Annotated in this window: 49 protein-coding genes and 4 pseudogenes (1 of these 53 running past the window's edge); 15 read left to right on the top strand and 38 right to left on the bottom strand. The window is 69.8% G+C overall.

The genetic code is table 11. The annotated features are described in order from the left end of the window. On the bottom strand, positions 1–975 hold the 5' portion of the coding sequence (locus ACZ49J_RS20730) for a hypothetical protein (protein WP_467449889.1). The gene continues 45 nt to the left of window position 1, outside the view; the window shows 975 of its 1,020 coding nt (coding positions 1–975); its start codon is at positions 973–975; its stop codon lies off the left edge, out of view. Between the two features lie 282 nt (positions 976–1,257). On the opposite strand from ACZ49J_RS20730, the gene ACZ49J_RS20725 reads away from it, so the two are divergent. After that, positions 1,258–1,842, top strand: a complete 585-nt coding sequence (locus ACZ49J_RS20725) for a DUF6668 family protein (RefSeq protein ID WP_467449887.1) — start codon at positions 1,258–1,260, stop codon at positions 1,840–1,842. Positions 1,843–1,926: 84 nt separating this feature from the next. On the opposite strand, the gene ACZ49J_RS20720 is transcribed toward ACZ49J_RS20725, so the two are convergent. The 4 genes from ACZ49J_RS20720 to ACZ49J_RS20705 form a co-directional block, all read right to left on the bottom strand. Continuing rightward, a complete protein-coding gene (locus tag ACZ49J_RS20720; protein WP_467449886.1) occupies positions 1,927–2,865 on the bottom strand; it encodes an ABC transporter permease in 939 nt (312 codons plus the stop codon). Then, a complete protein-coding gene (locus ACZ49J_RS20715) occupies positions 2,852–3,790 on the bottom strand; it encodes an ABC transporter ATP-binding protein (protein WP_467449884.1) in 939 nt (312 codons plus the stop codon). Before ACZ49J_RS20715 ends, ACZ49J_RS20720 begins: the two co-directional genes overlap by 14 nt. A gap of 98 nt (positions 3,791–3,888) precedes the next feature. Continuing rightward, complete coding sequence (locus ACZ49J_RS20710) at positions 3,889–5,139, bottom strand: LolA family protein (protein ID WP_467449883.1); 1,251 nt, start codon at positions 5,137–5,139, stop codon at positions 3,889–3,891. Positions 5,140–5,514: 375 nt separating this feature from the next. Beyond that, positions 5,515–6,525, bottom strand: coding sequence for a polyprenyl synthetase family protein (locus ACZ49J_RS20705; protein ID WP_467449879.1), 1,011 nt, complete (start codon positions 6,523–6,525; stop codon positions 5,515–5,517). 1,148 nt (positions 6,526–7,673) lie between these two features. On the opposite strand from ACZ49J_RS20705, the gene ACZ49J_RS20700 reads away from it, so the two are divergent. Beyond that, on the top strand, positions 7,674–8,540 hold the full coding sequence (locus ACZ49J_RS20700; RefSeq protein ID WP_467449874.1) for a LysM peptidoglycan-binding domain-containing protein: 867 nt from the start codon (positions 7,674–7,676) through the stop codon (positions 8,538–8,540). Positions 8,541–8,731: 191 nt separating this feature from the next. Here ACZ49J_RS20700 and ACZ49J_RS20695 read toward each other — a convergent pair. Beyond that, positions 8,732–9,535, bottom strand: a pseudogene (locus ACZ49J_RS20695) (HAD family hydrolase); the annotation flags it as partial. A 214-nt stretch (positions 9,536–9,749) separates the two neighbouring features. Further along, positions 9,750–9,996: pseudogene (locus ACZ49J_RS20690) on the bottom strand (NAD(P)/FAD-dependent oxidoreductase); the annotation flags it as partial. A gap of 201 nt (positions 9,997–10,197) precedes the next feature. Between ACZ49J_RS20690 and fahA the strand changes: the two are divergent. The 4 genes from fahA to ACZ49J_RS20670 all read left to right on the top strand — a co-directional run bounded on the left by fahA (position 10,198) and on the right by ACZ49J_RS20670 (position 14,245). Beyond that, positions 10,198–11,412 carry a fumarylacetoacetase gene (gene fahA / locus ACZ49J_RS20685; RefSeq protein ID WP_467449870.1) on the top strand — a complete coding sequence of 405 codons (1,215 nt, stop codon included), beginning with the start codon at positions 10,198–10,200 and terminating at the stop codon, positions 11,410–11,412. Positions 11,413–12,726: 1,314 nt separating this feature from the next. Further along, positions 12,727–12,879, top strand: coding sequence for a hypothetical protein (locus ACZ49J_RS20680; RefSeq protein ID WP_467449866.1), 153 nt, complete (start codon positions 12,727–12,729; stop codon positions 12,877–12,879). Between the two features lie 2 nt (positions 12,880–12,881). Then, positions 12,882–13,607, top strand: coding sequence for a Crp/Fnr family transcriptional regulator (locus ACZ49J_RS20675; protein ID WP_467449863.1), 726 nt, complete (start codon positions 12,882–12,884; stop codon positions 13,605–13,607). Between the two features lie 119 nt (positions 13,608–13,726). Then, the gene (locus ACZ49J_RS20670) at positions 13,727–14,245 is read left to right on the top strand and encodes a hypothetical protein (protein WP_467449861.1); all 519 of its coding nucleotides are present in this window, start codon (positions 13,727–13,729) and stop codon (positions 14,243–14,245) included. Between the two features lie 39 nt (positions 14,246–14,284). Here ACZ49J_RS20670 and ACZ49J_RS20665 read toward each other — a convergent pair whose 3' ends face one another. From ACZ49J_RS20665 to ACZ49J_RS20590, 16 genes are all read right to left on the bottom strand, one after another. Continuing rightward, complete coding sequence (locus ACZ49J_RS20665; protein ID WP_467449859.1) at positions 14,285–14,713, bottom strand: NUDIX domain-containing protein; 429 nt, start codon at positions 14,711–14,713, stop codon at positions 14,285–14,287. After that, on the bottom strand, positions 14,713–16,800 hold the full coding sequence (gene recQ, locus ACZ49J_RS20660) for a DNA helicase RecQ (RefSeq protein WP_467450222.1): 2,088 nt from the start codon (positions 16,798–16,800) through the stop codon (positions 14,713–14,715). Before recQ ends, ACZ49J_RS20665 begins: the two co-directional genes overlap by 1 nt. Before the next feature lie 210 nt (positions 16,801–17,010). After that, positions 17,011–18,660 (bottom strand): NADH-quinone oxidoreductase subunit NuoN, encoded by a 1,650-nt coding sequence (gene nuoN, locus ACZ49J_RS20655; protein ID WP_467449856.1) that lies wholly within the window; start codon positions 18,658–18,660, stop codon positions 17,011–17,013. Next, positions 18,657–20,228 (bottom strand): NADH-quinone oxidoreductase subunit M, encoded by a 1,572-nt coding sequence (locus ACZ49J_RS20650; RefSeq protein WP_467449854.1) that lies wholly within the window; start codon positions 20,226–20,228, stop codon positions 18,657–18,659. Before ACZ49J_RS20650 ends, nuoN begins: the two co-directional genes overlap by 4 nt. A 5-nt stretch (positions 20,229–20,233) precedes the next feature. Next, a complete protein-coding gene (gene nuoL, locus ACZ49J_RS20645) occupies positions 20,234–22,180 on the bottom strand; it encodes an NADH-quinone oxidoreductase subunit L (RefSeq protein WP_467449852.1) in 1,947 nt (648 codons plus the stop codon). A gap of 15 nt (positions 22,181–22,195) precedes the next feature. After that, the gene (gene nuoK / locus ACZ49J_RS20640) at positions 22,196–22,495 is read right to left on the bottom strand and encodes an NADH-quinone oxidoreductase subunit NuoK (RefSeq protein WP_067240510.1); all 300 of its coding nucleotides are present in this window, start codon (positions 22,493–22,495) and stop codon (positions 22,196–22,198) included. Then, positions 22,492–23,325 (bottom strand): NADH-quinone oxidoreductase subunit J, encoded by an 834-nt coding sequence (locus tag ACZ49J_RS20635; RefSeq protein WP_467449850.1) that lies wholly within the window; start codon positions 23,323–23,325, stop codon positions 22,492–22,494. Before ACZ49J_RS20635 ends, nuoK begins: the two co-directional genes overlap by 4 nt. After that, entirely contained in the window at positions 23,322–23,963 is a 642-nt protein-coding gene (nuoI, locus tag ACZ49J_RS20630) for an NADH-quinone oxidoreductase subunit NuoI (RefSeq protein ID WP_467449848.1), read from the bottom strand. The genes ACZ49J_RS20635 and nuoI overlap by 4 nt, the downstream gene beginning before the upstream one ends. Continuing rightward, positions 23,956–25,317 carry an NADH-quinone oxidoreductase subunit NuoH gene (gene nuoH / locus ACZ49J_RS20625; protein ID WP_467449846.1) on the bottom strand — a complete coding sequence of 454 codons (1,362 nt, stop codon included), beginning with the start codon at positions 25,315–25,317 and terminating at the stop codon, positions 23,956–23,958. The genes nuoI and nuoH overlap by 8 nt, the downstream gene beginning before the upstream one ends. Continuing rightward, a complete protein-coding gene (locus tag ACZ49J_RS20620) occupies positions 25,314–27,818 on the bottom strand; it encodes an NADH-quinone oxidoreductase subunit G (RefSeq protein WP_467449844.1) in 2,505 nt (834 codons plus the stop codon). The genes nuoH and ACZ49J_RS20620 overlap by 4 nt, the downstream gene beginning before the upstream one ends. Continuing rightward, the gene (gene nuoF, locus ACZ49J_RS20615) at positions 27,815–29,164 is read right to left on the bottom strand and encodes an NADH-quinone oxidoreductase subunit NuoF (RefSeq protein ID WP_467449843.1); all 1,350 of its coding nucleotides are present in this window, start codon (positions 29,162–29,164) and stop codon (positions 27,815–27,817) included. The genes ACZ49J_RS20620 and nuoF overlap by 4 nt, the downstream gene beginning before the upstream one ends. After that, the gene (nuoE, locus tag ACZ49J_RS20610) at positions 29,164–29,991 is read right to left on the bottom strand and encodes an NADH-quinone oxidoreductase subunit NuoE (RefSeq protein WP_467450220.1); all 828 of its coding nucleotides are present in this window, start codon (positions 29,989–29,991) and stop codon (positions 29,164–29,166) included. Before nuoE ends, nuoF begins: the two co-directional genes overlap by 1 nt. A gap of 29 nt (positions 29,992–30,020) precedes the next feature. Next, complete coding sequence (locus ACZ49J_RS20605; protein WP_467449841.1) at positions 30,021–31,343, bottom strand: NADH-quinone oxidoreductase subunit D; 1,323 nt, start codon at positions 31,341–31,343, stop codon at positions 30,021–30,023. Next, positions 31,340–32,083 (bottom strand): NADH-quinone oxidoreductase subunit C, encoded by a 744-nt coding sequence (locus ACZ49J_RS20600; protein ID WP_467449839.1) that lies wholly within the window; start codon positions 32,081–32,083, stop codon positions 31,340–31,342. Before ACZ49J_RS20600 ends, ACZ49J_RS20605 begins: the two co-directional genes overlap by 4 nt. Further along, complete coding sequence (locus ACZ49J_RS20595) at positions 32,080–32,634, bottom strand: NuoB/complex I 20 kDa subunit family protein (protein ID WP_003998928.1); 555 nt, start codon at positions 32,632–32,634, stop codon at positions 32,080–32,082. The genes ACZ49J_RS20600 and ACZ49J_RS20595 overlap by 4 nt, the downstream gene beginning before the upstream one ends. Before the next feature lie 14 nt (positions 32,635–32,648). Continuing rightward, a complete protein-coding gene (locus tag ACZ49J_RS20590; protein WP_007383963.1) occupies positions 32,649–33,008 on the bottom strand; it encodes an NADH-quinone oxidoreductase subunit A in 360 nt (119 codons plus the stop codon). 715 nt (positions 33,009–33,723) lie between these two features. Between ACZ49J_RS20590 and ACZ49J_RS20585 the strand changes: the two genes are divergently transcribed. Together ACZ49J_RS20585 and def are read left to right on the top strand one after the other, a co-directional pair. After that, positions 33,724–34,548: a C40 family peptidase gene (locus ACZ49J_RS20585; protein ID WP_467449837.1), complete on the top strand. Its 825-nt coding sequence runs from the start codon at positions 33,724–33,726 to the stop codon at positions 34,546–34,548. A gap of 407 nt (positions 34,549–34,955) precedes the next feature. Next, on the top strand, positions 34,956–35,582 hold the full coding sequence (gene def, locus ACZ49J_RS20580; protein WP_467449834.1) for a peptide deformylase: 627 nt from the start codon (positions 34,956–34,958) through the stop codon (positions 35,580–35,582). A 45-nt stretch (positions 35,583–35,627) separates the two neighbouring features. Here def and ACZ49J_RS20575 read toward each other — a convergent pair whose 3' ends face one another. Beyond that, complete coding sequence (locus tag ACZ49J_RS20575) at positions 35,628–36,938, bottom strand: geranylgeranyl reductase family protein (protein WP_467449832.1); 1,311 nt, start codon at positions 36,936–36,938, stop codon at positions 35,628–35,630. 133 nt (positions 36,939–37,071) lie between these two features. On the opposite strand from ACZ49J_RS20575, the gene ACZ49J_RS20570 reads away from it, so the two are divergent. Next, positions 37,072–37,581 carry a GNAT family N-acetyltransferase gene (locus ACZ49J_RS20570; protein ID WP_467449830.1) on the top strand — a complete coding sequence of 170 codons (510 nt, stop codon included), beginning with the start codon at positions 37,072–37,074 and terminating at the stop codon, positions 37,579–37,581. 103 nt (positions 37,582–37,684) lie between these two features. Then, positions 37,685–38,026, top strand: coding sequence for a PASTA domain-containing protein (locus tag ACZ49J_RS20565; protein WP_467449827.1), 342 nt, complete (start codon positions 37,685–37,687; stop codon positions 38,024–38,026). Positions 38,027–38,092: 66 nt separating this feature from the next. Here the strand turns inward: ACZ49J_RS20565 and ACZ49J_RS20560 are convergent, their stop codons facing one another. Continuing rightward, positions 38,093–38,788, bottom strand: a complete 696-nt coding sequence (locus ACZ49J_RS20560; protein ID WP_467449825.1) for a demethylmenaquinone methyltransferase — start codon at positions 38,786–38,788, stop codon at positions 38,093–38,095. Positions 38,789–38,859: 71 nt separating this feature from the next. Continuing rightward, positions 38,860–39,102: pseudogene (locus tag ACZ49J_RS20555) on the bottom strand (acyltransferase family protein); the annotation flags it as partial. A gap of 316 nt (positions 39,103–39,418) precedes the next feature. Between ACZ49J_RS20555 and ACZ49J_RS20550 the strand changes: the two are divergent. Next, positions 39,419–40,507: a chitinase gene (locus ACZ49J_RS20550; protein WP_467450219.1), complete on the top strand. Its 1,089-nt coding sequence runs from the start codon at positions 39,419–39,421 to the stop codon at positions 40,505–40,507. Positions 40,508–40,547: 40 nt separating this feature from the next. On the opposite strand, the gene ACZ49J_RS20545 is transcribed toward ACZ49J_RS20550, so the two are convergent. The 5 genes from ACZ49J_RS20545 to ACZ49J_RS20525 form a co-directional block, all read right to left on the bottom strand. Beyond that, entirely contained in the window at positions 40,548–40,997 is a 450-nt protein-coding gene (locus tag ACZ49J_RS20545) for an imidazolonepropionase-like domain-containing protein (protein ID WP_467449822.1), read from the bottom strand. 7 nt (positions 40,998–41,004) lie between these two features. Next, positions 41,005–42,216 carry a cyclic dehypoxanthinyl futalosine synthase gene (mqnC, locus tag ACZ49J_RS20540; RefSeq protein WP_467449820.1) on the bottom strand — a complete coding sequence of 404 codons (1,212 nt, stop codon included), beginning with the start codon at positions 42,214–42,216 and terminating at the stop codon, positions 41,005–41,007. Positions 42,217–42,295: 79 nt separating this feature from the next. Then, positions 42,296–43,102 carry a prepilin peptidase gene (locus tag ACZ49J_RS20535; protein ID WP_467449818.1) on the bottom strand — a complete coding sequence of 269 codons (807 nt, stop codon included), beginning with the start codon at positions 43,100–43,102 and terminating at the stop codon, positions 42,296–42,298. A gap of 14 nt (positions 43,103–43,116) precedes the next feature. Next, on the bottom strand, positions 43,117–44,865 hold the full coding sequence (locus ACZ49J_RS20530) for a serine/threonine-protein kinase (protein ID WP_467449816.1): 1,749 nt from the start codon (positions 44,863–44,865) through the stop codon (positions 43,117–43,119). 263 nt (positions 44,866–45,128) lie between these two features. Then, complete coding sequence (locus ACZ49J_RS20525; RefSeq protein ID WP_467449814.1) at positions 45,129–45,977, bottom strand: menaquinone biosynthetic enzyme MqnA/MqnD family protein; 849 nt, start codon at positions 45,975–45,977, stop codon at positions 45,129–45,131. A 349-nt stretch (positions 45,978–46,326) separates the two neighbouring features. Here ACZ49J_RS20525 and ACZ49J_RS20520 point away from each other — a divergent pair, with 349 nt between their 5' ends. Further along, positions 46,327–46,530 carry a cold-shock protein gene (locus ACZ49J_RS20520; RefSeq protein ID WP_255955214.1) on the top strand — a complete coding sequence of 68 codons (204 nt, stop codon included), beginning with the start codon at positions 46,327–46,329 and terminating at the stop codon, positions 46,528–46,530. A 272-nt stretch (positions 46,531–46,802) separates the two neighbouring features. Here the strand turns inward: ACZ49J_RS20520 and ACZ49J_RS20515 are convergent, their stop codons facing one another. Next, entirely contained in the window at positions 46,803–48,353 is a 1,551-nt protein-coding gene (locus ACZ49J_RS20515; protein WP_467450218.1) for a hypothetical protein, read from the bottom strand. A gap of 277 nt (positions 48,354–48,630) precedes the next feature. Then, complete coding sequence (locus ACZ49J_RS20510; RefSeq protein ID WP_467449809.1) at positions 48,631–49,506, bottom strand: hypothetical protein; 876 nt, start codon at positions 49,504–49,506, stop codon at positions 48,631–48,633. Between the two features lie 242 nt (positions 49,507–49,748). On the opposite strand from ACZ49J_RS20510, the gene ACZ49J_RS20505 reads away from it, so the two are divergent. After that, a complete protein-coding gene (locus ACZ49J_RS20505; protein WP_467449807.1) occupies positions 49,749–52,619 on the top strand; it encodes a helix-turn-helix transcriptional regulator in 2,871 nt (956 codons plus the stop codon). A 3-nt stretch (positions 52,620–52,622) separates the two neighbouring features. Here the strand turns inward: ACZ49J_RS20505 and ACZ49J_RS20500 are convergent, their stop codons facing one another. After that, positions 52,623–53,078 carry an ATP-binding protein gene (locus tag ACZ49J_RS20500; protein WP_467449805.1) on the bottom strand — a complete coding sequence of 152 codons (456 nt, stop codon included), beginning with the start codon at positions 53,076–53,078 and terminating at the stop codon, positions 52,623–52,625. A 132-nt stretch (positions 53,079–53,210) separates the two neighbouring features. Between ACZ49J_RS20500 and ACZ49J_RS20495 the strand changes: the two genes are divergently transcribed. Together ACZ49J_RS20495 and ACZ49J_RS20490 are read left to right on the top strand one after the other, a co-directional pair. Next, the gene (locus tag ACZ49J_RS20495; RefSeq protein ID WP_467449802.1) at positions 53,211–54,074 is read left to right on the top strand and encodes a helix-turn-helix domain-containing protein; all 864 of its coding nucleotides are present in this window, start codon (positions 53,211–53,213) and stop codon (positions 54,072–54,074) included. Beyond that, complete coding sequence (locus tag ACZ49J_RS20490) at positions 54,071–54,325, top strand: DUF397 domain-containing protein (RefSeq protein ID WP_467449801.1); 255 nt, start codon at positions 54,071–54,073, stop codon at positions 54,323–54,325. Before ACZ49J_RS20495 ends, ACZ49J_RS20490 begins: the two co-directional genes overlap by 4 nt. Before the next feature lie 227 nt (positions 54,326–54,552). On the opposite strand, the gene ACZ49J_RS20485 is transcribed toward ACZ49J_RS20490, so the two are convergent. The 4 genes and pseudogenes from ACZ49J_RS20485 to ACZ49J_RS20470 all read right to left on the bottom strand — a co-directional run bounded on the left by ACZ49J_RS20485 (position 54,553) and on the right by ACZ49J_RS20470 (position 57,490). Next, positions 54,553–55,311 carry a hypothetical protein gene (locus ACZ49J_RS20485; RefSeq protein ID WP_467449799.1) on the bottom strand — a complete coding sequence of 253 codons (759 nt, stop codon included), beginning with the start codon at positions 55,309–55,311 and terminating at the stop codon, positions 54,553–54,555. A gap of 30 nt (positions 55,312–55,341) precedes the next feature. Continuing rightward, the gene (locus tag ACZ49J_RS20480; protein WP_467449798.1) at positions 55,342–55,614 is read right to left on the bottom strand and encodes a hypothetical protein; all 273 of its coding nucleotides are present in this window, start codon (positions 55,612–55,614) and stop codon (positions 55,342–55,344) included. Beyond that, a pseudogene (locus tag ACZ49J_RS20475) lies at positions 55,615–56,418 on the bottom strand (polymorphic toxin-type HINT domain-containing protein); the annotation flags it as partial. It abuts the gene before it with no gap. Between the two features lie 253 nt (positions 56,419–56,671). After that, on the bottom strand, positions 56,672–57,490 hold the full coding sequence (locus ACZ49J_RS20470; protein ID WP_467449797.1) for a helix-turn-helix domain-containing protein: 819 nt from the start codon (positions 57,488–57,490) through the stop codon (positions 56,672–56,674). Positions 57,491–57,671 lie beyond the last annotated feature (181 nt).

Raw genomic sequence — 57,671 nt, 5'->3', positions numbered from 1 at the left:
CGCGCGGCTCGCCAGACGGCCCATGCGGGTGCGGGCCGACTCGAGTTGCTCGATGTCCTCGGCCGCGGGGCCGGCTTCCGCCGTGAGGTCGGTCCACACGTCGATGAGGTCGCTCCCCAGGCGCAGGCCCTCGTGCGGGTCACGGACGGCACGCCAGGCGGCGGCCGCGCTCTGGACGTCGCCGTACGCGGCCCGGGCGTCGTGCCGGCGGTGGCGGATCCGGGCCAGGTCCAGGGAGAGTTCGAAGGACCTGGGCATGTCTCCGCCCAGGTAGGCGATGTAGGCGGCCAGTTCGCGCAGCCACAGGACCTCCGGGTGCTCCGGGCCGAGGGCCGACGACGCCTGGGTGGTGGTGAGTTCGGCCAGGGCGGCGGCCTCGTCGATCCGGCCCGCCCTCACGGCCTCGTTGATCCGTCCGATCGGCTCCGCGTACGGCGAGGGCTCCGCCCCGTCCGCGTCCACGGTGCCCATCACGGCCTCGGCGATCTCGAACTCCGTTACGGGGGGCGGCTTGGGCCCGGAGTCGTCGTCCTCGGCGGCGGGGACGGGTGCGGTGACGGGCGCGGAGACCGTGCCGGAGCCAGTCGCCGCGGCCTCCCGCGTGGAACTCCGGGCGCCGAACACCGCACCCCCTCCGGGCTCGTCCACTCGTACGGGCTCGTCCACCCGCACCGGCTCGTCCACGAAGCTGCTGGAGCCGTCCTCGGAGATCCGCAGGGGCACGGCGTAGCCGATGCGCTCGTCGTGGACGGTGGCGAGCACGGAGTGGCCCGAGGCGAGGGCGATGCGGTGGAGGTAGTCGAGGACGGTGTCCTGCAGGGGCTCGTCGGGGAGGGCCGCCACCAGCATGCCGCCCACCGACGCGCCGTCACCGGACGCCGGTACCCGCACGTCGATCGGCAGCATCCCGGACTCCGGCCCCGGACGCTCCGCCCAGTCGAAGTCCCGCTGCTGTTCGCGGCTGAGTCGAGACATGGTTCCTCACTCGGGTCGGAAGTAGGACATCGGCAGGGACGCCGGAAGGGAAGGGCAGCGGGACATCGGGACATCTGGACATCGGGCGGAGCCGCGCCCCGGGTTGTCACGGACGCCACGAAGGGCGCCGCGGAAGACACAGCCCCGCCCCCACGAGTCTCTCCGATCTCCCCCGCTTCCCGCGTCACCACAGCGTCACAGGCTCGTCCCAGGAGCGGGTATCCGGCTTCCGGGAACGTCCGCGCACCACGAAGATCGGTAACGGACGAGGAGGAGAGGGCGATGCAGGGGCAGCGAGAACAACTGACGCCGAGCGGGCCGGAGATCTGGGTACGCGGTCCGGTCGTCGAAGGGGAGCAGCGGCGACCTCAGCAGCGGCGACCTCAACAACAGCCGCAGCCGCAGCCGGAGCAGCGGCAGCCGGAGCCGAACGCCCGGCTGGTCGCCGCTCCCCGGCGGTTCGCCTGGGTCGCCACGCACGGCGGGGCGGGCACCACGACCCTCGCGACCGTGTTCGGCGGCCATGACACCGGGCGGAACTGGCCCCGGCCCGAGCACGGCGAACCCGAGTCGATCCTGTTGGTGGCGCGGACCCATGCCACAGGACTCAACGCCATCTCGTACACCCTCGACACCTTCCGGCGCGGCGACGCACCACCGGGACTCGACCTCAACGCCGTCGTCCTGGTCGCCGACGCGCCCGGCCGCCTGCCCCGCCAACTGGCCGAGCACGTCAAGCTGATCAGCTCCGTCATCGACGTCTACCACGTCCCCTGGATGCCGGCCTGGCGCATCGGCGATCTCACCGCCCCACTGCCACGGGAGAGCGCGGACCTGGCCCGCCTCACCGGGACGGCCGCGGTCTGAGACCGGCCGCCCCCGCAGTCACCCGGCAGACCCGGCCCCCCCCCCCCGGCTCACTCGGCTCACCCGGCTCACCCGGCGGAGCGCTTACGCCGTGATGTCCTTCGAGGTGAACCTCGCCCACGCCGCCGACCCGAACACGGCCGCGTACAGGCACTGCAGGCCCAGGTTGCGCTGCAGGTCGTCCCAGTAGACCGGGTCTCGCATCAGGTCGGCGAAGGACAGCCAGTAGTGCGAGAAGAAGTACGGCTGCAGGGCGTCGAGTTGCGGGATCTGGTCGAGGATCTGCACGGTGATGAGCAGGCCGACCGTCGTGGCCATCGCCGCGATACCGCTGCTCGTCAGGGTCGACACGAACAGGCCCAGGGCGGCCACACCGATCAGGGACGCGGCCACCACCAGGGCGATGAGCAAGGCCCGGCCCAGCCCCTCGGCGAAGCTGATGCGCGTGCCCGAGATGGTCGTCAGCTCGCCGAGCGGGAAGAGCAACGCGCCCACCGCGAGCGCCGACACCGCGACGACCAGCGTGGCGACCAGACAGAACGTCATCGCCGTCGCGTACTTGGTGAGCAGCAGCCGGGTGCGGCCCGCGGGCGCGACGAGGAGATAGCGCAGCGTCCCCGCGTTCGCCTCGCCTGCGATGGCGTCCCCGGCGATCACCCCGATCGCCATCGGCAGGAAGAAGGGCAGGGTCGCGGCCAGCGCCGTGAACACCAGGAACAGACCGTTGTTGGTGATCTGGGCGATGAAGGCCGGGCCCCCGCCGCCCCCGCCATCGACCGACGAGCCGTCACTCGTCTCGATCTTCACGGCCACGCCCACCAGGACGGGCACGCCCGCGAGCACGGCCAGCAGCGCGAGGGTGCGCCAGCGGCGGAAAGTGGTGACGAGCTCGTTGCGGAACAGGCCGAACGTCCACAGCGGGCTCGGAGCCCGTACCTCCGCGGCCTCCCCAGGCGCTGCCCTGTCAGCCCGCGCCGTATCAGCCTGCGCCCTGTCAGCCCGCGTCGTATCAGCCCGCGACACCGAAGCCCTCCCCCGTCAGCGCCACGAACGCGTCCTCCAGCGAGGCCCGTTCGACCACGAAACCGCGTACGCGGACCCCGGCCGCCACCAGCGCCGCGTTCACCTCGGCGAGGTCACGGTCCGGAGGCTCGCCCGTCACCTGTTCGTCCGTCACGACGACATCGCCGACCCCCTGCTCCTTGAGCACCCGGGCCGCGTCCCCGGCGTCCGGTGTGGTCACGACCAGCCGCCCTCGCGCCCCGGCCGCCAGGTCGGCCACCGCACCCTGGGTGATCAGCCGCCCCTGGGCCATCACCGCGGCATGCGTGCACACCTGTTCGATCTCGTCGAGGAGGTGGGAGGAGAGGAAGACGGTGGTGCCGTCGGACGCCAGCTCCCGTACCAGGGACCGGATCTCCCGCATCCCCTGCGGGTCGAGCCCGTTCGTCGGCTCGTCGAGGACGAGCAGCCTGCGGGGCTGGAGCAGCGCCGACGCCAGCCCCAGCCTCTGCTTCATGCCCAGCGAGTACGCCTTGGCCTTCTTGCCCGCGGCAGCCGTCAGCCCCACCCGGTCCAACGCGGCGGCGACCCGCGTACGCCGGGTGCGCGGGTCGGCGGTGGGGTCGGCGGCGTCGTACCGCAGCAGGTTGTCCCGGCCGGAGAGGAAGCCGTACAGCGCGGGCCCCTCGATGAGGGCGCCCACCTGCGGCAGTACGGTGCGGGCGGCGGCCGGCATGGGTCGGCCGAGCACGCGGGCGGTGCCCGACGTGGGCTCGATCAGGCCCATCAGCATGCGGATGGTGGTGGTCTTGCCGGAGCCGTTGGGCCCGAGGAACCCGAAGACGCTCCCGCTGGGAACCGTGAGTTCGAGGTGGTCCACGGCCACCTGGCCGCCCCGGAAGGTCTTGGTCAGACCCTGGGTGTGGATGACACTTGCGTCCGTCATGGCTCCCCTCGGGTGCGGCTGCGGGCCGGGACGGCGTCCTCCACCGTCCCGGCCCGCCCGCCGGTGTCCTGGCCGACCGTGTCCTGGCCGACCGTGTCCTACTTGGCCGCGTTGGCCGCCTTCACCAGCGCGTCCTTGGTGACCGCGCCGGCGTACGCCTTGCCGTCGTCCGTGATCAGGACGTTGATCAGGCGGGTCTTGAAGACCGTACCGGAGCCGAACTCGCCGCTGACCTTGTCGCCGAGGGAGTTCAGGAACCCGTCGACGGCGCTGCTGCCGGTGGCGGCCCCCGACGGCACGCCCTGGCCGCCCGCGTCGAACACGGCGATGGAGTTCCAGCCCTCGCCGATGGTCTTCAGACCACCGCCCTCGAACTCCTTGCCGAGGTCCTCGCCGGACGGCGCCGCGTTGTCGTGGTGTCCCCGGGCCTCGGCCTCGTCCCCTTCGGTGACCTTCGCGCCCTTCGGCGGGGTGAAGTCGAACGTGGAGGCGCTCGGCTTGGAGAAGTCGACCTGGGTGAAGCCCGCGTCCACGACGGCCGCGCCCCCGCTCGCCGGGGTGAGCGTGAACTTCAGCGGCAGCCCCGTCCTGGAGTCCACCGCGATGGAGATCGCGCCGACCGTGGAGCCGGACTCCCTGGGCTTGATGAGCAGCTTGTACGCGTCCCGGCCGGCGACCTGGGCGGTGCCGTCCACGGTCACGGACGTGGTGTCGTCGACCGCCTTCAGGGCCTCCTCGGCCAGCTTCTGGGGCGTGGCCGGGATGTCCTCGGGCACGTCCTTGCCGGACTTGTGGTCCCTGCCCTTGCCCTCGGAGGCGCCGGTCGTGTGGAAGACCTCGTTCGAGCTGCTGTCGTACGCCCACACCTCGTCGCCGTTGTGGATGACGCTGTACTCGGAGGCCTTGTCCAGCAGCGAGAGCTTCTGCTTGTCCGGGCCGTCGGCCGCGACGCGCACGGTGTGCGTGCCGGAGGCGAGTTCGAGCAGTTTGGAGGAGGGGTCGGCGGACGAGCCACCGTCGTCGCGGGAAGGCCCGCCGGACCCGCCGGCCCCGCCGAGGCTGCTCTCCAGACCGCCCAGGTCCGGCAGCCCGAGGTTCGTGCTGATCTTCACCGTCCCGGACACCTGCTGTACGTCCGACGCGGCGATCTTCTCGACGAGTTCCTGTGCGCTGATCTTCGGCAGATCGGGGTCGCCCGAGCCGGCGAACGCCGGGACCAGCCCGATCGTCGCGGCCGCCACCCCCACCACCGTGACGGGGACGACGTACCGCGCGGCCTTGCGGCGCCCGGCAGGCACGTCGTCGGTCTCGCCGGCCTTCGCGCTGTCGTCGGTTTCGTACGGTGCCATGTGTGCCTTACCTCCGTAGTAGGCGGCGGCTTGTTCGTCGTAACTCGCACTCGTCGTCGTCCACCCCGAGCCGCCATTCTCACCCGAATCGGTGAGGAGTGGTGCTTTCCATCTGACCAAATCGGCTACCCAGAAGCGTCAGACCCCGGAATCAACTCCATGTACTGCTGTGGGATGACATGGAGAGGCGACGCCTCCCCCGACCCGTAGGGGTCCGCGGGGTCTCCAGGGGTCTCCGGAGGTCTCCGAGGGGCCGAAGGTGGCGTTCTTCACAGGATTCTTCACATGATTGGTCACAAAATAAGAGCCCGTCCTGCGTTCCAGGACGAGCCCTCAGGGCGATCGGGGGTCTGAGGGCGAAGCCCCAGGGGGCACTCACCCCGCTCGGTGCACCACGGCATCGCAGAGCTCGACCAGCGCGGCCTTCGCATCGCACTCGGGCAGTGGCGACAGCACCGTCCGCGCCTCCTCCGCGTACCGCACGGTGTCCCGCCGCGCCTGCTCCAGCGCGGGATGGGTCCGCAGCCGGGCCAGCGCCTCCGCGTGCCGCGCGTCATCGCTCAGGTCGGAGGCCAGCAGCTCGCACAGCGCGATGTCCTCGGCGAGCCCCAGCCGCTCGGCCCGCTCGCGCAGCCGCAGCACCGGCATCGTGGGGACGCCCTCGCGGAGGTCGGTGCCCGGGGTCTTACCGGACTCGTGCGAGTCGGAGGCGATGTCGAGGACGTCGTCGGCGAGCTGGAAGGCGATGCCGAGCCGCTCTCCGTACTGCGTCAGCACGTCCACGACGGTCTCGTCGGCCCCGGACATCATCGCGCCGAACCGCCCGGACACGGCCACCAGTGATCCGGTCTTGCCGCCGAGGACGTCCAGGTAGTGGTCGATCGGGTCCCGCCCGTCGCGCGGCCCCGCGGTCTCGAGGATCTGCCCGGTGACCAGCCGCTCGAAGGCCTCGGCCTGGATGCGGACCGCCTCAGGCCCGAGGTCGGCCAGTATGTGGGAGGCCCTCGCGAACAGGAAGTCGCCGGTCAGGACGGCGATGGAGTTCCCCCAGCGGGCGTTCGCGCTGGGTACGCTCCGCCGCACCTCGGCCTCGTCCATCACGTCGTCGTGGTACAGCGTGGCCAGGTGTGTGAGCTCGACCACCACGGCCGACGGGACGATCCCAGGGGCGTACGGGTCACCGAACTGCGCGGCCAGCATCACGAGCAGTGGCCGAAAACGCTTCCCGCCCGCCCGCAGCAGGTGCTGAGCGGCCTCCTGGATGAAGGGGACCTCGCTCTTGGTGGCTTCGAGCAACCCTTCCTCGACAGCCGCCAATCCGGCCTGGACATCGGCTTCCAGAGCCTGGTCCCGCACGCTCAGCCCGAACGGCCCGACGACGGTCACGAGGGGTCTCCTGTCTGCTGACGTCTACTGACGGTTACACGGTCGGTCTCAAAATCGGTCTCACGGTCGATGACACGGATTGTCGATCTGTCGCTGCCATCACTCGAGTCAGCGTATCCGGTCACCTTTCGATCACCACGGGCACCCACAGGTCCAGCGCGGGCTGTATCGGATCACGCCCGGTATGTTCTTGATCAGGTGATACAAGCAGACATGTAACGACTCCCGAGTCGACACCTTCACCCGTGACCACTGGATGCGCCGAGCCCTCGCGACCACGGAGATCACTCCGATGGGCCCGTCGAACTCGCTCATCCGTACGCCCTTCCCCCACGCCGCTTCTCACGAGGCCTCTCCCGTCACACCTCCGCACACGCCGACGCCGCTCTCGGACCCGAGCCACTCAGGGTGGTCACCGCGGCCGGCTCACCGGGCGACCGCTACGACAACGACGCACCCCGCACGCAAGGTTCCGGCCACACGACGAGGGGCGGCACCCGCTTCCGCACGACCTCCCCACTCCCCACGCACCCCGCGTACCTCGCGCCCTCCACATGGAGTTGGATGGCGAGTTCCCCGAACACCGCACGTATGCCCCGCACTCAGCCCCGCCATCGGGCCGGCGCACCCCGAAAGGGAGTCGGACCACACCTCACCGACCGGCCCGACCGGCAACCCAACCAGCGGACGACTTGTCCGAATTGCCGGATTGCCAGCGCTTCATCCGATCCGTTCCGTGAATTGAGTCACGCCGACCGAACGGCACCCCTCGCGCCCACCTTCTCGACTCTTCCTTTGCAGAAGGCAAGTTGAGCGTCGCCTTCCGGAAATCTGGCAGGCCCATTGACCAAAAAGAGCCGATCAACGGCAGTTCTGCCGCGCTTTGGGCCTTGTTCCTGACATGTGCTCTCGCATACGTTCACGGTCCATCCGGACGGGACGCCGAATCCTGCCGCCGCCCGGAATCCCCACTGACCAACACTCACGCAGGCAGGAGCGGGGGACCCAGGTAAGCCGCCGGCCCGCACGACGGGCCGGCTCGGGGTGAAGCCGCGCACGGAACGCACGACGCGTCGCCGGACACGGCCGGGCACCTCCCCGCCCGAACCCGACAGCTCACCTCGCAGGCGCCGGAGAGGAACAGCGCCATGGCCGCACGAGGCAAGCACCGCCGCCCCAGAACCAACCCGTTCACCCGAGGAGCCGTCGTCGCCGGAACCGGCACCGCCGCCCTCGCCCTCCCGCTCCTGAGCGCGACCGTCGCGAGCGCCGCACAGCCCGCCCAGGCCCCCGCCGCCGCACAGGAGGTCCAGACCGCGCCCCGGCTCAAGTCCCTGACGTACACGGTGGTCAAGGGCGACACGCTCTACCGCATCGCGGACAAACACGACACCCGCGGTGGCTGGCGGACGATCTACAAGGACAACCGCAAGGCCATCGGCGACGACCCGCACATGATCCACCCGGGTCTCCACCTCAAGCTGAGGACGGCCAAGGCCGGCACGGCGAACACCTCGGGCACCGCGGGCAAGGAGAGCAAGCCGAGCGGGACGGCCGACAAGACGTCCACGGCCACCGAGAAATCGACCCCGCCGACCCCGTCCACTCCGTCGGCCTCGTCGACCCCGTCCGCCCCGTCCAACCTGTCCCCGCAGACCGTCGCCGACGCCACCGAGGTCGCCGACACCACGTACACGGACGACCTCGACGGCTGGATCCGCGAGGCGCTGGACATCATGGCGAAGAACGGAATCCCCGGGTCGTACGACGGCATCTACCGCAACATCATGCGCGAGTCGTCCGGCAACCCCCAGGCCATCAACAACTGGGACTCCAACGCCGCGGCGGGCACCCCCTCCAAGGGGCTCCTGCAGGTCATCGACCCGACCTTCCAGGCGTACCACGTGGAGGGCACGGCGAACGACCCGTTCGACCCGGTCGCGAACATCGTGGCGGCGTGCAACTACGCCGCCGCGCGCTACGGCTCGATCGACAACGTCAACGGGCCCTACTGATCCCGGACATCGCCGAACACCTACCGGCCGGGCCGAGCGGGCGACGAGCTCCGCCGGCCCGGCCCCGGTACGGAGCCGGGCCGGGGGCCGCCCGGGACAGCCCCGGACCGGGGTCCCCCCGGTACAGCCCCGTACCCGGCCCCGGACCCTGATTCGGACCGGGGCCGGGGCATCGGGTCCGCGCCGGTGCCCGGGAACAGCCGCTCCAGTACCACCGCGATCCCGTCCTCCTCATTGGACGACGTCACCTCGTCGGCGACGGCCTTGAGTTCCGGGTGGGCGTTGGCCATGGCGACCCCGTGCGCGGCCCAGTCGAACATGGGGATGTCGTTCGGCATGTCCCCGAAGGCGATGGTGTCGGCCGGGCCCAGCCCGAGGTGCCGGGCGGCCAGGGCGAGGCCGGTCGCCTTGGTGACCCCGCATGGCTGGAGTTCGACGGTGCCGGGCCCCGACATGGTGACCGTCGCGAGGGAACCGACCGCCCCGCGGGCCGCCGCCGCCAACTCGTCGTCGGACAGGGACGGGTGGCGCAGCAGCACCTTGCTGACGGGCTCGCACCACAGGTCCTCGCGCCGCAGGACCCGTACGGCGGGGAGGGTCGGGTGCGGCATCAGGTAGCCGGGCTCGATGAGGGTGAGTCCGTCCACACCGTCCTGGTCGACGGCCGCGTACACCTGCCCGACCTCGGCCTCGATCTTGCCGAGCGCGGTCTCCGCCAGCTCCCGGTCCAGGGTCACCGACCACAGCAGCCCGTCCGCGCCGGCGTCGTACAACTGCGCGCCCTGCCCGCACACCGCGAGCCCCTCGCTGCCGAGGTCCTCCAGCAAAGGGCGTACGCGTGGCGCGGGGCGTCCCGTCACCACCAGGTGGCGCGCCCCCCCGGCCACGGCTCCGGCCAGCGCCGCACGCGACCTGTCGGAGAGCGTGTCATCGCCGCGGAGCAGCGTTCCGTCCAGGTCAGTGGCGATCAGGGCATATGCGGTGCGCGGGTTCATGATCAGAGAATACGGATCGGCGGGGCCCGCCTGTCCGGCGTGAACCGGCCGACGTACCTCGGCCGTTGGGGCGTCACGGGCATCCGGTCCAGCCACGCGTCGCCGCGCGAGGGCGAACCGGGCGTCAGGACGAATCGCCCACCGGGCCGGCCCCGCTCCGCCCCTCCCCGCAGGACACCCGGCAACAGGCGGCCCCGCCCGCGTTCCCTCCCCCGCCTCGTCCGGACTCCGGGCGGAGCCGGGGCTGGTCCGGGCGGCGCCCTGAACGCCACCTTGCCGCGGCCGCGCGAGACCACCCGTACGCGTGCCCCGGCCTCCGCGGCCGGCGCCGCCGTCTCCCGGGCGGAGCCCGCGCCGACGACGAGGAGTTCCTCACCGGAGAACCGGCTCAGGTCATGGTGCCGCGCGCTGTGCGGGGCGGGACCCGTGGGGCTGGGCCCGTGGGTGGCCGCTCCCGCGACTACCGACTCCGATCACATATATTCCGGTCGCGTATATCCAGACATTACGAGTTCTTCAGGCATTGGCGACCACTGCCCGCTCAGGTCACTCCCCCGTAACGTGTGCCGCAGGACCCCGGCTTCATGAAGGCCGGACCGGACGGGCCACCAGGGCCTCATACGACGGTTGGACGTAGCGCACGGAAAGCGAGGCACACCCCCATGCCCCCCTTCGACGTCCCCGAGGGCGACCCCTTCGGTCCGCACAACCTGCCCTACGGCGTCTTCTCCCGGCCTGGCTCCGGGACCCGGAACGTCGGTGTCCGCCTGGGCGACCACGTCCTCGACGCCGGCGCCGCGGCGCGCGCCCTGGCCTCCCCCTACGCCGCCGTCCTCGCCCAGCCGACCCTGAACCCCCTCCTCGCCGCTGGCCGCACGACATGGTCGGACGTCCGCCGCGCCCTCACCGCCTGGCTGACCGTCCCTTCCCACCAGGAGACGATCGCCCCCCACCTCCACCCCCTGACGTCCGTCACTCTCCATCTCCCCTTCGAGGTGGCGGACTACGTCGACTTCTACGCCTCCGAGAACCACGCCCGGAACGTCGGCCGGATCTTCCGCCCCGACGCCGCGGACTCCCTCACCCCCAACTGGAAGCACCTGCCGATCGGCTACCACGGCCGGTCCGGCACCGTCGTCGTCTCGGGCACCGAGGTGGTGCGCCCCGCCGGCCAGCGCAAAGCGCCCGCCGACCCCGCCCCCGTCTTCGGCCCCTCCACCCGCCTGGACATCGAGGCGGAGGTCGGCTTCGTGGTGGGAACGCCCTCTCCCATGGGCGCCTCCGTCCCGCTCGCCTCCTTCCGGGACCACGTCTTCGGCCTGTGCCTGCTGAACGACTGGTCGGCACGGGACATCCAGGCCTGGGAGTACGTCCCCCTCGGCCCGTTCCTCGGCAAGTCCTTCGCCACGTCCGTGTCGGCGTGGGTCACCCCGCTCGACGCCCTGGACGAGGCCCGGGTGACTCCTCCGGAGCGGACGCACGACCTGCTGCCCTACCTGGACGACTCCTCCGAGGAGCCCTCCGGCTACGACCTGCGCCTCTCCGTGGCCATCAACGGCCACGTCGTCTCCGAGCCGCCGTTCTCGACCATGTACTGGACGGCCGCGCAGCAACTGGCCCATATGACGGTGAACGGCGCGTCCCTTCGTACGGGGGATCTGTACGGCTCGGGGACGGTCAGCGGGCCTTCGGAGCGTGAGCGCGGTTCCCTGCTCGAACTCACCTGGAACGGCCGCGACCCGCTCGACCTCCCTGACGGCAAGCGGGCCTTCCTGGAGGACGGCGACGAGGTCACCCTCACGGGGTGGGCCCCCGGGCCCGGCGGTACGCGGGTGGGGTTGGGTGAGGTGAGGGGCCGAGTGGTGGCCGGCCGCTAGTCCTCCCCTCCGGCGGCGCCGCCGGGTGCGTCGCGTCCGCCGGGTTCCGCCGGAGGGCGGCTGCGGGTTCGTCGTGGCGGGTCGCGCGGTGCGGCGCCCCCGCACCGCTCTCGCCCCAGCCACGAAGGACTCCGACGGGGATGTGACGGCGTACACACCGCGTTACCTACAGAGCGTTCCCGAAGAACTACGGTCCGTGCGATCCGACGGGGCGTCAATTTCCTGACAGAGCGCGGAGTTGACGAGGTGTAAGAGCACAGCGGGTTACCGGCGGCCCGGACGGACGCGAATCTCCCCTTATTGATTAGTCGATATTCCGAAAATCGAGGACACGACTTCGAGGGCATCCGGCCCGGCCTTTCACCCACCCGGCATATCCCACTCCGGCCGCATACCTGGAATTCACCTTGGGACCGCCGGAACAATCTCGCATGACCCCGCCTTCTATACCGCGAGGAAGATTAAGTGACGCGGTTTTGCGCGCTTTACCGCGCACTTTCCAGGTGGTTGAACGCTTGAGCTTGTGGCCCGACCGGCCCACCCCGCCCACCTTGTCCGGTCAAACAGCGACCCAGGGATGGTCATTATTCACTTTTCTAGCGCCGGTTCGAAAGTTGAACGGCGTCACCGGCGAGACAAAAGGAACATAGCCTGATCAATGCAACAAACCCCCTGGCGATACGGAACGTCTCGCCTCAACGGGCAAGCGCCACCAAATAGCGCCCCCGAACCCCTCGCCAGAGGGAGTGCCCAGCGCCAGCCTCCTTGTCACAGTTACCTTTTCGCAGTTCATGGTGTTTACTGGCTGCAGGTCTGAGCCTTGGTGGGTCCAGGCCCTTTCCTGGAGACCCTGGGGGTGGTTCCCCAGGGTCTCCTTGTTTTCGGTGGCGCCGCTCCCCACGCACCCTCGGACCATCTGCAGGAATTTCCCAGCGGCCTTGCGCACGACCTTTACGAAGTCACCTGCTTCAACTTGGCGTGAAGTACAGAACACTGACGGTGACAGCGCTCGAACGCGCGCGCACGGGGGCCGCAAACCTGGTGCAAATCCCTCCCGTGAAGGGTTTGATTTCCGCTCTCCGGCGGATACCGCGACCCGTAGTGAATTACCGCGCTCTCACGCATGCTTGACTGGCGATTTACTCTCACCGAGATGTAACTTGGTCGACCTGACGTCTTCGCCTCGCACCGGACCTAAACCAGCCGGATGATCACGCGAAGGAGAGGGCGCTGGACCCACCAACCCGGGTGCGCCCGCGATCGCGGGCGCACCCGGGCCCCCGTCCCCTCCCCTCCGGAAGGACTCAGACCCCGATGCAGACCGCCGTCCATGATGGCGTCGTCGCACAGCGCACGCCCTGCTTCCAGGGAGCCGGCGCCCGTCGGCTGACGAACCGTCACCGTTACGCGCTGTCGCGGCCGTACGCCTCCGTACCGCCCAACGACACGACCACGGCGGGAGGCTGACCGTGCCTCCCAAGGTCGACGCGTTCCGCACCCTTGACGTCCTCAAGGGCCGTCAGACGATGCCCGGAGGAAGCTTTCTCGACCACCTCCCGAACGACACCTGGCCGCGGCTCGTCAGCGCCTGGGGATCGGACGCCCGTGTGTACGAGCGTGACGAGGAACTTCCGCTCGGACCGGAGCACCGGCACGTCCACATCGTCCTCGGCGGCTGTGTCCTCCAGGAACGCTTTCCCTTCGGCACCAGGATCACGAGGTTCCGTGGGGTCGGCCAGCTCCTGGGCGAGGCCAAGCTCATCGAACCGGAGGCGTCGGTCAGGACCGTCTGCCTCGCCACGACCTGGGTCATGCCCTGCCCCGTCCAGCGCATGAACGTTCTCCTCCACCAGCAGCCCGACGCCCAACTGGCCCTCCTGCGCAGCCTGGAGGACCGCAACCGCAGCGACGAACGGATCTACGGCACGGTCACCCGCCCGCCCGTCCAGCGCGTCGCTGCCCTCCTGCTGCACCTCGCCGATGTCGCCGGCACGAGGAGCACCACGCGGCCCGACCACATCACCATCCTGGGGCCGACCCAGAGGGACATCGCCGACGCCTTGCAGATGGGCATGTCCACCGTGGAGAACGCGATCCGCTCCCTACGCCACACCCACCGCGCGATCACCAGCAAGTACCGGCAGTTCGTGGTGACGGACCCCTCCGCTCTCCGCGACATCGTCATGCCCGCGTAGGCGCTCCGAGCCGCCGTCGGCACAACGACCGGGCCCGACCCACCCACCACGACTTCCTGCAGCGTCGCAGGGACCCACGAGGGTCACGCACGCTCGCGCATCGAACGGATCGGACCACGATGACCCTCAGCTCGACCTCCTTGGCGATCGGCACCAGTGCGGGCTCCCTGCTGGTGTCCGCCGTGTCCGGCGCTCTCATGACCGCCCTCACCTTCCTCGGGATCCGCCACCACGCCCGGGTGTTCGCGTGGATGAGGAAGACGCACGACACCGACGAGGACGCCAAGGACCTCGAGGACGCCGCGAGCTACCTCAAGGAGACCTTCGAGAAGCTCTGCGAACTCGCCCAGAAGCCCTGCCGGGCCGGCGAACTCGAGCCGCTCAGGCGGCTGCGTCACCTCATCAACGCCTCCGGTGCCCAACTGGAGGTGCTCCACACCGAACTCCGGGCCGTCGTGGACCACCTCGACGACTACCTCTCCACGGGCCTCCCCGAGCCGGCCGGCACGGCGCGGGTGCCGTGCGCGGAGCTCGACGCCCAACTGGAGCGCGCGATGAAGCAGGAACACGCCCGCATCGAACTCGAACGCGCCGTCAGCAGAGCCCAGCAGCGGATCCGGGCCCTGCGCAAGCCCTGAGCGCTTCACGTGGGGGCGCCCTGTACAGCGCCCCCACCTTCATATCTTCGGCAGGATCCGCTCGAAGAACTCGCGGTCCTCGGCGAAGGTCGGTTCCAACTCCAGGAACTCCCCCACCGTCACCCACCGCGCGTCACTCACCTCGCCAGGCTGCATGACGATCTCCCCCTGCGCCACGTCCGCGGTCCACCAGTGCAGCCGGAACCCTCGGTCGTCCGTCTCCGACTCCCACACCTTCGCCAGCGGCACAACCTGAAGTCCCACCTCCTCGCGGACCTCCCGGACCAGTGCCTCCGCCTGGCTCTCGCCCGGCTCGACCTTCCCGCTGAGCGGCGCCCAGTAGCCCGCCCGCCGGGCCTGTGGGCCGCGCTCGATGACGAGTAGGCGGTCGCCCCTCCGCAGCACGGCGACGATGGCGTCGCGCTGCGGTGACTCGGCCGGGCGCACCGCCTGCTCCCGGTGATCCATCACACCCCCTGCGCCCAGTCGTCCGGCTCGGGGTCCGGCTCCTGGTCCGGCCCGCCGAAGCCGTCGTCCGCATCGCCCTCCACCGGGCCTGCCGAGTGGGCGGAGCCGGCCGAGCCTCCCGGTCCGCCGAGGGCCGGAGCGCCATCACTCGCCCCGCCCAGCGAGGCGAGCACCTCCAGCACCCCTTCCCCGTACGTCGCCAGCTTCTTCTCCCCGACCCCGCTGATCCCGCCCAGCTGGTCCACGGACGTCGGCCGCACCGTGGCGATCTCGCGGAGTGTGGCGTCATGGAAGATGACGTACGCCGGAACGCCCTGCTCGCGCGCCTGCTCGGCACGCCAGGCACGCAGCGCCTCGAAGACCGGGAGCAGTTCCTCCGGGAGCTCGGCCACCGCGGTCTTCGCCCTGCGGTCGCCCCGGCCGGAGGACGACGAGCCTCCCGAAGCCGTTCCCGAGGCGGCCCGCGGGGTCACCGCCTTCTTCGGCTCCTTCCGCAGCGGTACCTCCCGCTCCCGCCGCAGCACGGACCCGCTGGCCTCGGTCAGCACCAGCGTCCCGTACTCGCCCTCCACGGCGAGCAGCCCCTGCGCGAGCAACTGCCGTGCGACGCCCCGCCACTCGACCTCACTCAGCTCCTCCCCGATCCCGAAGACGGACAGCTGGTCGTGGTCGAACTGGATGACCTTGCCGGTGCGCTTCCCCAACAGGATGTCGATGATCTGCCCGGCCCCGAACTTCTGCCCGCGCTCCCGCTGCAACCGCACCACCGTCGACAGCAGCTTCTGCGCGGCGATGGTGCCGTCCCATGTCTCCGGAGGGTTCAGGCACGTGTCGCAGTTGCCGCAGCCTCCCGGCGTCGGCTCCTGCCCGAAGTAGGCCAGCAGCTGCCCTCGCCGGCACTGTGCCGTCTCGCACAGCGCCAGCATGGAGTCCAGGTGGGCGGCGGCCCGGCGGCGGAACGCCTCGTCGCCCTCGCCTGTCTGGATCAGCTTCCGCTGCTGGACGACGTCCTGGAGCCCGTACGCCATCCATGCCGTGGACGGCAGCCCGTCACGCCCGGCCCGGCCGGTCTCCTGGTAGTACCCCTCCACCGACTTCGGCAGGTCGAGATGTGCGACGAACCGCACGTCCGGCTTGTCGATGCCCATGCCGAAGGCGATGGTCGCCACGACGACCAGGCCCTCCTCCCGGAGGAACCGCGCCTGGTGGGCCGCGCGGGTGCCGGCGTCCAGACCGGCGTGGTACGGCACGGCCTCGATGCCGTTCCCGCTCAGGAACTCGGCCGTCCTCTCCACCGAGTTCCTTGAGAGGCAGTACACGATCCCCGCGTCGCCCGCGTGCTCCTGTTTGAGCAGGGACAGCAGCTGCTTCTTGGGGTCGGCCTTGGGGACGATCCGGTACTGGATGTTGGGCCGGTCGAAGCTGGCCTCGAAGTGGCGGGCCCTCGGCATGACCAGCCGCTCGGTGATCTCCCGGTGCGTGGCGCGCGTGGCCGTCGCGGTCAGCGCGATCCGGGGGACGTCCGGCCAGCGCTCGCCCAGCAGCGACAGCGTCAGGTAGTCGGGCCGGAAGTCGTGGCCCCACTGCGACACGCAGTGCGCCTCGTCGATCGCGAACACCGAGATCTTGCCTCGCCCGAGCAGGTCCCGGGTCGCATCGAGCCGCAGCCGCTCCGGCGCCAGATACAGCAGGTCCAGCTCGCCGGCGAGAAACTCCGCCTCCACCACGCGCCGCTCGTCGAAGTCCTGCGTGGAGTTCATGAACCCGGCGCGCACTCCCAGCGCCCGCAGCGCGTCCACCTGGTCCTGCATCAGCGCGATCAGCGGGGAGACGACCACGCCCGTGCCGGGCCTGACCAGTGCCGGGATCTGGTAGCAGAGCGACTTGCCGCCGCCGGTCGGCATGAGCACGACGGCGTCGCCGCCCGCCACCACGTGCTCGATGATCGCTTCCTGCTCACCGCGGAAGGCGTCGTACCCGAAGACGCGGTGCAGCACGGCCAGCGCCTCACTGTCGGCCGAGCGCCCTGCCTCGGTGCCTGCCCCGGCGACCGCCCCGTCCACTTCCATCACACCCGTCCCGCCCATCCCAGTCATCACCCGTCCCCCGTACGTCGTCCGCGGCATCCGCGTCGCCCGCGTTTCCTCCAGCCCTTGCCACGATAGGGGTCCGCACCGACAGCCTCAGAGTTATCCACAGGCTGCACCCATGAGTGCCCGCACAGCGCCACACATGACGGGACCCGGCCCCCCGCAGGAGACCGGGTCCCATCCGTGTCCGGGCCGCTCAGCGGAGCGTCACCGCACGAACACTCCCGCCTGCCCCGCCAGATCCAGGAAGTACTGCGGCGCCACACCGAGCACGAGCGTGACCGCCACACCCACCCCGATCGCCGTCATGGTCAGCGGCGAGGGGACGGCGACCGTCGGCCCCTCGGGGCGTGGCTCGCTGAAGAACATGAGCACGATCACGCGGATGTAGAAGAACGCCGCGATGGCCGACGAGATCACACCGATCACGACGAGCGCTCCCGCCCCGCTCTCGGCCGCCGCCTTGAACACGGCGAACTTACCCGCGAACCCGGAGGTCAGCGGAATGCCCGCGAAGGCCAGCAGGAACACCGCGAACACGGCCGCCACCAACGGGGACCTGCGCCCCAGCCCGGCCCACTTGGACAGGTGGGTGGCCTCGCCGCCCGCGTCCCGTACGAGGGTGACGACCGCGAAGGCGCCGATCGTCACGAACGAGTAGGCGCCCAGGTAGAACAGCACCGACGAGACGCCGTCCGGCGAGGTCGCGATGACACCCGCGAGGATGAATCCCGCGTGCGCGATCGACGAGTACGCCAGAAGTCGTTTGATGTCGGTCTGCGTGATCGCGACGATGGCGCCGCCCAGCATGGTGACGATCGCGACGGCCCACATGACCGGCCGCCAGTCCCAGCGCAGGCCGGGCAGGACGACGTAGAGAAGCCTGAGCAGGGCGCCGAAGGCCGCCACCTTGGTCGCCGCCGCCATGAAGCCGGTGACCGGGGTCGGCGCGCCCTGGTAGACGTCGGGCGTCCACATGTGGAACGGCACCGCGCCCACCTTGAACAGCAGGCCCATGACGACCATCGCGGCGCCGATGAGCAGCAGCGCGTCGTTGCCCATGGTGTCGGCGAGCGCCGGGTTGACGTCCTGGACGGTGCCGTCGACGACCTGGGCGATCGTCGCGTACGACACCGAGCCCGCGTACCCGTACAGCAGCGCGATGCCGAAGAGGGTGAACGCGGAGGCGAAGGCGCCCAGCAGGAAGTACTTGACCGCGGCCTCCTGCGACATGAGCCGCTTGCGGCGGGCCACGGCGCACAGCAGGTACAGAGGCAGCGAGAAGACCTCGAGGGCGACGAACAGGGTCAGCAGGTCGTTCGCCGCCGGGAAGATCAGCATGCCGCCGATCGCGAAGAGCAGCAGCGGGAACACCTCGGTGGTGGTGAACCCGGCCTTCACCGCGGCCTTCTCGCTGTCGCTGCCGGGCACGGAGGCGGCCTGCGCGGCGAACGAGTCGACCCGCTTGCCGTGCGCCGCCGGGTCGAGGCGCCGCTCGGCGAAGGTGAACACGCCGAGCAGTCCGGCCAGCAGGATCGTGCCCTGCAGGAACAGGGCCGGTCCGTCGACGGCGATGGCGCCCATCGCGGCGATGCCGGCCTTCGTGGTGCCGTATCCGCCGGCCGCCAGGCCGATCACGGCCGCGAAGGAGGCGGCCAGTGCGACGACGGCCACGAACACCTGGGCGTAGTAGCGGGACTTGCGCGGCACGAAGGCCTCGATCAGCACCCCGACGATCGCCGCCCCGATGACGATCAGGGTGGGCGACAACTGCCCGTACTCGATCTTCGGCGCGTCGATCTTCTCGATCGGATCGGCCGCCATTGTCCACAGGCTGTGGACGGCTGATGCGCTCACTTGGCCGCCTCCACCTCGGGCTGGGGGTCCTTCTTCTGGACGTCGGACATGGTCTGCTTCACCGCCGGGTCGACGATGTCGGTGACCGGCTTCGGGTAGACACCCAGGAAGATCAGCAGTACGACCAGCGGGGCGACCACCACGAGCTCCCGCACCCTGAGGTCGGGCATCTTCGCCACCTCGGGCTTCACCGGGCCCGTCATCGTCCTCTGGTAGAGGACGAGGGTGTAGAGGGCGGCGAGGACGATGCCGAAGGTGGCGATGATCCCGATCACCGGGTAGCGCGCGAACGTGCCGACGAGGACCAGGAACTCGCTGACGAACGGGGCGAGCCCGGGCAGGGAGAGGGTCGCGAGACCGCCGATCAGGAAGGTGCCGGCGAGCACCGGGGCGACTTTCTGGACGCCTCCGTAGTCGGCGATGAGCCGCGAGCCGCGCCGCGAGATCAGGAAGCCCGCCACCAGCATCAGCGCGGCGGTCGAGATCCCGTGGTTGACCATGTAGAGCGTGGCGCCCGACTGGCCCTGGCTGGTCATCGCGAAGATGCCCATGATGATGAAGCCGAAGTGCGAGATCGACGCGTACGCCACCAGGCGCTTGATGTCGCGCTGGCCGACGGCGAGCAGCGCCCCGTAGATGATGCTGATGAGAGCGAGGACGAGGATCGCGGGCGTCGCCCACTTGCTGGCCTCGGGGAACAGCTGGAGGCAGAAGCGCAGCATCGCGAAGGTGCCCACCTTGTCGACGACCGCGGTGATCAGCACGGCGACCGGGGCGGTGGCCTCCCCCATCGCGTTCGGCAGCCAGGTGTGCAGTGGCCACAGGGGCGCCTTCACCGCGAACGCGAAGAAGAAACCGAGGAACAGCCACCGCTCGGTGCTGGTCGCCATGTCCAGCGAGCCGTTGGCGCGGGCCTCGGCGATCTCCGTGAGCGAGAAGTTCCCGGCGACCACGTACAGGCCGATCACCGCGGCCAGCATGATGAGGCCGCCGACCAGGTTGTAGAGGAGGAACTTCACGGCCGCGTACGACCGTTGGGTGGCCGCCGTCTCCTCGCCGTGCTCATGGGCGCGGTCCCCGAAGCCTCCGATGAGGAAGTACATCGGGATGAGCATGGCTTCGAAGAAGATGTAGAAGAGGAAGACGTCGGTGGCCTCGAAGGAGATGATCACCATCGCCTCGACGGCCAGAATCAGGGCGAAGAAGCCCTGCGTGGGCCGCCACCGCCTGCTGCCCGTCTCCAGCGGGTCGGCGTCGTGCCAGCCCGCGAGGATGATGAACGGGATCAGCAGGGCCGTGAGCGCGATCAGCGCGACCGCGATGCCGTCCACGCCCAGCTCGTACCGCACCCCGAAGTCCTTGATCCAGGCGTGGGACTCGGTGAGCTGGTAGCGGTCGCCGTCCGGGTCGAAGCGCACGAGCACGGTCACGGCGAGGGCGAGTGTGGCCAGCGAGACGATCAGCGCCAGCCATTTCGCGGCCGTACGCCGGGCGGCCGGTACTGCGGCCGTGGCGATCGCCCCGAGGGCGGGGAGCGCCGCCGTCGCTGTCAGCAGAGGAAAGGACATCGGTATCAGACCGCCCTCATCAGCAGGGTCACGGCGATGAGGACCGCCGCACCGCCGAACATCGAGACCGCGTACGACCGCGCGAAGCCGTTCTGCAGCCTGCGCAGCCGTCCGGAGAGGCCGCCCATCGTGGCCGCCGTGCCGTTGACGACGCCGTCGACCAGCGTGTGGTCGACGTAGACCAGGGAGCGCGTGAGGTGTTCGCCGCCGCGGACCAGGACGACGTGGTTGAAGTCGTCCTGGAGGAGGTCGCGCCGGGCGGCCCGGGTGAGCAGGGACCCGCGCGGGGCGACGACCGGGACGGGACGGCGCCCGTACTGGACGTAGGCGAGGCCGACGCCCAGGACCATCACGGCCACCGTGGAGAGCGTGATGGCCAGGGCGCTGATCGGCGGGTGTCCGTGCTCGAACTCGGTGACCGGCTCCAGCCAGTGCACGAACCGTTCACCGATGCCGAAGAACGCGCCCGCGAAGACCGACCCGAAGGCCAGTACGATCATAGGGATCGTCATGACCTTGGGCGACTCGTGCGGGTGGGGTTCAGCGTGAACGCCGCGGGTCTCGGCAGCGGGCTCCACGTCGGGCTCGGCCGGGGACGGTGTGGGGGCGTGGCGCCAGCGCTCCTCCCCGAAGAACGTCATCAGCATCACGCGCGTCATGTAGAAGGCGGTGATGGCCGCGCCCAGGAGGGCCACTGAGCCGAGGATCCAGCCCTCGGTGCCGCCCTTGGCGAACGCCGCCTCGATGATCTTGTCCTTGGAGAAGAAGCCGGACAGGCCGGGGAAGCCGATGATGGCGAGGTAGCCGAGGCCGAACGTCACGAAGGTGACCGGCATGTACTTGCGGAGGCCGCCGTACTTCCTCATGTCGACCTCGTCGTTCATGCCGTGCATGACCGAACCGGCGCCGAGGAACAGCCCGGCCTTGAAGAAGCCGTGCGTCACCAGGTGCATGATCGCGAAGGCGTAGCCGATGGGGCCGAGGCCCGCGGCCAGCACCATGTAGCCGATCTGCGACATGGTCGACCCGGCCAGCGCCTTCTTGATGTCGTCCTTCGCGCAACCGACGATCGCACCGAACAGGAGCGTGACGGCACCGACCACGGTGACCACCAGTTGCGCGTCCGGCGCGGCGTTGAAGATGTCCGCGGAGCGGACGATCAGGTAGACGCCGGCGGTCACCATGGTCGCGGCGTGGATGAGGGCCGAGACCGGGGTCGGGCCCTCCATCGCGTCCCCGAGCCAGGACTGCAGCGGCACCTGGGCGGACTTGCCGCAGGCGGCGAGCAGCAGCATCAGACCGATGGCGGTGAGCTTGCCCTCGCCGGTGTCACCGGTGGCCTCCAGGACCGGCCCGAAGGCGAAGGTCCCGAAGGTGGTGAACATCAGCATGATGGCGATGGACAGACCCATGTCGCCGACGCGGTTGACCAGGAAGGCCTTCTTCGCGGCCGTGGCGGCGCTGGGCTTGTGCTGCCAGAAGCCGATCAGCAGGTAGGAGGCGAGACCGACGCCCTCCCAGCCGACGTACAGCAGCAGGTAGTTGTCGGCGAGGACGAGCAGCAGCATCGCCGCGAGGAACAGGTTCAGATAGCCGAAGAAGCGGCGCCTGCGCTCGTCGTGCTCCATGTACCCGATCGAGTACACGTGGATGAGGGAGCCGACTCCGGTGATGAGCAGGACGAACGTCATCGACAGCTGGTCGAGCTGGAAGGCGACGTCCGCCTGGAAGCCCTCGACCGGGATCCAGCTGAACAGGTGCTGCATCAGAGTGCGGTGTTCGGGGTCCTTGCCCAGCATGTCGGCGAAGAGGACGACACCGAGGACGAAGGAGACGGCCGCGAGAGCCGTGCCGATCAGGTGACCGACGGCGTCGAGGCGCCGGCCGCCGCACAGCAGGACGGCCGCTCCGAGCAGGGGCGCCGCCACCAGCAGCGCAATCAGGTTCTCCACGATTCTTCCGACCCCTTACAGCTTCATCAGGCTGGCGTCGTCGACCGAGGCCGAGTGGCGGGCACGGAACACCGACACGATGATCGCGAGCCCGACCACGACCTCCGCCGCGGCGACGACCATCGTGAAGAACGCGATGATCTGGCCGTCGAGGTTGCCGTGCATCCGGGAGAAGGCGACGAACGCGAGGTTGCAGGCGTTGAGCATCAGCTCGACGCACATGAACACCACGATCGCGTTCCGCCTGATCAGCACGCCGGTCGCGCCGATCGTGAACAACAGGGCGGCCAGATACAGGTAGTTGACGGGATTCACTTCGACCCCTCCCCGCTGTTCGAGCCTCCGCTGTTCGAGCGCTCCAGGCGGTCCTCGGCGCGCTGCTCCAGGGCCTTGAGGTCCTTGAGCGCCTCCGTCGACACGTCACGGACCTGACCGCGGTCCCGCAGCGTCTTGCTGACGGTGAGGTCGGACGGGGTGCCGTCCGGGAGGAGGCCCGCGATGTCCACCGCGTTGTGCCGCGCGTACACGCCGGGCGCCGGCAGCGGCGGTACGTGCTTGCCCTCGCGGACACGCTGCTCGGCCAGCTCGCGCTGGGTCTTGGCGCGCTCGGTGCGCTCGCGGTGGGTGAGCACCATGGCGCCGACGGCGGCCGTGATGAGCAGGGCGCCGGTGAGCTCGAAGGCGAACACGTACTTGGTGAAGATGAGGGCGGCGAGGCCCTCCACGTTGCCGTTCGCGTTGGCCTGGCCCAGGCCGTTGAACTCCTTCAGCGCGGCGTTGCCGATGCCCGCGATCAGCAGGATGCCGAAGCCGAGGCCGCAGAGAAGGGCCAGCCAGCGCTGGCCCTTGATGGTCTCTTTCAAGGAGTCCGCCGCCGTGACGCCGACAAGCATCACCACGAACAGGAACAGCATCATGATCGCGCCGGTGTAGACGACGATCTGCACGATGCCCAGGAAGTAGGCGCCGTTGGCGAGGTAGAACACCGCCAGGACGATCATGGTGCCGGCCAGGCACAGCGCGCTGTGCACGGCCTTCTTCATGAAGACGGTGCACAGGGCGCCGATCACGGCGATGGTGCCGAGCACCCAGAACTGGAAGGCCTCACCGGTGGAGGTCGTGTACGCGGCGAGCTGCGCGGTCATCGGCCGATCACCTTCTTCGACGCCGGCTCGTCCTCACCGAAGGTGGAGGCCCCCTCCTGCGGGACCTCGCCCTTGGAGAGGGCGACCTGACGCTCCGTACCGGGCGCCGCCTCGGTGACGAGCCCCCGGTAGTAGTCCTGCTCGTCCATGCCGGGGTAGATCGCGTGCGGCGAGTCCACCATGCCTTCTTCGAGGCCGGCGAGCAGTTGTTCCTTGGTGTAGATGAGGTTGGCCCGGCTGGAGTCGGCCAGCTCGAACTCGTTCGTCATCGTCAGCGCGCGCGTGGGGCACGCCTCGATGCACAGGCCGCACAGGATGCAGCGGGCGTAGTTGATCTGGTAGACGCGGCCGTACCGCTCACCCGGCGAGTAGCGCTCCTCGTCGGTGTTGTCCGCGCCCTCCACGTAGATCGCGTCGGCGGGACAGGCCCAGGCGCACAGCTCGCAGCCGACGCACTTCTCCAGGCCGTCCGGATGGCGGTTGAGCTGGTGCCGGCCGTGGAACCGCGGTGCGGTGGTCTTCTGCTGCTCCGGGTACTGCTCGGTCAGCCGCTTCTTGAACATGGCCTTGAAGGTCACGCCGAAGCCGGCGACGGGGTTCTGGAAACCGGGCTTGGTCTCCTTCGGCTCATCAGCCATCGGACGCCTCCTTTCCACTCGAAGATCCGTCACTGTCAGTATCGGACCCACCACTGACAATCAGCTCCCGCTCGCGGCGCGGGCGCCTGCGCGGCACCGGCGGCAGGGTCTGTCCGGGCAGGGGCGGTACGGGGAATCCGCCGGCCATGGGGTCGAACGCGGCGGGTTCGGCGGGCTTCTCCCGCTCCTCGGCCCGGCCGCGGAACATGTCCGCGACGAACGAGAGCAGCAGCAGGACGAGGACTGCTCCGCCGACGTACAGCGCGATCTCGGAGAAGTCGTAGTTCTCGTTGCGCAGGGTCCGCACGGTCGCGACCAGCATCAGCCAGACCACGGAGACCGGGATGAGGACCTTCCAGCCGAGCTTCATCAGCTGGTCGTAGCGGACGCGCGGGAGCGTGCCGCGCAGCCAGATGAAGAAGAACAGCAGCAGCTGCACCTTCACCACGAACCAGAGCAGCGGCCACCAGCCGTGGTTGGCGCCCTCCCAGAAGGTGCTGATCGGCCAGGGCGCCCGCCAGCCGCCGAGGAAGAGCGTCACGGACACGGCCGAGACCGTCACCATGTTCACGTACTCGGCCAGCATGAACATCGCGAACTTGATCGACGAGTACTCGGTGTTGAAGCCGCCGACCAGGTCGCCCTCGGACTCCGGCATGTCGAAGGGGGCGCGGTTGGTCTCGCCGACCATGGTCACGATGTAGATCACGAACGAGACCGGCAACAGGATGATGTACCAGCGGTCCTGCTGCGCCTCGACGATCGCCGACGTCGACATCGACCCCGAGTAGAGGAACACGGAGGCGAAGGCGGCGCCCATGGCGATCTCGTACGAGATCATCTGCGCGCAGGAGCGCAGACCGCCGAGCAGCGGGTAGGTCGATCCGGAGCTCCAGCCCGCCAGCACGATGCCGTAGATGCCCACCGAGGCGACCGCGAGGATGTAGAGCATCGCGATCGGCAGGTCCGTGAGCTGCATCGTGGTGCGCTGGCCGAAGATCGAGATCTCGTTGCCGGCCGGTCCGAAGGGGATCACCGCGATCGCCATGAAGGCCGGGATGGCCGCGACGATCGGTGCGAGGACGTAGACCACCTTGTCCGCGCGTTTGACGATGAGGTCTTCCTTGAGCATCAGCTTGATGCCGTCGGCGAGCGACTGGAGCATGCCCCAGGGGCCGTGCCGGTTGGGGCCGATGCGCAGCTGCATCCAGGCGACGACCTTGCGCTCCCACACGATGGAGAAGAGCACGGTCAGCATCAGGAAGGCGAAGCAGAACACCGCCTTGATGACGACCAGCCACCAGGGGTCGCGGCCGAACATCGAGAGGTCCTCCGCGGCGAGGTACGGAGTCACGCCTCCACCTCCTTCGGGTCCTCGGGGGCTCCGGTCGCCGGGCCGATGCGGACGAGTGCGCCGGGCAGCGCCCCGGTGTCGGAGGCGACGCCTGTTCCGGCGGAGTTCAGCGGGAGCCAGACCACACGGTCGGGCATCTCGGTGATCTGCAGCGGGAATTCCACGGCCCCCGCCGGGCCCCTCACCGCGAGGACGTCACCGTCCTTGACGCCCGCCTCGGCGGCCGTGGCGGCCGACACGCGCGCGCGTGCGGCGTGCCGCGTCCCGGCGAGCGCCTCGTCGCCGTCCTGGAGGCGTCCCTGGTCGAGCAGCAGCCGGTGCCCGGCCAGGACGGCCTCACCGGCGGCGGGCCGCGGCAGCTGGCCGGCGCTCTCCAGGGGTTCGCTCGCCCGTGAACCGTCCCAGGTCCCGAGGCGGTCGATCTCCGCGCGCGTGGTGCGCAGATCGGGCAGTCCCAGGTGGAGGTCCATGGCGTCGGCCAGCATCTGGAGCACGCGCCCGTCGGTGGGCGCCAGGCGGCGGGTCATCTGGTCGGGCTTGAGGGCTGCCTCGAAGGGGCGTACCCGGCCCTCCCAGTTGACGAAGGTGCCCGCCTTCTCGGCGACCGCCGCGACGGGGAGCACCACGTCCGCGTGCTCGGTGACCTCGCTGGGCCGCAGCTCAAGGGACACCAGGAAGCCGACCGAGGAGAGCGCTTCACGCGCGCGTGCCGGGTCGGGAAGGTCGGCGACCTCCACGCCCGCCACCACCAGCGCGTCGATCTTGCCGCCGGCGGCGGCCTCGATGATCTGGCTGGTGTCACGTCCGTAGCGGTGCGGGAGGACGGCGACGCCCCATACGCGGGCGACCTCGTCCTGCGCGCGCGGGTCGGTGGCCGGGCGCCCGCCCGGCAGCAGCGACGGCATCGCGCCCGCCTCGATCGCCCCGCGTTCCCCGGCCCGGCGCGGGATCCACACCAGCCCGGCACCGGTCGCGGCCGCGGCCCGTACGGCGGCGGTGAACCCGCCCGCCACCGCGGCCAGCCGCTCCCCGACGACGATCACCGCGCCCTCGGTGCGCAGCGCCTCCGCGGCCTTCGCCCCGCCCTCCTCCAGGCCGACCCGGCTCGCGAGGGCGTCCAGCCACTCGGTCTCGGTGCCGGGCGCGGCCGGCAGCAGCGTGCCTCCGGCCTTCTCCAGGCCCCGGGTCGCGTGCGTGGCCAGCGCGAACACCTTCTGCCCGTGCTTCCGCCAGGCCTTGCGCAGCCGCAGGAAGACGCCGGGTGCCTCCTCCTCGGCCTCGAACCCGACCAGCAGCACCGCGGGCGCCTTCTCCAGCGCGGTGTACGTGACACCCGTACCGTCGAGGTCGCGTCCGTGTCCCGCCACCCGGGCGGCCAGGAAGTCGGCCTCCTCGCCGCTGTGCACGCGCGCGCGGAAGTCGATGTCGTTCGTGTCGAGCGCCACGCGCGCGAACTTGCTGTACGCGTAAGCGTCCTCGACGGTGAGGCGGCCGCCGGTCAGGACACCGGCACGCCCCCGGGCGGCCAGCAGTCCCTCGGCCGCGGCGGCGAGGGCCTCCGGCCAGGAGGCGGGCTCCAGTTCACCCGACTCACCGCGCACGAGCGGCGTCGTCAGCCGGTCCGGCCGCTGGGCGTACCGGAACGCGAACCGCCCCTTGTCGCAGATCCACTCCTCGTTGACCTCGGGGTCGTGGGCGGCCAGGCGCCGCATGACCTTGCCGCGCCGGTGGTCCGTACGCGTCGCGCAGCCGCCGGAGCAGTGCTCGCACACCGACGGCGACGAGACGAGGTCGAAGGGGCGGGAGCGGAAGCGGTACGCCGCCGAGGTCAGCGCGCCCACCGGGCAGATCTGGATGGTGTTCCCGGAGAAGTACGACTCGAAGGGGTCGCCCTCACCGGTGCCGACCTGCTGGAGCGCGCCCCGCTCGATCAGCTCGATCATCGGGTCGCCCGCGACCTGGTTGGAGAACCGGGTGCACCGGGCGCACAGCACGCACCGCTCGCGGTCGAGGAGCACCTGCGTGGAGATCGGCACGGGCTTCTCGTACGTGCGCTTCCTGCCCTCGAAGCGGGACTCGGCGTTGCCGTGCGACATGGCCTGGTTCTGCAGGGGGCACTCGCCGCCCTTGTCGCAGACCGGGCAGTCCAGCGGGTGGTTGATGAGCAGGAGCTCCATCACACCCTTCTGGGCCTTCTCGGCGACGGGCGAGGTGAGGTGCGTCTTGACGACCATCCCGTCCGTGCAGGTGATGGTGCAGGACGCCATGGGCTTGCGCTGGCCCTCGACCTCGACGATGCACTGGCGGCAGGCGCCGGCCGGGTCGAGGAGGGGGTGGTCGCAGAACCGCGGGATCTCGATGCCGAGTTGCTCGGCGGCCCGGATGACCAGGGTGCCCTTGGGCACGCTGATCTCGACGCCGTCGATCGTCAGCGAGACGAGATCCTCCGGCGGGACCGCCGCCTGACCGCCCCCGGAGGGAGCGCTGGTGGTCACTGTCATGCGTTCACCTCCGTGCGCTTGTCGGCCCAGGCCGTGGACTTGGCCGGGTCGAAGGGGCAGCCCCGGCCCGTGATGTGCTCCTCGTACTCCTCGCGGAAGTACTTCAGGGAGGAAAAGATCGGCGAGGCGGCGCCGTCACCGAGGGCGCAGAAGGACTTGCCGTTGATGTTGTCGGCGATGTCGTTCAGCTTGTCGAGGTCGGACATGACGCCCTTGCCGGCCTCGATGTCGCGCAGCAACTGCACGAGCCAGTACGTCCCTTCACGGCAGGGTGTGCACTTGCCGCAGGACTCGTGGGCGTAGAACTCGGTCCAGCGGGTCACGGCCCGCACGACGCAGGTGGTCTCGTCGAAGCACTGCAGGGCCTTGGTGCCGAGCATCGATCCGGCGGCGCCGACGCCCTCGTAGTCGAGGGGGACGTCGAGGTGCTCGTCGGTGAACATCGGCGTGGAGGAGCCGCCCGGCGTCCAGAACTTCAGCCGGTGGCCGGGCCGCATGCCGCCGCTCATGTCGAGGAGCTGGCGCAGCGTGACGCCGAGCGGGGCCTCGTACTGGCCCGGCTGGGCGACGTGGCCGCTGAGCGAGTACAGCGTGAAGCCCGGCGACTTCTCGCTGCCCATCGACCTGAACCATTCCTTGCCTTTTTGCAGAATGGCGGGAACCGACGCGATCGACTCGACGTTGTTCACCACAGTCGGGCACGCGTAGAGGCCCGCGACAGCAGGGAAGGGGGGACGCAGCCGCGGTTGACCACGGCGGCCTTCGAGCGAGTCGAGCAGTGCGGTCTCCTCACCGCAGATGTACGCGCCCGCGCCGGCGTGCACGGTGAGTTGGAGGTCGAGTCCGCTGCCGAGGATGTTCTCGCCGAGGTAGCCCGCCGCGTAGGCCTCACGGACGGCCTCGTGCAACCGCCGCAGAACGGGGACGACTTCACCGCGCAGATAGATGAAGGCATGAGACGACCTGATGGCATAGCAGGCGATGACGATGCCCTCGATGAGGCTATGCGGGTTCGCGAAGAGGAGCGGAATGTCCTTGCACGTTCCGGGCTCCGATTCGTCGGCGTTGACAACTAGATAGTGCGGTTTTCCATCACCCTGCGGAATGAACTGCCACTTCATTCCCGTCGGGAATCCCGCGCCTCCGCGCCCACGCAGCCCGGACTCCTTGACGTACGCGATCACGTCGTCCGGTGACATGGCGAGCGCCTTGCGGAGCCCCTCGTACCCTTCGTGCCTCCGGTAGACGTCCAGCGTCCAGGACTTGTCCTCGTCCCAGAAGGCCGACAGCACGGGTGCGAGCAGCTTCTCGGGGCTGGTGTCCTTGAGTTCGGTCGCCAACGTCATCACTCCCCCTCCTCGGCGACAGGACCCGCCGGGTGGGCGGGGTCGGAGGCCGATGTGTCCTGTGGCGCGTCGTGCGAGCTGAGGTGCTCGGTGGGCGACGGCTCGTGCACCCTGTCCTGCGGCTCGTCGTGGGGTCCGCCGTCCCGCGGATGCACCACGCGCGCCGTGGCCTCGCCCTTGGCCAGGCGGAGTCCGATCAGCGAGGCCGGTCCCGCGCTGCCGCTCGCCTCGACCGCTCCCTCGCGCTCGTCGGGGAACCCCGCCAGGATCCGGGCGGTCTCCTTGAACGTGCACAGGGGGGCGCCGCGGGTGGGCTCGACCTGCACTCCCGCGCGCAGGTCGTCGACGAGCTGCTTCGCGCTGTCCACGGTCTGGTTGTCGAAGAACTCCCAGTTGACCATCACGACCGGCGCGAAGTCGCAGGCCGCGTTGCACTCGATGTGCTCCAGGGTGACCTTGCCGTCGTCGGTGGTCTCGCCGTTGCCGACGCCCAGGTGCTCCTGGAGGGACTCGAAGATCGCGTCGCCGCCCATCACCGCGCACAGGGTGTTGGTGCAGACGCCCACCTGGTAGTCGCCGCTCGGCTTGCGCCGGTACATGGTGTAGAAGGTGGCGACCGCGGTGACCTCGGCCGTGGTCAGGCCGAGGACGTCGGCGCAGAACTGCATGCCGGTGCGGGTGACGTGGCCCTCCTCCGACTGCACGAGGTGCAGCAGCGGCAGCAGGGCCGAGCGGGAGTCGGGGTAGCGGGCGACGACCTCGGCCGCGTCCCGCTCCAGCCGGGCTCGGACGTCGTCCGGGTAGTCGGGCGCGGGCAGCTGGGGCATGCCCAGGCTGACGCCCTCGGGTGTGGTGGTCACCGGTCGACGCCTCCCATCACGGGGTCGATGGACGCGACGGCGACGATGACGTCGGCGACCTGGCCGCCCTCGCACATCGCCGCCATGGCCTGCAGGTTGGTGAAGGACGGGTCGCGGAAGTGGACCCGGAAGGGGCGGGTGCCTCCGTCGGACACGGCGTGCACCCCGAGCTCGCCCTTGGGCGACTCGACCGCCGCGTACGTCTGTCCCGGCGGGACGCGGAAGCCCTCGGTCACCAGCTTGAAGTGGTGGATCAGGGCCTCCATGGAGGTGCCCATGATCTTCTTGATGTGGTCCAGGGAGTTGCCGAGTCCGTCCGGTCCCAACGCGAGCTGGGCGGGCCACGCGATCTTCTTGTCGGCGACCATGACCGGACCGGGGGCGAGCCGGTCCAGGCACTGCTCGACGATCCGCAGCGACTGGCGCATCTCTTCCAGACGGATCAGGAAGCGACCGTAGGAGTCGCAGGTGTCGGCGGTCGGGACGTCGAAGTCGTACGTCTCGTAGCCGCAGTACGGCTGTGCCTTGCGCAGGTCGTGCGGCAGGCCCGCCGAGCGCAGGATCGGGCCGGTGGCGCCGAGGGCCATGCAGCCGGCCAGGTCGAGGTAGCCGACGTCCTGCATGCGGGCCTTGAAGATGGGGTTCCCGGTGGCGAGCTTGTCGTACTCGGGAAGGTTCTTCTTCATCTTCTTCACGAACTCGCGGATCTGGTCCACCGCGCCCGGCGGCAGGTCCTGGGCGAGTCCGCCGGGCCGGATGTACGCGTGGTTCATCCTCAGGCCGGTGATCAGCTCGTAGATGTCGAGAATGAGTTCACGATCACGGAAGCCGTAGATCATGATCGTGGTGGCGCCCAGCTCCATGCCGCCGGTGGCGATGCACACCAGGTGGGAGGAGAGCCGGTTCAGCTCCATCAGGAGCACGCGGATGATCGAGGCGCGGTCCGGGACCTGGTCCTCGATGCCGAGGAGCTTCTCGACGGCGAGGCAGTACGCCGTCTCGTTGAAGAACGGCGTGAGGTAGTCCATGCGGGTCACGAAGGTCGTGCCCTGGGTCCAGGTGCGGTACTCGAGGTTCTTCTCGATGCCGGTGTGGAGGTAGCCGATGCCGCAGCGGGCCTCGGTGACGGTCTCGCCCTCGATCTCCAGGATGAGCCGGAGCACGCCGTGGGTGGACGGGTGCTGCGGGCCCATGTTGACGATCAGGCGCTCGTCGTCGGCCTTGGCCGCGGTCTCGACGACCTCGTCCCAGTCGCCGCCGGTGACCGTGTAGACGGTGCCCTCGGTGGTTTCCCGGGCGGCTGCTGACTGCGTGCTCATGAGTACGACCTCCGCTGGTCCGGAGCCGGGATCTGGGCGCCCTTGTACTCGACGGGGATGCCGCCGAGGGGGTAGTCCTTGCGCTGCGGGAAGCCCTGCCAGTCGTCCGGCATCATGATCCGCGTCAGCGCCGGGTGACCGTCGAAGACGATGCCGAAGAAGTCGTACGTCTCGCGCTCGTGCCAGTCGTTCGTCGGGTAGACGGAGACGAGCGACGGGATGTGCGGGTCGGCGTCGGGGGCGGAGACCTCCAGGCGGATCAGCCGGTTGTGGGTGATCGACCGCAGGTGGTAGACGGCGTGCAGCTCGCGGCCCTTGTCGCCCGGGTAGTGGACGCCGGAGACGCCGGTGCACAGCTCGAAGCGGAGGGCCGGGTCGTCGCGGAGGGTCTGGGCCACGGCGAGCAGGTACTCGCGTTCGACGTGGAAGGTGAGCTCATCTCGGTCGACGACCGTCTTGTCGATGACGTTCTCGGGGACGAGGCCCTGCTCCTCCAGGGCACCCTCGAGTTCGTCTGCGACCTCGTCGAACCAGCCGCCGTAGGGGCGGGTGGCCGCTCCGGGGAGGCGGATGGAGCGGACCAGGCCGCCGTAGCCGGAGGTGTCGCCGCCGTTGTTGGCGCCGAACATGCCGCGCTGCACGCGGATCTCCTCGCCGCCCTCGCCGCGCTGACCGGGGAGGTTGGAGGCGCCGAGGTCCTTCTCGGGGTTGACCCCGCCTGTGCCGTTCGCGTCGCTCATCGCAGCAGCCCCTTCATCTCGATGGTGGGGAGCGCCTTGAGCGCGGCCTCTTCGGCCTCGCGGGCCGCCTCCTCGGCGTTCACACCGAGCTTGGAGGTCTGGATCTTCTGGTGGAGCTTGAGGATGGCGTCCATCAGCATCTCGGGCCGTGGCGGGCAGCCCGGAAGATAGATGTCGACCGGGACGATGTGGTCGACGCCCTGGACGATGGCGTAGTTGTTGAACATGCCGCCCGACGAGGCGCAGACCCCCATGGAGATCACCCACTTGGGGTTCGGCATCTGGTCGTAGACCTGCCGCAGCACCGGCGCCATCTTCTGACTGACCCGGCCCGCGACGATCATGAGGTCCGCCTGGCGGGGTGAGCCGCGGAAGACCTCCATGCCGAATCGGGCCAGGTCGTAGCGCCCCGCGCCCGTGGTCATCATCTCGATGGCGCAACAGGCGAGGCCGAAGGTGGCGGGGAAGACCGACGCCTTGCGCACCCAGCCCGCGGCCTGCTCGACGGTGGTCAGCAGGAATCCGCTCGGCAGCTTTTCTTCGAGTCCCATGATTGAAAGGCCCCTCAGTCCCATTCCAGGCCGCCGCGCCGCCACACGTACGCGTAGGCGACGAAGACGGTGAGCACGAAGAGCAGCATCTCCACGAGCCCGAAAACACCCAGGGCGTCGAAGGTGACGGCCCAGGGGTAGAGGAAGACGATCTCGATGTCGAAGACGATGAAGAGCATCGCCGTCAGGTAGTACTTGATGGGGAAACGCCCGCCGCCGGCCGGCGTGGGGGTCGGCTCGATACCGCACTCGTAGGCCTCGAGCTTGGCCCGGTTGTACCGCTTTGGTCCGATCAACGTGGCCATGACCACGGAGAAGATCGCAAAGCCTGCCCCGAGGGCTCCCAGTACGAGGATGGGCGCATACGCGTTCACCGCTCCTCGCTCCTCTCAGTCGGCACTGACTGCTGGCGGTTGTGCCGGGCCCGCCACCTGCATCACCGGCCTCACGAACCCCGCTGGTCCCGGCGAAGATCGCGAACATGTGAAGCAGGTCACAAGCCCAACTGCCCCGCATCTTATGCCCGCCGGTCTGTGATCTGCGACACGGGGTACAACAAGGACTTTGTGATCTCCACCACCTGACGAACGATCATGAAGTCGGATGATCAGTGATCTTCGCACCCGAAGCGTCAGAGCGATCACCAGAAGTGACAATTTCGATCGTAACCCCTGGTCAAGCAGGTCGTCTCAATATCAAGAGACTTCCCGCGCATGCAAATTGGCTCCCGGGCGGCGCGGCTTGATAAAGGAGGCGTTCACACCTCCGAGGGGGGCGGGGGGCGAGTGTGGACGCGTGCACACATTCACAAGGAACCCGCACCCGGATCCATACGTCACGGCAGGGTCACCGCGACAACCGCCATGTGACCTGCGCCACATTTCCGCGGAGCACCGGAGAACCGGGCTTGGCCACCTGCCGCAACCAGTGGTAAGCGGAGAGCAATTCGGGCGAATCAGCGAAACCCCATGATCACAGGCCTGATCGACGCTGTCCGCAATGTCCGTTACGGCGTCAATAAGGAGCGAGATGCCGGGGGTTTGCCGGGCGGATTGAACAACTGTGGCGGACCACACGTTTCTTGAAGGTATGGAGGAGCCCCTGGTACCGCTTGTACCCATGTCCCACACCGCTCACATACGCAGCCACCGGAAACCCCGCCGCAGCGCCTCGAAGATGGCGATGCGTGCCGGAGTCGCCGGTGGCATCCTCGGCAGCGTGGCAGTGGCCGGTGCGTCCGCGTCGGCGAACGCCGCGGAGCCCGTGACCCAGACGATCGAACTGCCCACGCTCACGGCCGACGTGGCCTCCCAGGTCGCACAGTCCGCCGACGCGATGCAGCAGACCGCGGCGAACTACGAGCTGCAGGCCGAGCGTGACGCCGCCACCGCCAAGGCCGCCAAGCAGGCCGCGGCGGACCTCAAGGAAGCGAAGGCGGAGGCCAAGAAGAAGGCCGAGGCCGAGCGGAGGGCAGCCGCCGAGCGCGCCACGCGCAACGCCGAGCGGTCCACCCTGTCGGCGTCGGCATCGACCTCCACGTCGGTGTCCGCCCCGGCCAGCGGCAGTGTCGCGACGGTCATCAACTTCCTCAAGGCGCAGGTGGGCGACGCCTACGTCCTGGGCGCCACCGGCCCCAACGCGTGGGACTGCTCCTCGCTCGTCCAGGCCGCGTTCAAGCAGGTCGGCGTGGACCTCCCCCGGGTCTCCCAGGACCAGTCGATGCAGGGCACCGAGGTCTCGCTGTCCAACGTCCAGGTCGGCGACATCCTCTACTGGGGCTCGAAGGGCTCCGCGTACCACGTGGGCGTCTACATCGGGGGCGGCCAGTACCTCGACGCGGCCAACCCCTCCAAGGGCGTCGTGATCCAGGACCTCTCCGGCTATCCGGCGACGGGTGCGGTGCGGGTTCTCTGACCCGTTCGTTTCCGTTCGTTCCACGAGTACCCCATACGAGTACCTCTTGCGGGGTGAGGGCTGCCGCCTCGGGGGCGGGTGCCCTCACCCTGTGGGCATCGGCGGGCCGAGTCCGTAGACGTCCGGCCCACGGCCCGTACCGCCGTACCTGCTGTTTTCACGCCGTCGGGGAAGAAGACGAATCGCCCTGACGGCGATTCGTCTTTTTTCTGTCCTGCTCCGCAGGGACGCACACGCCAACCCCGTCTGTAACGAGGTGGCGGGTCTGGCCGACACCGAGGCCCACTCGTCCTCGTGGTGGGCGTCGTGGCATCGTCACAGACATCGGAGGGCAGGGAGGGCTTCCGAGGTCGGAAGCCCGGTTTCCCGCCCGGCCGCAGCGTCCTCACACGACAGGAGAAACAGTCATGCCGAGCGTGTTCGTGCAAGGCAGGCCCGTCGACTCGTATCCACCCCTCGCGCCCGAGGCGGAGCGCGGTTCGGTGCGGCGCATCACCGAGGTCGGCGAAGAGGTTCTGCACAAGCCGTGCAGGGACGTCACGAAGTTCGGACCAGATCTCGCGGCGCTGATCGACGACATGTTCCTGACGATGTACATCGCGAACGGCGCGGGTCTCGCGGCGAATCAAGTGGGTGTCGACTTGAGGCTGTTCGTGTACGACTGTCCGGACGACGACGGGGTCCGGCACGTCGGGCACATTGTCAACCCGGTCCTCGACTCCCTCGACCCGGCCGGGCGCCGGCTGCTCGACGAAGCCGAGGGATGCCTGTCGGTGCCGGGCGCCGTGATGGACGTGCCGCGTCCGGACCTGGCAGTCGTACGGGGTCTCGACAAGGACGGGCGACCGCTGGTCATCGAGGGCACGGGGTACTTCGCGCGCTGCCTGGAGCACGAGACCGACCACTGCGACGGTCATGTCTACCTGGACCGGCTTTCCCAGCGGGAGCGCAGGGACGCGCTCAGGCAGGTGGCGGACCGGCGCGGCGAGGTGTTCGCGCGCCGGGCCGCCAACGTCGAGGCGCTCGGCAGGTAGGACTTGTGTCACGAACGCCGGGCCCGCGTCAGCGCCCGGCGTTCGTCAGGCCTTCGGGGCCACCTTGCTCAGGCCGTTGATGATGCGGTCCATCGCGTCGCCGCCGGTCGGGTCGGTGAGGTTGGCGAGGAGCTTGAGGGTGAACTTCATCAGCAGGGGGTGGGTGAGGCCGCGCTGGGTCGCGAGTTTCATGACCTTCGGGTTGCCGATGAGCTTCACGAAGGCGCGGCCCAGCGTGTAGTAGCCGCCGTAGGTGTCCTTCAGGATGCGGGGGTAGCTCTGCAGGGCGAGTTCGCGCTGGCCCGGGGTCGAGCGGGCGTGGGCCTGGACGATGACGTCCGCGGCGATCTGGCCGGACTCCATGGCGTAGGCGATGCCCTCGCCGTTGAAGGGGTTGACCAGGCCGCCGGCGTCGCCGACCAGCAACAGCCCCTTCGTGTAGTGGGGCTGGCGGTTGAAGGCCATGGGGAGGGCGGCGCCGCGGATGGGGCCCGTCATGTTGTCCGGGGTGTAGCCCCAGTCCTCCGGCATGGAGGCGCACCAGGCCTTGAGGACCTCGCGCCAGTCCAGTTCCTTGAAGGAGGCCGAGGTGTTGAGGACGCCCAGGCCGACGTTCGACGTGCCGTCCCCCATGCCGAAGATCCAGCCGTAGCCGGGGAGCAGACGGTCCTCCCCCGGACCGCGGCGGTCCCACAGCTCCAGCCAGGACTCCAGGTAGTCGTCGTCGTGGCGGGGCGAGGTGAAGTAGGTGCGGACCGCGACGCCCATGGGGCGGTCCTCGCGGCGGTGCAGGCCCATCGCCAGGGACAGGCGGGTGGAGTTGCCGTCCGCGGCCACGACCAGCGGCGCGTGGAACGTGACGTCCCGCTTCTCCTTCGACCCCGACTCGGCGTCACCGAGCTTGGCGTGCACACCCGTGATGCGCCCCGTGCGGTCGTCGATGATCGGGGCGCCGACGTTGCAGCGCTCGTACAGCCGCGCGCCCGCCTTCTGGGCCTGCCGGGCCAGTTGCTCGTCGAAGTCGTCGCGCTTGCGGACCAGTCCGTAGTCCGGGTACGCGGCGAGATCCGGCCAGTCGAGTTGGAGACGGACGCCGCCGCCGATGATGCGCAGCCCCTTGTTGCGGAGCCAGCCGGCCTCCTCGGAGATGTCGATGCCCATCGAGACCAGCTGCTTCGTCGCGCGCGGCGTCAGGCCGTCACCGCACACCTTCTCGCGCGGGAAGGCGGTCTTCTCCAGCAGCAGGACGTCCAGTCCGGCCTTGGCCAGGTAGTACGCGGTGGTGGAACCGGCTGGCCCGGCCCCGACGACGATCACATCGGCGGTGTGTTCGGTAAGGGGCTGGGGCTCGGTCACGGCGGGTTCTCCCCGAGTCTCGTGTCAGCGTGCCGGAATTCGAGGCCCGAAGACTCGAAAACAGCGTGCTGACGGGCACTGGACATGGGCAGTCTATTCAGCGGTACCGATCACCTGGCTGAAGGGCTGCCCTGTGAACAGAGCTCTCCCCGACGTACGGCTGCGTGTCCCCACCGACGAGGACGCCATCGCCTGGCACCGGATCTTCGACGACCCCGAGGTCATGGAGTTCCACGGGGGCAGGTCCGCCGAGTTGTCCGTCTACGAGGAGCTCACCGCCCGCCAGCGCCGCCACGACGCCGAGCGGGGCTTCTGCTTCTGGTCCATGCTCGACGAGGACGGCCAGGTCATCGGCTTCACGGGCGCCCAGCCGTGGCCGCACGAGGGCTTCGGCCCGGTGGGGGAGATCGAGATCGGCTGGCGGCTCGCACGGTCCCACTGGGGCAAGGGGTACGTCACCGCGGCGGCCCGGGAGACCCTCGACCGCGTGCGCCGGGCGGGTGTCCCGACCGTCGTCGCCATGGTCCTCGCGGAGAACAAGCGCTCCATCGCCGTGACCCAGCGCCTGGGCATGGAGTTGGAGGAGGTCTTCGCCACGCCGACCTCGAAGGCGGTCGGACACAGATACCGACTCGACCTGTGACCCTGGGTAGCCGAATCTCCGGATCCGGCTACAGATAGGCACGAGCCGCTTCCGGTCGGCACCCCCCGCGGTTACCCTGCCAGTACCGCTGGGGGTGACATCTGTGCGCATAACACCCAAGACACCCGAAGTGCGCGTGCCACGGCTCGTCGGTCTGATGGCCGTGGACGCGCGTGAGACCGCACAGGCACGTGGCGTGCTGCTCACCGCGCCCGACCGGCCCGACTTCCATCTCGCCGTCGTCGACTACGTCGTACGGCAGTATCCGCTGCCGGGGACGGAGGTTCCGCGGGGGGCCGTGGTCACCGTCTGGTTCGACTTCGGTGAGGGTGAGGGAGGCGGGGGCGCGGGTGTGCGCGAGCCCCGGCGGGGTGGGCCTCCGTCCGGTGGGCTGGAGCGGGAGCTGGATGAGCCGGGGGATCCGTTTCCCGTGCTGAGCCAGTAGGGCGGCTACGGCACGGCCAGGCCTACGGGCTATGGGCCACGGGCCACGGCACAGCCAAGGCTGCGGCTACGGCTGCTTGAACCCCCGGTGCAGCGCCACCACCCCACCCGTCAGGTTCCGCCAGGCCACCTTCTCCCAGCCGGCCTTGCGGAGCCGTTCCGCGAGCGCCGGCTGATCCGGCCACGCGCGGATGGACTCGGCGAGGTACACGTACGCGTCGGGGTTGGACGACACGGCCCGGGCCACCGGAGGCAGAGCCCGCATCAGGTACTCGGTGTAGACAGTGCGGAACGGCGCCCACGTGGGGTGTGAGAACTCGCAAATCACCACGCGGCCGCCGGGCCGGGTCACCCGGTACATCTCACGCAGCGCGCTGTCCGTGTCCTGGACGTTGCGGAGCCCGAAGGAGATCGTCACCGCGTCGAAGGTGTCGTTCTTGAAAGGGAGCCTCGTCGCGTCGCCCGCCGTGAAGGGCAGCCAGGAGTGCCGCTGCTTGCCGACGCGGAGCATGCCGAGGGAGAAGTCGCACGGCACGACGTACGCACCTGTCCGGGCGAACGGCAGCGAGGAGGTGGCCGTGCCGGCGGCGAGGTCCAGCACCTTCTGCGCGGGCCGCGCGTCGACGGCCCTGGCGACCTCCTTGCGCCACAGCCGGGCCTGGCCGAGGGACAGCACGTCGTTGGTCAGGTCGTACCGTTCCGCGACGTCGTCGAACATCGAGGCGACTTCGTGCGGCTGCTTGTCCAGGGATGCGCGGGTCACCCGCCCATTGTGGCAGTACGGGCCGGACACCCCCGCGTCCGGCCCACCGCCGCGCCCCCGGCCCCGGCGCCCTACGGCAGCAGCCGCGGTTTCTCCTTCGCCGCCACGTCCTCCACCCACCCGCACAGCAGGACGAAGCCGGCGATCAGGATCCAGCCGATGCCGAACAGGAACCACTGGCTCTCCAGCGGCAGGTACCTCTCGAAGGCGGGCACGTTCCAGAACCGGTCGAGCAGCGGGACGGCCGGCACGAGCGCGATCTCGTGCCAGAGGTAGAGGGTCACGGCACGGAATGGCGGACTCGCGTTGAATATCCCGGGGCATCAGGCAGGCTTTATGTGCCGCGTTCTCGCTTTCTCATGTGAGACACCATGAGAAATGACTTGACCTGTGGCCTTTCTTGGAGAATCCGAGAACGCCTGCGTGAGGACCGAGAGATGCTTATGACCCGTAATTTCCCGTCGAATAGCCGGACTTGTCCACTTGGCACCACCTTTCTCGCGAATCTCCTGCGCTCCGATGATCTTCATCAAGTGCAGCCTCGTGTGATTCATTTCCAGCACGGAAACGCGCTTTGTTTCCGTGCTGAGACAGAAATCACGAACGACCATGAGAGCGGGTCATATGCCAATGCGGAGTTTCCTGAAGCCGGCTGCCGGACTGCTGTGCCTGGTGGCGCTGGCCTGTGCGGGCTGCTCCTCGGACTCCGGATCGGACTCCGGATCTGGCTCCGGATCTGGCTCCGGATCGGGGTCGCGATCGGGCGCGGGCGACACCGGCGCCGCGTCCACGCAACAGGCCCAGCCTCCGGAGCCGGGCAGTACCGGCACCGCCGAGGAGCCGACGACGGGGTACGCGCCCTACGTGAGCGCGACGACCGCGTCCGGCCTCGACTCGGCGGGTTCCGCGTCGGCGTACAACCTGGCGTTCGTGATCGCGGACGGCGGTGACTGCACGCCGAAGTGGGACGGGTCGAAGGCGATCGGCGACTCGGCGGTCACGTCCCGCATAGCGGCGCTGGCGGACTCGGGCGCGACCGTGCGGGTGTCGTTCGGCGGGGCGTCGGGGACGGAACTCGCCCAGGCCTGCGACAGTGCGCCGGAGCTGGCCGAGGCGTACGGGAAGGCGCTCGACGCGGCCGGCGCCACCGAGGCCGACTTCGACGTCGAGGGGGACGCGCTGGGGGACTCTGCCTCCGTGGAGCTGCGCTCCAAGGCGATCGCCCTGCTCCAGAAGGACCGCCCCGACCTGTCCGTCTCCTTCACGCTGCCCGTCATGCCCTCGGGCCTCAACGACGACAGCATGGCGCTGCTGGAGTCGGCGAACGACAGCTCCGTACAGGTCTCGACGGTCAACATCATGACCATGAACTACGGCAGTTCGTACGACGATGACATGGGCGACTACGCCGAGGAGGCCGCCGAGGCGACCCACGACCAGCTCGCCGAGGTGTTCGGTCTCTCCGACTCCGCCGCGTGGAAGGGGATGGCCCTCACCTCGATGATCGGGCAGAACGATGTCGACGAGGAGACGTTCACGCTTCAGGACGCGGCTCAGGTGCGGGAGTTCGCCGAGAAGAAGGGGATCGCGTGGACGTCTCTGTGGGCCAGTTTCCGTGACCGGCAGTGTGAGGGCGGGTCTTCGTCGGACGGCGCGCGGAACGACTGCAGCGGGGTGAGGCAGGGGGACGGGGCGTTCGCGGAAGCGTTCTCGGGCTGAGCGACTTTCCTCGTCCTCGAACGCCGGACAGGCTGGGACATCAGCGCCTGCGGTGGACCAACCGCCCCGCGCACACCGTGACGAGGCACGCCCCCGTCCCGTCCAGCACCGCCAGGTCCGCACGGCCACCCCGCACGATGGCCACCGGGCGGGCAGCCGGCAGCACCGCCACGTCGTTCCGCTCCGCCGCCGCCCGGAGTCCGGGCGCGCCCACGTGCTCCGCCAGAACCGCCACCGCACCCGACTTGAGCACCGCGTGAACCCGTTCACGCGGTGTGGGGGCGTCGGGAAGCGCCCCCTCGTGGACGCGCCCCGGCCCCAGGACGCCCGGCCAGCGGCGTACGCGGGCGCCCGGGAAGCGTGCCTGGACCTCCGCCAGCGGGCCCACGGCGGCGACCCGGTCGCCCTCCACCGCCACGGCACCGTCCGTGACCGGCTCCGGGTCGTCCCAGGTGGACCGCACCTCGTCGGCGGCGTGAATCGTCAGCACGCGCGCCTCAGTTGGACGCCAGCAGCTTCAACTCGGGGTGGGCGGTGCCGCCCTCGATCGCCGTCGAGGAGATGTGCGAGGCCACCCGCTCGTCGACCGGGTCGTTCGCCGGGTCGTCGTGGACGACGATGTGCTCGTACGTCGTCGTGCGCTGGGCGGGGACGCGGTCGGCCTTGCGGATCAGGTCGATGATCTCCTGCCGGTTGGAGCGGTGCTTGGCGCCGGCCGACGACACCACGTTCTCCTCCAGCATGATCGAGCCGAGGTCGTCCGCGCCGTAGTGCAGGGAGAGCTGGCCGATCTCCTTGCCGGTGGTCAGCCAGGAGCCCTGGATGTGGGCGATGTTGTCCATGAAGAGTCGCGCGATGGCGATCATGCGCAGGTACTCGAAGATCGTCGCCTGCGTACGGCCCTTGAGGTGGTTGTTCTCCGGCTGGTACGTGTACGGGATGAAGGCCCGGAAGCCGCCCGTCCGGTCCTGCACGTCACGGATCATCCGCAGGTGCTCGATGCGCTCGGCGTTCGTCTCGCCGGTGCCCATGAGCATCGTGGACGTCGACTCCACGCCCAGGTTGTGCGCGGCCTCCATGATCTCCAGCCACCGCTCGCCGGACTCCTTGAGCGGGGCGATGGCCTTGCGCGGCCGGGCGGGGAGAAGCTCGGCGCCGGCGCCCGCGAAGGAGTCCAGGCCGGCCGCGTGGATGCGCTGGATGGCCTCCTCCACACTCACCTTCGAGATACGGGCCATGTGCTCGACCTCGGAGGCACCCAGCGAGTGGATGACGAGCTGGGGGAACTCCTTCTTGATGGCGGAGAAGTGCTTCTCGTAGTACTCGACGCCGTAGTCCGGGTGGTGCCCGCCCTGGAACATGACCTGGGTGCCGCCGAGTTCGACGGTCTCGGCGCAGCGGCGCAGGATGTCGTCCAGGTCCCGCGTCCAGCCCTTGGCGGTGTCCTTCGGCGGGGCGTAGAAGGCGCAGAACTTGCACGCCGTGACGCAGACGTTCGTGTAGTTGATGTTGCGTTCGATGATGTACGTGGCGATGTGCTCGGTGCCCGCGTACCTCCGCCGCCGTACGGCGTCCGCGGCGGTGCCCAGCGCGTGCAGCGGGGCGTGGCGGTAGAGGTCGAGCGCCTCCTCGGGCGTGATCCGCCCACCCGCGGCGGCACGGTCGAGGACGGCTGTGACATCAGACGTGAGGTCGGCCTTCTCGGTCACCGGGCGTCCCTTTCGTAAAGCTTCGTAAGGGTGTGGACAGACCGAACCAGCCTACGTCAGAGGCCCGGAGCCCCCGACGTCAGGCGGCGTACGCCTCCATCAGCACGCCCAGGAAGGCGCCCGCGATCAGGTACGGCCCCAGCGCGACCGGCGTTCTGCGTCCGGCGCGCCCGCGCGCGAACAGCACCGTCACGTGCGCGCTCCCGACCAGGGACCCGGCGAACGTGCCCAGGAACAGCGCCCCCCACCCGTACCAGCCGAGCACCGCTCCGAGCCCGAGCGCCAGCTTCACGTCGCCGAAGCCGAGGGCGATCGGGCGGATGAGGAAAAAGAGGAAGTAGAACGCGCCGAGCGCGAGGGAGCCGAACAGCGCGGTACGCCACTGACCCCCGTGTTCCGGCAACCCCGCCGCCACGGCAAGGAGCAGGAGCGCCGCTCCCGCGAACGGCAGCGTCAGCGGGTCCGGCAGCCGCTGCACCCGCAGGTCCACCAGGGTGAGCAGCACGCCCACCGGAGCGAGCAGCAGCCAGACGGCCAGCTCGGGCCGTGTTCCGGTCGTGAGCGCGAGGGCCGCGCACACCAGGGCGGTCACCAGGGCGACGACGGGCGTACTCGGTCCGTACGACGCCTCGGCCTCGTCCCTCACCGGGTTCCCCGCGTGCCCCGCACAGCCCGCGTCGGCGGGTACGGCCGCCCCGCACGACCCGCACCGGGCGCGCCCCAGCCAGCCGCGGGCCAGGCCTCTGATCGGGTGCCCGGCCGGGCAGGCGTCCTGCCAGGCCTCCTCCGGCTCCACGGACAGCCGGTACGCGGCCCGCGGCAGCAGCAGCCCGACGGCCGCGCCCCACACGGCGGCGGCGAGAGTCAGCCAGAGGTCGAGATCCACGTGTCCTGGCCCCGCTACTTGATCTTCGCCAGGCGGGCGACGGGGTCACCGGCCTCCGCGTTGTCCGTCTCGTACCGCAGTTCCTTCCCGACCGGGGTAAGGCGGACCTCGTGCTCGCCGGTCGTGCACACGCTGGGGTTGTTCTCGCTCGCGATGCTGGTGGCGGTGATCTGCTTCTCGCCGGCCTTCTTCAGGACGAGCACGTCGTCGCAGACGCCGCCTAGGAGGTCGGTGGAACGGAAGGTCCCCAGCTTCTGGCCCACGGCGGCCTGTCGCAGGGTCACGCGGAACGTTCCCGCCGGCAACTTCCCGCCCAGAGCGTAGGCGTCGCCCTCCCACGTCCCGAGGTACTTCTCCGGGACGTCCCCTCCTTCCGCCGCCGGGTCGTCGGAGCGGCTCTGGCTCGCCGCCGGCGGACTCGCCTGGTCCTTGCTGCCCCTCGCGGCGTCGCTGCCGCTGTCGTCGCCCAGGAACCCGAGCCAGAACACCGACGCCACGGTCACCGCGGCGAACGCCCCCGCGAACGCGAGAGCGATGGTGCAACTCACCTTCCGGCCGCGCCCGTTCGTACCGGGCACGGAGGTCGCGGCCACGCTGACCGACATCTTTCCCGGGGGTGATGGGGGTGCCGGTGCGCTTGCCGGTGCGGGTGCCGGTGGGGATGCCGATGCGGGTGCCGGTGCGGATGCGGACACCGGCGCAGGTACGGGAGCCGCGTCCTCGGGTCCCGGCTCGACGCGCACGGCAGCCGCCCGGTCCGACGGCATGGCCGGGGGCGGCCCGAACACCCCTGTGGCAGGCGGCGCTTCGCCGCCCACCGAGGGACTGCTGAACCCCACCGGACCGGACGCCGGCACCTCCGTCGCCTCCAGGTTCAGCAGCTGTACGGCGCTCCGGCCGACCTGTTCCACCAGCGGGCCCGGCAGCCAGCCCGCCGCCACCAGCCGGGCCGCCCCCTCGGGCGCGAGGGCGCGGGCCACGTCCTCCGGGCTCGGCCGGCCGGCGGGCTCCTTCGCCAGGCACCGTCGCACCAGCTCGCGCAACTCGCCCTCCAGCGAACCGAGTCGCGGTTCCTCATGGACGACCTTGTAGAGGAGCGCCGCCGAGGAGTCCCCGGGGAAGGGCGGCTCCCCCGTCGCCGCGTACGCAAGGACCGCGCCCAGCGAGAAGACGTCCGCCGCTCCCGTGACCCCCTTGCCGAGGATCTGCTCGGGCGACATGTAGCCGGGCGAGCCGATCGAGACGCCGGTGGAGGTGAGGGACGCCGTGCCGTCCGTGGCGCGAGCGATACCGAAGTCGATGAGGAGCGGGCCGTCCACGGTCAGCAGGACGTTCGACGGCTTCACGTCCCGGTGGACCAGCCCCAGCGCGTGCACGGCGGCCAGCGCCTCCGCGAGGCCCGCGCCCAGGACGCGTACGGAGTGGGCAGGCAGCGCCCCGCTGTCGGCGACGGCTCCCGCCAGTGAGGGGCCGGCCGCGTACGCCGTCGCCACCCACGGCACGGAGGCCTCCGGGTCCGCGTCCAGTACGGGGGCCGTCCACGCGCCGCCGACCCGGCGTGCGGCGTCCACCTCGCGGCGGAAGCGGGCCCGGAACTCCTCGTCCAGGGCGAAGTGCGGGTGGACGATCTTGACGGCGACGGTGCGGCCGCCCGCGCTGCGGCCCAGGTAGACGCGGCCCATTCCGCCTGAGCCGATGCGGCCCAGCAGGCGGTACGGGCCCACTGCCGTGGGTTCACCGGTTTCCAACGGCTGCGGTTGCATGGTGCCCGTACCCCTCCCCCGTCCCCGTGCGTCACGGTGCCTGTGCAGCGTAGTGGGGGGCGGTCTCGTCTGCCGGGTTCTGTCAGTGGGCGGCTGCGGGTCTTATGGGGCTGATCGCGCCCACGCGGCGGAGCCGCATGAGGTAACAGCCCCGCGTCCCCAGAAGCCTTGGACGCGCCCGAGTACACGACGCATCGCGAGTCGCCCACCCAGCCACACTCCGAATTCGCGAAGAATTCAGTTGCCCTTACATCAGGACACCGTTATGGCGTCAGCAGTTCCACCCGTACGTCCGACGGGAAGCCCGTCGTCGGGCCCACCCGCCTCGCGAACTCGCTCACGGCTTCCAGCTGGGGGGCGCCGAAACGGAAGTCGAGAGTGGTGAAGTACCGCTCCAGGACCGGCTCGTCGAAGGCCTCCCAGCGGGCCGCCTGCTCCGCGACCTTGCCGACCTCGTCGAGGGAGAGGTCGCGGGACGCCAGGAACGCCTCGTGCACCTTTCGGGTGACGACGGGCTCGCGCTCCAGGTACTCGCGCCGGGCCGCCCAGACCGCGAAGACGAACGGCAGGCCCGTCCACTCCTTCCACATGGAGCCCAGGTCGTGCACGTCGAGCCCGAACTTCGGCCCCTCGTGCAGGTTGGCCCGCAGCGCCGCGTCACCGATGAGGACGGCGGCCTCGGCCTCCTGCATCATCAGCGGCAGGTCGGGCGGACAGTCGTAGTACGACGGGCGGACGCCTACCTGCTCGGCGAGCAGCAGCTGCGCGAGACGTACGGACGTGCGCGAGGTCGAGCCGAGCGCGACACGGGCGCCGTCCAGCCGGTTCAGGGGCACCTGGGAGACGATCACGCAGGACATCACTGGGCCGTCGCAGCCCACCGCGATGTCCGGGAAGGCGACCAGGTCGTCCGCGTGCTTGAGGAACTCGACGAGCGTGATGGGCCCGATGTCGAGCTCGCCCTGCACCAGCTTCTCGCTGAGCTTCTCCGGGGTGTCCTTCGTCAGCTCGAAGTCGAGGAGTGTTCCGGTCCGCGCGAGCCCCCAGTACAGGGGCAGGCAGTTCAGGAACTGGATGTGGCCGACGCGCGGCCGGGTGCGAGAATTGTCCACATCGCGAGGCTAGCCCGCATGGGGTACGGTGCACCCTTCAGGGTGGCCCCTGACGCAGGTTCCGGGCCCTCTCGGCCGGGCCACACGGGCCCCTCTCGCCACACGCGCCCCGTCAACCCCGCTTTCGGCGCGTTCAAACGTCCGAGTGACGTGATCTTGCCCTCTATTGCTTTCGGCTGCCCGCGTGCTAGGCTCGCCGCAAGTTGCAGTTTGGTTTCCTTGCAGTACAGAGCCTGCGGAGCATGTGACCGCGGGCTCTCGTCGTTTTCAGACGAATGCAGTTGTGCAGCACTGTTTTCACACTTGCAGGTTCTGGAGCAGGGCAACCCTTTGGGCCCAAGGAGGGCTTATGGCTACCGGAACCGTGAAGTGGTTCAACGCCGAAAAGGGCTTTGGCTTCATCGCCCAGGAAGGCGGAGGCCCCGACGTCTTCGTCCACTACTCCGCGATCAACGCGACGGGTTTCCGCTCCCTCGAGGAGAACCAGTCGGTTTCCTTCGACGTGACCCAGGGTCCGAAGGGCCCGCAGGCGGAGAACGTCACCCCCATCTGAGCCGCGGCTTCACCAGCCCTGCCCCATGGCCTCGTGCCATGAGCACAGTGCTGATGAGCCCATTGCTCTGATCCGGACCTGATAGCAGTACCCAAGGAGCCCCGCGCCGTCCGGCAGCGGGGCTCCTGCCTTGTGCGGGCCACGGCTCGGGGGCCCCGGCTCGGGGGCCCCGGCTCGCGCGGCGGCCCCGCCACCGCACCGCTCCTTACTCCTGCCCCCTGCCCCCTGCCTCCTGCCCCCGGACGGAGTACGCCGATCGGGTGGACAGCGGATCAGCAGTGGTCCGGGGTCCGGGAGAGGCCGTACTCCGAGCCGATCCGGTACTCGCCCGACCGGGTCACCGTCAGCCGGGTGAAATCGCCGTTCCGCGTCAGACACCCGCCGTCGGCGCGCAGCCACGGTGAGTACGCCACCCGGACGGTCACCTGTCCGGGCCGCGGCACCCGGACGTCGACCGCGGCGCCGGTGGTGCGGATCACGGCGGCGGGCGCCGGGACGAGCGGAACCGCGTCCCGCACCCGGTAGATCCGCCAGTGGGCGTCCCGCCACACCGGCTCCAGCCAGTCGGGCCGGTCCTCGCGCACCAGGCGGGCCTCGGCCTCGGCGTACTGTTCGGGCTCGGCGAGCGGGAGGACCACGAAGCCGACCGCCCAGTGGTCCAGCCAGGCGCGGTAAGCGGCGGCGGAGAACGTGCCGTCGTAGAAGAGGCGGGCGCGTGCCACGTCGAGCTGACGGTTCCAGCCGCGGGCCAGGTGGACGTGGGGGGCCAGTGCGGCGGCCTCGCGGTGGTCGCGGGCCGGGACCACCTCGACTCGGGCGCGATCGGCGCCGAGCCCGCGCAGGGCCCTGGTCACCCCGCGGGTGTCGGCGGCCCAGGCCGGCACGGGCGCGGTCACCCTCAGGTCGCCGAGGGTGCTGGCGCCCACCCAGGCGAGGGAGAACAGCAGGGCCGCGAGCAGGGTGGCCCGCCGCAGCAGCCGGGCGGGAGCCGTCCCCTCCCGGATGGCCATCAGCGCGGCGGGGGCGAACAGGGCCGCGAACCGTTCGACGTTCGTGCCGACCGGCGAGGGAACCAGGTACACGAGCACCGTGCCGGTCGCGTACACGCCCCCGCTCCACCGAGCCACCCGCCAGGAGCGCGGGGCCGTCACGGCGACGACGAGGCCGAGCAGCGCGGGCACCCAGATCCGCGCGGCCGGCATCGGCTGCTCGCCGGAGAACGGGAAGAGCAGGGTGGTCAGCGTGACGACCACGGCGGGCGGCACGAGCAGGACCGCGGCCCGCGCCCCGTCCCGTACGGCGAGGAACGCCGCCCCCACCACGGCCAGGAACAGCCCGGCCACCGGGCTGGCCAGGGTGGCGAGCGCCGCGCACACCGGCGCGCGCACCATCCGCCGCTCCCCCGTCAGCAGCACGCACGCGGCGAGCCCGAAGGCGACGCCGAGCGCGAAGGTCGTACGCCCGGACGCGACGGTGCACCACAGCGCGAGGGACGCGAGCAGCGCCGGGCCGAGAGGCCGGCGCACCCCGGCCCGTACGACCAGCACGGCCGCCGCCCAGGACGCGGCGAGCCCGGAGAGCACGCTCACCGTGCGCACGCCGAACGCCGCCATCAGGTACGGGGAGATCACGCTGTAGCTCGCGGTGTGGGTCCCGCCGTACCAGAACAGGTTGTACGCCGAGTCCCCGTGCCGGGCCGCGAACCCCGCCCACGCCTCCTGCGCCGCGAGGTCACCACCGCCCGTGGCGAGGAGCGCCGCCCACACCGCGTACAGCGGGAGGAGGGTGAGCGTGGCGATGAGGGGGACGCGGTGGCGCCGCAGGAGGGCGGGGGGCGGAGTGTCCGCCGGGGTGGTGGCCGGGGTGTCGGGCGGTGTGTCGGGTGGGAGCGCTGTCGGTGCGGGGTCGGTGGCGTGCGTCACGGGCGTCCTGCTGGGTCACGGATGGGGGCGGCAACGGCACTCGTTGCCCCGCCGCCCCAACCCCCGCGCCGGCCGAACGGTCATGGCCCGCCCGGCCCGCGAGACGCAGGAACCAGCCATTCGGTCGTAGGCGGGTCTCGTGGACCGGTCCTACGGCTCTCGTGAGAGCGCCCAGGGGCTAGCCCGCGCCGCACCGCCGCACCACGTCCCGCCCCGCCAGCGCCTCCAGTACCCGGCGCGTGCGCGTGCCCTGGGCCAGGTCGGGTTCGAGGCCGTGGCTGTGGAGGAGGGCCATGAGGGAGGCCTGGACGACCTCGGCGCCGTCGGGCGCCACACGCTCGGAGACCTCGAACCACTCCAGGGGCCCGCCGGCCTCGTCGCCCGGCAGTGTCCAGTACTCCAGGGTCACGTCGTGGTGGTCGAGGCGTACGCCGGTCCAGTCGACGGTGCGGACGGGCCCGAGGATGTCCAGGTCCCCGAAGCCGACGGGTGCGTCGGCGCACTCCGCGAGGAAGGCGCGCTGCCGGTCGGAGAACGCCGTGGCCGGCGGCTCACTGCCCGAGGTGACCGCCTCCACCGCCGTACGGCCGCAGTCGGAGGCGAAGGAGGCCGCGAGCACGCGGCGTTCGCCGGACCAGTCGCCGGCCAGACGGAAGGAGTCCGGTCCCTGGGCGCGGAAGTCCAGCCAGCGGTCGGTGAGCCGGGACGCGCGGCAGGGCCTCAGCTCAGCCATGGCGTCCCCGCCCCCGACTCGCCCGCTCCCCGCCCGCAGCCGCAGTGTCACCCCCGCGTCCAGCAGCGGCAGTTGTCCGGGCGTCGCCCGGGAGCGGGCGAGGGTCTCGCCGGAGTACGGCGAGCTTGCGCGGGCTCCCCCGTCGTACGGAACACGCCCGTACGGAGAGCGGGTGAGCGCCTCGCAGAAGTAGACGTGGCGCCGGGCTCCCCCGTGGTCCGGCGCCAGCGCCCGGGTCGCGGCGGCCGCTTCCGCTCCCGAGAACGTCACCCTGATCTCGACGGAGTCGAGCCGTGGTTCGGGTCCCGTGGATGCCGGCATCGGCCGTCCCCCTTGTGCCGCGACCTGCTTTTCCCCTGTTGCGCCACTTCGCTCGATCACTCGGTGTCCTCACTTGCAGGACTCCATTCAAGGCCGCCGGACCCCTGTGCGCTTCCGGGAAGTCCCTACATCTGACCACCCGCACAACCCGTCCACGGACAAATCCGGCTGTCTTCCACCTTCTTGGCCACCACACCGACGGGCATCATGGAAGAGCGGACGGGCGCCGAGGGGGTCGCGGTATGCAGGGGGGAACCGGAATCGTCGGCCGGGAGCGGGAACGGCGGCTGATGGACGACCTGCTCGTGGCGGGCGGGGCCGCCGGCGCGTCCCTGCTCCTGTGGGGCGAGCCGGGCATCGGCAAGACCGCCCTGCTGGACTACGCGGCCGAGCAGGCGGAACGGGGGGAACGGGCGGACCAGCGCCAGGACCCGGCGGGCGCCTCCGCACTCCAGGGGCCCCCGGGACTCCGTGGGGCCCGGGGGCGCAGGACCGTGCTCCGCGCGCGTGGCATCGAGACCGAGACCGTCCTGCCGTTCGCCACGCTGGGCGACCTCCTTATGCCCTATTCGCCGTATTTCAGGGAACTCCCCGGTCCGCAGCGCACCGCCCTGGAGTCCTGCCTCGCGCTCGGCGGCGACTCGGCGGACACCCCGAGCAACCCGTACGCGGCCTGCATGGGCGCCCTGAACGTGCTCGCGGCCCTCGGCGACGAGCGGCCCGTGGTCGTGCTGGTCGACGACCTGCACTGGGTCGACCCGTCCTCGCAGCGCGTCCTGCTCTTCATCGCCCGCCGCCTGTCCAGTGAACGGGTCGCCCTCGCCCTCTGCTCCCGCGAGGACCACGGCGAGTCGGGCACGCGCCGCAGCATCCCGGCCGTCCAGGTCGGCGGCCTGCCCGCCGACGACTGCGCGGCCCTGCTCCGGGAGGCGGACCGCGAGGTCACGCCGACGGTGCTCGACGAGTTGGTCAGGATCAGCGGCGGCAACCCGCTGGCCCTCCGCGAGATAGCGGCCGGCCTGACGCCCGAACAGGCCCGCGGCGAGCACCCGTTGCTGGACCCGCCGTCCCTCGGCAGCCACCTGGAACGCGCCTGGGCGGCCCGCATCGACGACCTCCCCGAGACGGCCCGCCGCGCTCTGGTCGTCCTGGCGGCCAGCCGCTCCAAGGCCGCGGGCCCTCTGCGCAAGGCTCTCGAAGCGGCGAACCTCTCGCTCGACGCCCTCTCCCCCGCCGAGGAGGACGGCCTGATCACGGCCACCTCCGACGGCCTGGACTTCCACCACCCGGTGCTGCGCCCGCTGGTTCTCGGCCGGGCCCCGCTGGCCCACCGTTTCGCGGCCTACACGGCGCTCGCCGAGGTGAACACGGGCCCTCTGCACGCCTGGTACCGGGCATCGGCGAGCGCGGGCCCGGACGAGGAGGCGGCCGCGGCGCTGGAGGAGGCCGCGCAGGAGGCCCGTCGCCGCAGCGCGTTCGCGGAGTCCGCCCTGGCCTGGCGCCGCGCCGCCGACCTTACGCCTGCCGCCGACCCGGCGGCCCGCGCCGCCCGCCTCCACCGCGCCGCCTCCGACGCGCTGCTCAGCGGCTCCCCCTCCGGTCCCCAGTGGTGCGAGGAGGCCCTGCGCATCACGCCCGACCCGGCGATGCGTGCCGACATCCAGGGCCTGCTGGGCCGTATGTGCACCTGGAAGGGCCAGACGGCGAGGGCGTACGGCCTGCTGCTGGACGCGGCGGACTCCGTACGCGACCACGACCCGACCCGCGCCTGCATGCTGCTGGCCGAGGCGACGGCCGCGGCCCGCCTGGACGGCCACGTCCCCGCCGCCGTCCGCGTCGCCGAGGAGTCCCTGTCCCTGGCCTCCCCCACGGGCCCCGAACGCTGGTACAGCCTCACCGTCCTCGGCGCGGCCCTCGTCATGGCGGGCCGTACGGCGCAGGGCCGCCGGATGCTGGAGTCGGCTGACGCCCACGGCACCGGCGACCCGGTCCGCGACCAGCAGGTGTACGCGATCGCGGGCCAGGCGTGGAGCCGGGTGGAGGAGTTCGAACGGGGCCGGAAGCTGCTCAACACGGCGGTGGAGTCGGCCCGCCGCCACAGCGCGGTGGGGGTGCTGGGCTTCACGCTGGCGGTACGGGGAGAACTGGAGACCCGAAGGGGCCAGTGGGCGTCCGCCCGCGGCGACCTGACGGAGTCCCTGCGCTGGGCGGAGGAGCTGGGCCAGCTGACGTGCGTGAGCTACACGCTCTACTGCCTCGCCCGCCTGGAGGCGTTGCGCGGCAACCGCGTCGAGTGCGAGGACCACGTGGCGCGCGCGAGGCGGGAGTGCGGGGCGTACGGGATCGGCTGCCAGGAGTTCCACATGACGGCGGTGCTGGGTCTGTCGGCGCTCGCGTACGGGGACCACGACGCGGCGGCGGACCAGCTGGAGCAGACGTTGGGTCTGGCCGGCGAACAGGGCATCGGCAACCCGGAGGTGGTCCCCTTCGCGGCGGACCTGGCGGAGGCACACCTGCGGGCGGGCAATACGGCACGGGCCGCCGAGGTCGTGACGTGGCTGGAGGAACGGGCGCGGGAGACGGGCCTGGCGTCGGCGGAGGCGGCGGCGGCCCGCTGCCGGGGCCTGCTGGCCTCGACGCCGGAGGAGGCGGAGGCCCACTTCGAGCTGGCGCTCAAGGCCCACCAGCGCACGACGGGCCCCTTCGACTGGGCGCGCACGCTGCTGTGCGAGGCGGAGGTCTTACGGAGGTACCGCCGCCCGGCAGCGGCCCGCGCGCCGCTGGCCTCGGCCCTGGCCTGCTTCGAACGCCTGGGCGCGGCCCCGTGGGCACGGCGGGCGGCGAGCGAACTGGCCGCGGCGGGAGGGATGCCGGCGGCGAGGACCTCCTCTTCTTCCTCCGACCTGGCCGACGCCCTCGACCAGCTCACCCCACAGGAGCTCCAGGTGTCACGGGCGGTGGCGAGGGGCCTGAACAACACGGAGGCGGCGGCGTCGCTGTTCGTGTCCCGCAAGACGGTGGAGGCGCATCTGACACGGGTCTACCGGAAGTTGCGTGTGCGGTCGCGGACGGATCTGACGCGGTTGCTGACGGCGGCGGACCTGGTGGACTGACGGCTACTGGTCGAGGGAGAGCTCGGCCCACACGGTCTTGCCGGGCGCGCGTTCGGTGACGCCCCAGTCGGTGGCCAGGGCATCGACGAGGTGGAGCCCGCGCCCGGATGTGCCGTCCCTGTCGGCTGGACGCATCTCCGGCCGCCGGTCCGTACGGGCGTCGGTCACCTCGATCCGCAGCCTGCCGGTGTTCTGAAGGAACAGGAGACGGAGCAGGAAGTCGCGCCCGGGCACGTGTCCGTGAGTGACGGCGTTGGCGGCGAGCTCGGCGACGACGTGGGCGGCGGTGTCGCTGAGGTCACTGCCGTAGGGGATGCCCCAGTGGTCGAGCTGCTGCACGGTGAACCGCCTGGCGAGCCGGGCACCGCGCCGCGTGGAGCTGAGCAGCTGGCTGAATTCGGGACTCGCCGGGTCGCTGGGTGGCGCCGACACTCGAGGGGCGGAGATTCGTGAGTTCACGTCACAGAGCGTGTCCGTTTGTCCCTACCCTGACCAGGGGCGACCACGGGACGCTGCGTAGCCGTACGGCCGCGTCGCGCGACGCGTCGGGTCGTCGACCGTGACCACGAGGACCTGAAGGCGGGACGGGGCATGGCGGACGAACGGGACCGGAGGCCGGAGACTCCGGCGGAGGCCGACGGCACGACGGGGCTGTTCACAGCGGTGGGCAAGCTGCTGAGGCTGCTGCGGGAGCGGGCGGGCGTGACGCAGAAGGAGCTCGGCGAGATGGTCGGGTACGGCCCCGACGCCATCTCGGCGATGGAGCGCGGTGTGCGGGTCGCCCGCCCCGAAGTGCTGGTGAAGGCCGATGAGTTGCTGAACGCCCAGGGCGTACTGGCGGCGATGATCCCGGAGATCAAGGAGGCGATGAAGAAGGCGCGGACTCGGCATCCGGAGTGGTACCGGAGTTATGCGGGGTTGGAGGCGGAGGCGGTCTCGCTGTACGACTACAGCACCATGGGCGTGCTGGGCCTCCTCCAGACAGACGCGTACGCGCGGGCCGTGTTCACCCAACGGCACCCACCGCTCAACGAGGCGACGATCGAGCGCCGTGTGGCGGACCGCCTCTCACGACAGCAACTCTTCGAGAAGTGGCCGCCCCCGGAGTGCAGCTTCGTCATGGAACAGGCGGTCCTTGAGCGGCCGATCGGCGGACCCGAAGTGCACGCGGAACAACTCCAACAGTTGTTGCGCATCGGGCGGATGCGCAGCGTACAACTTCAGGTGATGCCGACAAGCCGAACGGAACACCCCAGCCTGGGCGGTTCGTTCACACTGCTCATCCCCAAGGGAAAGGAGCAGGTGGCGTACATGGAGTCGCAGGGCTACCCGCGCCTGATCACCGACCGAGAAGAGGTACGCATCCTCGCCGCGCGCTATGGGATCATCCGGGCGCAGGCGCTCAACCCGTACGAGTCCCTGGACCTGATCGAGAAGATGCTGGAAGAGCGATGAACATAGAGCAGCTGAGCTGGTTCAAGTCAAGCTACAGCGACGGCGAGGGCGGCCAGTGCCTCGAAGCCGCCTACACCTGGCACAAGTCGACGTACAGCAGCGGCGCGGGCGGCGAATGCGTAGAGGTCGCCCCCTGCCCTCACACCATCCACATCCGCGACTCCAAGAACCCCACCGGCCCCCACCTCACCTTCTCCCCCACCGCCTGGGCCGCGTTCCTGTCGGACGAGTCGACGGCGGCAGGGGCTTGAGCGAGCCGGCTGAACAGGACAGGGGCCTCCGAAGGCGTAGGTGGCGGAGCAGGGGACGCTGATCTGGCCGGTGCCGGTGCATGCAGCGGCGAGGGCTATGCCACCCGGGTGTTGAGGCGCTGGATGGAGGAGGCGTCGGAGAAGACCCCGATGCCGCGAGCGGTGGTGGACCGCGGTCGACTCATAGCGACGCTGACCGTGGGCCCCTCAGCACAGGGTGCCAGAGGTTAAGACTTTTGAGCCTGCACCAAACGCTCGACCTGCTTTTGGATGAGTTCGCGCGGAAACTTCGCGTCTCGCCCATACTCCAGCTTATTGAATACGACTACAACACTCCCGGTTCTCACAAACACGACTTCAGTATTCCCAATCCGCCTTTCCGATGCACCGCCAGAGTTCACTGGAGTGACTGAACGGAAAGCGAGGGCCTCATCTCCTACTCTCGGCGCCTCCTCCACTCGGATTTCGGCACGGTACTTTCCCGCGTGGGACACACCCGAGTAGGACTTGCAGCTCTTCAACGCCTTCTGAAGTCGTCTGAATTCTTGCTCGGCGCCGCCGCCTTCATAAGAGGAGAGAGTTGAACCACCTCCCCAGACGTCACCCTTCCAGTTGAAGGTCTGATACACAACGACAGACGCTCCCTTGACATTCTCGGAGTCCAGCATCGCCTGGCACGACGCATCGGACACAGGCGGGAAAGTCCGAAGATTACCTTCAGGAGCGGGATCCTGAACGGGGACATTAAGTGCCTTTGGAACCTCCGAAAGTGTGAGCGCAGAAGCTTTTAGCTCCTCGGAAGTAAGCACCCTCCCCCACCTCTCACTGGGAGACCTTTCCACAGTTGCGACACGACCTGCATCCGCGTCCCGCGTCGACGAACAGCCAGACACAGAAAGCCCTATAACGCCGATCAGGACAACGGACAGAACTTCACGGATACCGAACACGCAGATTAACCCCCACCACAGCGCTGACGCCGCCATCTCTACACCAAAACAACGAGTTCGAATTCGCTACTGCAGGAGCATCCTCATTTGCCGCGCGATATCAGCCGCCTTCTGGCGTACCTGATCATCGTTCAGTAGATCCGGCATGCCGATGCCAGCCGAATCGTAGTCATGCGCGACATAGAAGAGATCTGTCGCCACCTGATACTGCTCGCCAGACGGATACGGTCCACCGCACCCCTTGTACAGGGGAAGACAGACAAGAGAGAACTCTGAAGGAGAGATCCTCCCTTCAGAAACGGCCTCCGCGAGCACAAGGAACGGCTCCAAAGTCGCCATCTACAGCTTCCCTTGCATGGTCAGGTACCAGAACTGGTCTGAAGTTACTTCCGATTTCCAGGCACCAAGCATCTCGCCCGACTCAATGTCCACCGAGACGTGACGCCCGGTATTGAGGTCCACGTAGTGCCGGGCAGGCGTCCCGCGATACGTTCCCGCGATTTGAACGTTCCCTGGGTCTTTAACGAAGCCTTCCAAGGCGTTCACGAATGCCTGCTTGCTCGCTTTACTCTCTTTCGCAGTGATCCCGAAGTCAGCAGCATGTTTGAAATGATGCGGCGCCCTATTCGAATCGATCCATACGGACCCGCACTCCGGACCTGAGTTATGAACAAGGACCGGAGTCTGCCCCGCCAGCACATAGTACGTGTGCAGGTCGGCAACAGTGAGGTTGTGAACGGACGCCCTCTCGGTCCAGCGGACAACCGAAGTGACCTCAGCCAGAGCGCCGCTGGAGGTGCGCAGGCGCCGACCCGGCTTCAGGTCCGTCGCGTCGATCCATTCGCCGAGTTCCGGAACCCAGAAGGGGTGCCCGTCAGTCGCTGTGACCGAGGCGGCCTTGGTGCCCTTCTTGGCCTCTCCGTCGATCGTGAGGGTGATCCTGACGAGGTTCTTGGGGCCTTTGCCGGTAATCTCGGCCGTGACTGTCTTGACCGCGGTCCTGCCGGTCTTGGGGTCGGTGGCCAGGATCTCGTCGCCGACCTCGACGTCCTTGATGGACTTCGTCGTGCCGTCGGCCATCAGAACCTGGGTGCCGGGCGTGAAGCTGTTCTTGTCGCATGCCTTGAGTACCTTGAGGCCCTTGAAGGCGCGTGCCACAGGTACTTCGAGCGCCACGTCAAGCCCGGCTTTCGCGCAGCCTCCGTCGCCGCTGAGGCATCTCTTGACGCTGCTGAAGTCGGGGGCGAGTACCTCGACGACGAGGAAGTCGAGGGCCTTCTCGAACCCGGACTTCTCGTAGTCAAGCCAGCCCAGGGCCGCTGCCGCCCCGCAGAACGCTCCCTTTGTGCCTTCGGAGCGAGCGCAGGTGTCGTGGGCCCATTGGTGAAGCCGCTCCTCATAGGTTTCGAAGGTTGGGTAGAACGCCTGCAGCGTGACGGCCGGTGGAATGGCCTGGCCCTCGATGAGGAGCTGACCGTTCTCGTGCGTGACGTTGATCGTCTGGCTCGGGACGATCCCGTCCTCCGAAGGTGCTCTGGCCGGCACGTACCTGAATGCCACCACCGTGCAGCTTGTGATAGTTCGCCGGAAGCCGTCGCGGATGGCTCTTGGGTGCCCAGCCGGCACCGGCCTGCGGACGGATCACCAGTGGCCCGAACTCGTCGAACGCGAACACCCGTTGGGGGAAATAGCTGATGACATGGTCGATGCGGGCGAGTTCCGCGTCGCGCTGCGGATCGTTGGATTCTTTCCAGGTCTTGGTCCGCTGGAACGTGATCTGGTGCTTGATCATCAATTGCCGCAGCCGTTCCCGCCCGACGGAGATCGGGCGGGCGGCCTGCGAGGTGAGGTAGTCGGCGAGCTTGCGCACGCCCCACCGGGTGAACGGCCGCCCCAAGGCTTCAGGACGGGTGTTGGCCGTCGTGACGATGAACCGTTCGTCGTCGTTACTGATCAGGCGGGGACGGCCACCCGCCCACCGAGGGGCCAGGCTGGCCATCCCCATCTCATTGAACCGATGGATGACCTGCCGGATCGTGTCCTCATCGGCCTGCACGAGACGAGCGATAGCCGCGACGGTGCTGCCGTCGGCCGATGCCAGCACGACCATGGCCCGCCGTAATCGGATCGGTGAACCAGCGCCTCTGCGAGTGATGCGCAGCAGCTGCTGACCTTTCTGGTCACTCAGCCGCCGCACGCGTACGGGATCTGCCACCACCACAGCCTGACCGCCACAACGACCGTAAGCACAGCAGGCCGACGGCGTGTCAGCCAACACCGCGAACGTTCGTGGTCACGGCACTAGTGTGCTGCGCCAGAAATCCTGAGGATTAGTTCTGCTCGGTTTGCTGGCCGGTGGTTCCGACCTTGGTGAGGTAGTCGGCGAGGGAGTTGAG

This window comes from Streptomyces sp. NPDC030840 (assembly GCF_055572015.1).
This window is presented reverse-complemented; position numbering and strand designations above follow the sequence as displayed.

Bases quoted from the DNA above. Each gene is read 5' to 3' on its own strand.
- ACZ49J_RS20725 (WP_467449887.1), top strand. From the start codon at position 1,258: ATGCAGGGGCAGCGAGAACAACTGACGCCGAGCGGGCCGGAGATCTGG.
- ACZ49J_RS20600 (WP_467449839.1), bottom strand. From the start codon at position 32,083: ATGAGCGACGCGAACGGCACAGGCGGGGTCAACCCCGAGAAGGACCTC.
- fahA (WP_467449870.1), top strand. From the start codon at position 10,198: ATGCCCCCCTTCGACGTCCCCGAGGGCGACCCCTTCGGTCCGCACAAC.
- ACZ49J_RS20480 (WP_467449798.1), bottom strand. From the start codon at position 55,614: ATGGCGACTTTGGAGCCGTTCCTTGTGCTCGCGGAGGCCGTTTCTGAA.
- ACZ49J_RS20635 (WP_467449850.1), bottom strand. From the start codon at position 23,325: ATGACCGCGCAGCTCGCCGCGTACACGACCTCCACCGGTGAGGCCTTC.
- ACZ49J_RS20485 (WP_467449799.1), bottom strand. From the start codon at position 55,311: ATGGCGGCGTCAGCGCTGTGGTGGGGGTTAATCTGCGTGTTCGGTATC.
- ACZ49J_RS20670 (WP_467449861.1), top strand. From the start codon at position 13,727: ATGACCCTCAGCTCGACCTCCTTGGCGATCGGCACCAGTGCGGGCTCC.
- ACZ49J_RS20520 (WP_255955214.1), top strand. From the start codon at position 46,327: ATGGCTACCGGAACCGTGAAGTGGTTCAACGCCGAAAAGGGCTTTGGC.
- recQ (WP_467450222.1), bottom strand. From the start codon at position 16,800: ATGGGCGGGACGGGTGTGATGGAAGTGGACGGGGCGGTCGCCGGGGCA.
- ACZ49J_RS20505 (WP_467449807.1), top strand. From the start codon at position 49,749: ATGCAGGGGGGAACCGGAATCGTCGGCCGGGAGCGGGAACGGCGGCTG.
- ACZ49J_RS20585 (WP_467449837.1), top strand. From the start codon at position 33,724: ATGGAGGAGCCCCTGGTACCGCTTGTACCCATGTCCCACACCGCTCAC.
- ACZ49J_RS20620 (WP_467449844.1), bottom strand. From the start codon at position 27,818: ATGACAGTGACCACCAGCGCTCCCTCCGGGGGCGGTCAGGCGGCGGTC.
- nuoF (WP_467449843.1), bottom strand. From the start codon at position 29,164: ATGACGTTGGCGACCGAACTCAAGGACACCAGCCCCGAGAAGCTGCTC.
- ACZ49J_RS20605 (WP_467449841.1), bottom strand. From the start codon at position 31,343: ATGAGCACGCAGTCAGCAGCCGCCCGGGAAACCACCGAGGGCACCGTC.
- ACZ49J_RS20530 (WP_467449816.1), bottom strand. From the start codon at position 44,865: ATGCAACCGCAGCCGTTGGAAACCGGTGAACCCACGGCAGTGGGCCCG.
- ACZ49J_RS20595 (WP_003998928.1), bottom strand. From the start codon at position 32,634: ATGGGACTCGAAGAAAAGCTGCCGAGCGGATTCCTGCTGACCACCGTC.
- nuoI (WP_467449848.1), bottom strand. From the start codon at position 23,963: ATGGCTGATGAGCCGAAGGAGACCAAGCCCGGTTTCCAGAACCCCGTC.
- ACZ49J_RS20710 (WP_467449883.1), bottom strand. From the start codon at position 5,139: ATGGCACCGTACGAAACCGACGACAGCGCGAAGGCCGGCGAGACCGAC.
- ACZ49J_RS20680 (WP_467449866.1), top strand. From the start codon at position 12,727: ATGCAGACCGCCGTCCATGATGGCGTCGTCGCACAGCGCACGCCCTGC.
- ACZ49J_RS20700 (WP_467449874.1), top strand. From the start codon at position 7,674: ATGGCCGCACGAGGCAAGCACCGCCGCCCCAGAACCAACCCGTTCACC.
- ACZ49J_RS20665 (WP_467449859.1), bottom strand. From the start codon at position 14,713: ATGGATCACCGGGAGCAGGCGGTGCGCCCGGCCGAGTCACCGCAGCGC.
- ACZ49J_RS20715 (WP_467449884.1), bottom strand. From the start codon at position 3,790: ATGACGGACGCAAGTGTCATCCACACCCAGGGTCTGACCAAGACCTTC.
- nuoE (WP_467450220.1), bottom strand. From the start codon at position 29,991: ATGCCCCAGCTGCCCGCGCCCGACTACCCGGACGACGTCCGAGCCCGG.
- ACZ49J_RS20495 (WP_467449802.1), top strand. From the start codon at position 53,211: ATGGCGGACGAACGGGACCGGAGGCCGGAGACTCCGGCGGAGGCCGAC.
- ACZ49J_RS20650 (WP_467449854.1), bottom strand. From the start codon at position 20,228: ATGTCCTTTCCTCTGCTGACAGCGACGGCGGCGCTCCCCGCCCTCGGG.
- ACZ49J_RS20550 (WP_467450219.1), top strand. From the start codon at position 39,419: ATGCGGAGTTTCCTGAAGCCGGCTGCCGGACTGCTGTGCCTGGTGGCG.
- ACZ49J_RS20510 (WP_467449809.1), bottom strand. From the start codon at position 49,506: ATGCCGGCATCCACGGGACCCGAACCACGGCTCGACTCCGTCGAGATC.
- ACZ49J_RS20490 (WP_467449801.1), top strand. From the start codon at position 54,071: ATGAACATAGAGCAGCTGAGCTGGTTCAAGTCAAGCTACAGCGACGGC.
- def (WP_467449834.1), top strand. From the start codon at position 34,956: ATGCCGAGCGTGTTCGTGCAAGGCAGGCCCGTCGACTCGTATCCACCC.